Genomic DNA, 55,632 nt, shown 5'->3' on the forward strand with positions numbered 1-55,632 from the left:
GGCCGCGACGCGAACGGCGCACCGACGCTGTCGCTCGACGGGCCGGTCGCCGCCCCCATGCCCAGACGCGCAGGCACCTATCGCGCGCAATTGCTGCTGGCCGCCGACCACCGCGCGCGCCTGCACGGCGTACTCGAGGCGACGTTGCCGGCGATCCACGCGCTTGCCGAAGCGCGCCGGACCCGCTGGTCGCTGGATATCGACCCGGTGGATCTGTACTGAGCCTGCGCATTCGGGAGGCGCGGCGCGCCGATGCGCTCACTCAGTCCGTCGAAGTGCCTCGACGGCTGCGGCCTCTCGGCTTCGGCTTCGACTTCGGCGCCTCGCGGATCTCCACGGCCTGGCCGTCGCGTCGGACCTCGAACAGGCCGACGGCGTCGATCAACGCGCTGAGATTGCGGTAGCCATAGTTGCGCGCATCGAACGAGCCCTGGTTGCGCACATGACTGCCGACCGCGCCCAGGTGCGACCAGCCGGCATCGTCAGCGGCGGCAGCGACCGCGTTGCGCAGCAACTGCACGAGTTCGCGATCGGCCTGCAGTTCGGCCGACGTCCGCGGCTTGCCGGTGCCGGCATGGTCGGGCTCGTCGAGGGCACGCAGCTGTTCCAGGTACAGGAACGTCGAACAGGCCTTGACGAACGGCGCCGGTGTTTTCTCCTGGCCGAAGCCGTAGACCCCGTAGCCGTCGTTGCGCAGACGCATCACCAGCGGCGTGAAGTCGGCATCGCTCGACACGATCGCGAAGCCATCGAGATTGCGCGCGTACATCAGGTCCATCGCATCGATGACCATCGCCATGTCCGAGGCATTCTTGCCGGTGCTGTAGGCGAACTGCTGGATCGGACGGATCGCGTACTCGTGCAGCACCTTCTCCCATCCCGACAGATGCTGGCTTTTCCAGTTGCCGTAGGCGCGGCGGACGTTGGCCACACCGTGCCGGGCGATCTCGGCCAGGATCACATCGATCTTGGAGGCGGGGGCGTTGTCGGCATCGATCAACAGCGCGATGCGTTTCTCGTCGTCGATCCTGGGGCCGTGCATGGCCTGGCTCCTGTGGGTGCGGTGCGTGGGCGACCAGTCTGCCCGATCCGGCGCCAACGCCGCGCCATCAGGGCTCGAACAGTTCGCGTGCCATCACGATCGCGTCTTCGCGTCCGTGCTGCGCGGGGTAGTAGCGCGGGCGACGGCCGATCTCGTTGAAGCCCTCGTCGTGATAAAGCGCGATCGCATGCGGATTGGACGGGCGCACTTCCAGGAATACCCGCTGGGCGCCGTGGCGGCGCGCGGTGTCCACCAGCGCGCGGAACAGCCGCCGCCCCAGCCCGCGGCCCTGAACATGGAGATCGACGCAGACATTGAGCACGTGCGCCTCGCCGGCCGCGATGCTGAGCACGCCGTAGCCCAGGATCTCCCCGTCGGCGTGCAGCACCCAGGCCGGATAGCCCGCGCGCAGACAATCTTCGAAAATGCCGCGGGTCCACGGAAACGGGTAGGCGCGCAGTTCGACCGCCATCACCGCATCCAGGTCGTCCTCGCGCATCGGCCGCAGCGTCGCTGCGACGGCGCGCGGCCTGGGCATGTCGATCGGCGCGTCCATGTCAGCCCACGCGCGCGCGCAATCGCCGCAGGGTCGGCCACAGCGCGCGCTTGGCCTGCGCGTCGCGCAGCGCCCGCAGCTCGCCCAGGCTGCGATAGATCGCGAACGCGTCTTCGGCATCGCGACTGCGGCCAGCCGCGCGCAGCAAGGCGTCGAGCAGCGCATCGTCGGGCAGCGTCTGCCCAGGCAACTGTGCGCGGTAGCGCACATGCCCGAGTGCATCGAGCGCGGCGCACTGCAGCGCATCCCAGGTCATGGCGTCGCTCCCACGGCGCCCCGCCGCCGCAGGCACCACAGCACCGGGCCCGACAACGCGTACAACAGCGATGCGGCGAGCAACGTCTTGGGCGGATCCACCCACAGCGCGATCAGGATGCCGACCGCGACCACCAGCGCCACGAACGGCACCCGGTCCGAGCGCGGACCACGGCCGCTGCCCTTGAAGCTGGTGTAACGGATGCGGCTGACCATCAGCAGCGCCGCCACGACGGTCACCCCGAGCGCGACGAAGCGCAGGTCGTCGCCGCTGAACTCCAGCTCGTGGCAGGTCCAGACGAAACTGGCCATCAAACCGGCCGCGGCCGGGCTCGCGAGTCCGACGAAGTAGCGCTTGTCGACCGTCGCGACCTGGCTGTTGAAGCGCGCCAGTCGCAGCGCCGCGCAGGCGGCGTAGAGGAACGCGCCCAGCCAGCCGATCTTGCCCAGCGTCGGCCCGTCGAGCCGCAGCGACAACAGCGCCCAGTGGTACATCACCATTGCCGGCGCCATCCCGAAACTGATCAGATCGGCCAGCGAGTCGTACTGGACGCCGAACTCGCTCTGAGTATTGGTGAGTCGCGCGACGCGCCCATCAATGCCGTCGAGGATCGCGGCCACGAAGATCGCCAGGCACGCGGCCGTGAACCGGCCCTGGGACGCGGCGATGATCGCGAAGAAGCCGGCGAACAGTCCGCCGGTGGTGAATAGATTCGGCAGCAGGTAGATACCGCGGCCGCGGCGCGGTGTGGGGTCGATCTCGCTCATCGCACAAGTGTAGCGCCTGGACGGCCGCGGCCGTTGGCGCAACGGTTGCGTGCCAGGCTCCGGGGTGCTGGAATCGCGCCCGTCCCTGCCCGGCTCCTGGAGCCCCCGCCATGCGCCGTGCCCTCACCTTGCTCTGCCTCGTGCTGCCGATCTGCACTGCCTGGGCCGGGGATGTCTATACCTGGAAGGACGCGGCGGGCGTCACCCATTACTCCCAGACCCCGCCTCCGTCGGGCGTGCGCTACCAGCTGCGGACCGTCCGCCAGGACGCTGCCGAGACCGGGACGCGCAATCCGTCCGGCGAGACTCCCGTGGTCCCGGTGCCGACGACCACGCCAGCCCCCGATGCCGGCAGCCTCCAGGCGCAGTGCGCCCTGGCGAAAGACAGCGTCGCGGCGCTCGAAACCGACGCACCGGTCCGCCAGGCCGGCGACGACGGCCAGTTGCGCGAGCTCTCGCCTGCCGAGCGTATCGACCAGTTGGCGCTCGCCCGCGCCGCGTTGCGCGCCTACTGCCGCTGACCGCCACGAAGCCGCAGGGCCGCGTGGCACAATGCCCGGTCCGATCCCGACCCAGATGCCGCCGATGCGCCTGTCGCAGTTCCACCTCCGTACCGAAAAGGAAACCCCCGCCGACGCCGAGCTCATCAGCCACAAGCTGATGCTCAAGGCCGGCATGTTGCGCAAGCTGGGCGCGGGGATCTATCTCTGGTCGCCGCTGGGCCTGCGCGTGCTGCGCAAGGTGGAAGCGATCGTGCGCGAGGAGATGGACGCCGCCGGCGCGATCGAGTTGCTGATGCCGACCATCCAGCCGCGCGAGCTGTGGGAGGAAAGCGACCGCTGGCAGAAGTTCGGCCCGCAGTTGCTGAAGATGAAGGACCGCAAGGAGCAGGAGTACTGCTATGCGCCGACCGCCGAAGAAGTGATCACCGATTTCGCCCGCGGCGAGTTGGCCAGCTACAAGCAATTGCCGTTGAATTTCTACCAGATCCAGACGAAATTCCGCGACGAGATCCGCCCGCGTTTCGGCGTGATGCGCTCGCGCGAGTTCGTCATGAAGGATGCCTACTCGTTCGACATCGACGAGGCGGGCATGGCGGCCTCCTATCAGAAGATGCACGCCGCCTATACCCGGATATTCACACGGCTGGGCTTGGACTTTCGTGCGGTGCAGGCCGACTCGGGCGCGATCGGCGGCGACGCTTCGCAGGAATTCCATGTGCTGGCCGAATCGGGCGAGGACACGCTGGTGTTTTCCACCGCGTCCGATTATGCCGCCAACGTCGAAGCCGCCCGCGCTGCCGCGCCGGGCGCGCGGCCGGCGCCCAGCGAGACGTTGCGCCGGGTGGAGACGCCCACCCAGAAGACCTGCGAGGACGTGGCCGCACTGCTCGGTATCGCGTTGGCCCGCACCGCAAAATCGATTGCGCTGATGGCTGGCGAGCAGTTCGTGCTCGCGCTTGTACGCGGCGACCACGCCGTCAACGAGATCAAGCTCGCCAAGGTCCAGGGCCTGGCCGATTACCGGCTGGCGAGCGAGGCGGAGATCGCCGATTACCTGGGCAGCGAGCCGGGTTTCCTGGGTCCAGTCGCCCCGCGCCGACCAATCCGGGTCGTGGCCGACCTCGAAGTCGCCGCGATGGCCGACATCGTATTCGGCGCGAACGAGGCCGGCTGGCATCTTGCGGGCGTCAATTGGGGCCGCGACCTGCCCGAGCCGGACGTCGTCGCCGACATTCGCGACGTGGTTGCCGGCGACCGCGCCGAGGATGGCGGCGAGCTGCGCATGGCACGCGGCATCGAGGTAGGCCACGTTTTCCAGTTGGGCCGCAAATACGCCGAAGCGATGGATTTCAAAGTGCTCGATGCCGCCGGCAAGGCGGTGGTGCCATGCATGGGCTGTTACGGCATCGGCGTATCGCGCGTGGTGGCCGCGGCGATCGAACAGAATCACGACGACAACGGCATCATCTGGCCGGCGGCGATGGCACCGTGGCAGGTCGCGGTCTGCGTGATCAACCCCAAGAACGAAACCCACGTCGCCGAGGCGGCCGAGGCGCTGTACCGGGAACTGCTGGCGGCCGGCATCGAGACCGTGCTCGACGACCGGGGGCTGCGGCCCGGCGCGATGTTTGCCGATATCGAATTGATCGGCGTGCCGCATCGCGTGGTGGTGTCGGGCCGCGGGCTGGCCTCGGGCACCTACGAATATCGTGCGCGTACGTCAGCGGATGCAGAGAATCTCGACCGCGAATCGCTGTTCTCCAGGCTTCGCGGCTGAAGTTTCCTCGTGCCCTTCACAGGGCCGTTTAATCCCTCACCCACCCACAGTGCACTCGGCGACTACGCCGGGTGCGGCGGTGATTTGTTTCCTGGGATAATCCCGATTATGATGCCCGCCATGCCAAAGGACTGGTCACCCCCATTAACCAGCCGGAGCCGTACACATGGCGTTTGATCTCAATGCATTTTCCCCGCAGCAACTCGATGCGCTGATTGCCCAGGCCAAGGAGCGCAAGACCACGCTCAAGAAGCGCAAGCCGCTGGCCACCGTCCGCAAGAAGCTCACCGATCTGGCCGCCGCCGAGGGATACAGCGTCGCCGAGTTGTTCGGGACCGGCGGCGCCGCAGCGCCCGCCAGGGCCGGCCGCACCGGGCCTGCCAAGGGCCGCAAGCTGGGCAAGGTGCCGCCGAAGTATCGTAACCCCGCCAACAAGGCCGAGACCTGGACCGGTCGTGGCAAGCAGCCCCTGTGGCTGGCCGCCCAGATCAAGAAGGGCAAGAAGCTCGAAGAGTTCCTGATCAAGTAATCGGGGCTAATGTCGAAACGAGAAAAGGCGCCGTTGGCGCCTTTTTTCTTTTAGTTCACCCGGCCCACGCCTCGCAGCTGCGCCCATTCACATTACACGTCTCCCTCTACCAGGGCTCTCGAAACGCCGAAGCTCGACGACCGACCGCCCCGCCACGACAATCACGGGCGCACACACCGGCGCCTTCGCCACGTCCGCGCCCGACCTCACAAGTTCTTGCGCGCGGGCAGCAGCACGTTGCCGAAGATCAGGCCGGCGATCAGCGCCATCACGATATTCATCACCAACATCGCAGCCTCCTGGCCAGCGGCAACGTCCTGCTGCTGCATCAGGTTCATCAGACCACGCAGGCTGTTGCTGCCCGGCACCAGCATGATGATGCCGGGCACCCGGATCACCGCACCCGGGCGGTCAGCCCAGCGCGCATAGCCGTTGCCGGCCGCCGTGATCACCAGGGCTGCGACAAACAGACCGATCTCCGGCCCCAGCGCCGCCCCGACCCAGCGCGAGATCAGGTACCCCGAAGCCGCTGCGGCCATGACCACCAGCACGTCGCGCTTGCCTGCGCGGAACAGGATGGCGAATGCACATGCGGCAACCACCAGCGCGCCCCATTCCACCCAGTCGGGCTGCGGCCGCAGCGCGCGCACATTCGGCGAGACGCCGAGCAACTGCGCCAGCGCCAACGCGATCACCGTGCCGATGGTCAGCTTGAGCACCGTGGTGATGGCGCCGGCGAACCGCGCGGTGCCCGACACCAGATGCTGACTGGTGAGCTCATTGATCGCGTTGGTCAGTGCCATACCCGGCAGCATCACGATCAGCGAGGCGATGATGACCGTGTTGAGATTGAGCGGGGTCAGGAACGCCGACACGACGATGGCGACGAAGCCGGCGAGCATGCCGGCCAGCGCATCGCCGGCCTCCTTGAGCCGGGTCCCGTTGCGGGTCACCAGATCGAGCAGGCCGATCAGCAGGCCGATCGTGCCGGCGGTGGCAATGTCGGGCCAGGGTAGCCGCCACAGCCCGGCCACACCGGTGGCCACCAGTGCGAACCCGAGCACGTGCAGCGCTTTGCCTGCCCGGCTCGGCTGACGCTGGTCGAGCGCACGCAGCGCGGCATGCCCCTCGGCCAGGTCCATGCCACCGGCCATCACCTGCTCGGCGATCCGGTCGGTCTCGCACAGCTTGTACAGATTCACTTCGCCCGGTGGCATCCGGATCACGCGGGTGGTGTCGCTGTCGCCGGGCGGACGCAAGGGATCGCTGAACGTCAGGATCATGCCGGTAGGATTGACCCAGGGCTCGCATTCGATGCCCAGCCGCTGGGTCACCGCGATCACCGCGCCTTCCAGGCGCTGGGCGGTCGTGCCGTAGGCGTGCAGATGCTCGGCAAGCTCGACCACGAAGGCGATGCGGGCGGCGTAGCTGGCGGAGGTCAGCGAGGCGGTCGTCGTGGACATCGACACAGCATGGCATGGGCGCGCGGGCACCGCGATGCGTGATGCCCGGCGTCACATGGATTTTCGGTATTCTCATCGCTGTTTGCCCTGCCCCCGGCCACACATTCCTTAAATGACCGCCTCCTCAAACGCCACGCCCAGCGCAGACGCCGACGATGCCGGCCGGCTGCGGCTGCGCGGCGATTGGACGCTCGACCATGCGGGCGCGATCGAGCGGGTGCTGCGCGAGGCCGACGACGCCGCGGACATCGATGCGACCGGCGTGGACCGGCTCGACTCGGTCGGGGTGCTACAACTGCGGCATTACGCCAGCAAGCGACAGCTCGATTTCGCCGCATTCCAATTCCGGCAGGACCATCGCGCGCTGGTCGAAGCGATCGACGAAGTGGCCGACGACCGTCCGCCGCGCAAGCGTGAGTACGGCTTCGCCGCAGCGCTCGGCCGGCTCGGCTACACGATGCACGGCAATTGGCGCGGGATCGTGTCGCTGGTGAACTTCCTGGGCGAACTGCTGGTCAAGCTCGTCCGTCTGGCCGCCTCGCCGCGCAGGCTGCGGATCACCTCCACCGTGCATCACATGGAGCAGGTCGGGCTGGACGCGGTGCCGCTGGTGGCCTTGCTGTCGTTCATGGTCGGCGCGGTGATCGCGTTCCTGGGCGCATCGGTGCTGGCCGATTTCGGTATGACGATCTTCGTCGTCGAACTGGTGTCGATCGCGTTCTTGCGCGAGTTCGGCGTGCTGTTGACCGCGATCCTGCTCGCCGGGCGGACCGCGAGCGCGTTCACCGCGCAGATCGGTGCGATGGTCGGTCGCGAGGAGGTCGATGCGATCCGGACCCTGGGGCTGGACCCGGTCGACCTGCTGGTCATTCCGCGGGTGCTCGCTCTGATGGCGATGCTGCCGCTGCTGACCTTCATCGCGATGGTCGCGGGCCTGATCGGCGGCCTGTCGGTCGGCGCCTTCAGTCTCGATATCCCGCCGCAGGCCTACCTGTCGCGCATGCACGAACAGATGGAGCTGCGGCATTTCCTGGTCGGCATGTCCAAGGCCCCGCTGTTTGCCATCGTCATCGGCCTGATTGGCTGCTTGGAGGGCCTGCAGGTCGAAGGCACCGCGCAGTCGGTGGGCGAACGTACGACCTCCAGTGTGGTCCAGTCCATTTCGCTGGTCATCGTGCTTGATGCATTCGCCGCGATCTGGTTCATGCACATGGGGTGGTGACATCGTGATGGGTGATTCGGCAGAGCAGGCGCAGACGAGCCCGCCCGACACGCGGGACGGCAACGTTGTGCCCGATCGCCCGTCGCAGCCCGCCGATCACGACAGCGACGACGGCGACATCGCCATCCGCGTACGTGGGCTGGTCAACCGCTTCGGCGAGCAGGTCGTGCACGAGGACCTGGACCTGGACGTGCGTCGCGGCGAGATCCTGGGCGTGGTCGGCGGTTCGGGCACCGGCAAGTCGGTGCTGATGCGCGCGATCCTCGGCCTGCGCGCGCCGCAGGCGGGCAGCATCGAGGTCCTGGGCGCCGACGCGCTGTCGCGCGACCCCGAAAGCCGCAGCCATATCGAGCGCCACACCGGCGTGCTGTTTCAGGACGGCGCCCTGTTCTCGTCGCTGACCGTCGGCGAGAACGTGGAGGTGCCGTTGAAGGAACACCACGATGGCCTGCCCGACAAGCTGCGCTATGAGCTGGCGCTGCTGAAGGTCAAGCTCGCCGGCCTGCCGGCAGACGCGGTCGGCAAGCTGCCCTCCCAGCTCTCCGGCGGCATGCGCAAGCGGGCCGGCCTGGCGCGCGCACTGGCGCTCGACCCGCCGCTGCTGTTCCTCGACGAGCCCACGGCGGGCCTGGACCCGATCGGCGCGGCCGCATTCGACCGCCTGATCCGCACCCTGCAGGAAGCGCTGGGGTTGACCGTCTTTCTCATCACACACGACCTCGACACGCTCTACGCTATCTGTGACCGGATTGCCGTCCTGGCGGACAAGCGGGTCATCGCGGTCGCTCCGGTCGAGGAGATCGAACGGGTCGACCACCCATGGATTCAGGATTACTTCCACGGCCCTCGCGGCCGTGCCGCACGCGATGCCAGGGCCAACGCGCCGGGAGCCCAATAGACGACCATGGAAACCAGAGCCAACTATGTCCTGATCGGCGCGTTCACGCTCGTGGCGACGATCGCCTTGCTCGGCTTCGCGCTGTGGGCCGCCAAGTACTCGTCCGACCGAAGTTGGAACGAGTTCGACGTCGTCTTCCGCGAGCCGGTGACCGGCCTGACCGAAGGCAGCAGCGTGCAGTACAACGGCATCGCCGTCGGCACGGTCGACAACCTGCAGTTGGCGCCGGAGGACCCGCGGCAGGTCATCGCACGCCTGCGCATCCAGGCCAACGCGCCGGTGAAGACCGACACCCGGGCCCGGATGTCGATGACCAGCCTGACCGGCTCGCCGATCATTCAGCTCACCGGCGGCTCGCCGGACGCAGCGTTGCTCACAGTCTCCGATGGCGACGACGTGCCGGTGATCCAGACCGAGGCCTCGGCGTTGCAGAACATTTCCGACACCGCCAACCGGTTGGTGGAACGGCTCGACCAAGTGCTGAGCGAAGAGAACGTCGCACACATCTCGCAGACGCTGGCGAACATCGAGAGCATGACGGGCGCCGTCGCGGGCCAGCGCGAGGATCTGGGCGCGATGATCGTCAACGCCCGCCGCGCCAGCGAACAGCTCGAGCAGACCCTGACCACGACCAACCGCGCGATGACCAGCTTCGATCGCGAACTGGTGCAGAAGCTGCCCGACCTCGTCGCGCGGCTCGACAGCACCCTGACTCGGCTCGACTCCGCAGCCGGCGGCGCCGATACGATCCTCAACGAGAACCGCGCCGCGATCAGCAGCTTCGCCAACGACGGCCTGTCCCAGTTGGGTCCGACGCTGGGCGAACTGCGTTCGCTGGTCCGCGACCTGCGCCGCATCAGCGACCGTCTCGACGCCAATCCCGCGCGCTACCTGCTCGGCCGCGACGCCCCGAAGGAGTTCGACCCGGAATGAAACTCTCCTCGACCGCGACCCGCGATGTCGCACGCGCGTCGACCGGCCTGATGCTGGTCGCCTTGCTCGGCGCCTGTTCGTCGCTGCTCGGCGGCAATGCCGGCGACCGCGAGCGCTCGACGATCTACGCCCCGGATCCGCGCGTGCAGACTGTGGCGCAGTGGCCGCACGCCGACTGGCAGCTGACTCTGAGCCCGCCGACTGCCGCGCGCATGATCGACAGCTTCCGCATCGCGGTGCGGCCGACGCCCAGCGAGCTGCAGGTCTACCGCAGCGCGAGCTGGGCCAAGACCCCCACCGACATGCTGCAGGACGTGGTGCTGCGCACGCTCGAGGACTCGGGCCGGATCCCGGCCGTCGCACGCCAGGGCGCGGGCATCACCGCCGACTACAAGCTGGTCATCGACCTGCGGCGCTTCGAGGCCGATTACGCCGGCAACGTGATGCCGTCGGCGACAATCGAGGCCAATGCCAAGCTGATCCACAACATCGACCAGACCGTGGTCGACTCGCGCACATTCCTGGCCGCGATCCCCGCCAGCGGCACCGACGTCGCGCAGGTCGTCGACGCATTCGGCACCGCGTTGCAGGGCATCGGCGGCGAGATGGTCGGCTGGATCCTGACGTCGGGCAATGCCCACGAGGCCAGCCACCACAACGGCACCGTCGTCCCACCGCGCTGATCGTCGACGACCGCGCGGGTCGGCGGCCATCGGATCAGCGCAGCACGCGCCGGAACGTGAGATTGATGCGCGGCCCGACCGGCCGCGCAGTTCTGGGCAAGGCATGCCGATAGTGGGCCTGCGTGTCGCCACGCATCACCAGCAGGCTGCCGTGCGTCAGTTCCAGCGCGAACCGCGCCGGCAGTTGTCCGGATGGCACGTCGCGCGCCTTGAGCACAAAGCGGCGGGTCGCCCCCAAGCTCAGCGACGCAATCACCGGCCGCGGCCCGAGCTCGGGCTCGTCGTCGCTGTGCCAGCCCATCGCGTCGCGGCCGTCGCGGTAGAGATTGGCCAGCACACTGTCGAAGGGCGTCCCGGCGGCCTTCGCCACGCGCTCGCGCACCGCGCCGAGCGCGGCCGGCCACGGCAACGGCTCGAACCGCGCCCCCGAGTAGCGATAGGTCGCCCCCGGATCCCCGATCCAGCAGCTCAGCCGCGGCGCATCGACCTGCCGCCCGAAAATGCGCAGGCGATGCGTCGTCCACGGCAACCGGGCCTGCAGCGCCGTGAACAGCGCGTCGGCCTCGGTCGCGGGCAGCCAGTCCGGATCGAAGGCGAGGTCGGCGCCAGGAAGCGCGGAGAGTGGTCGCATTCCTGCATCATGCCGTACACGCCCGCGCATTTGCCGCTCATCGCCCGAAGCCGCGACAATCGTCGCCTCGCCCACCCTGTCCCCCATGCCCAAGTCCGACCGTCCCCATCTGCCAGCCTCGCTGAATCGGATCGATGCGCTTGCGCAGGCGATCGGCAGAGCGATCGAGGTTCGTGGCGGTGGCGTTCGCGGCGTTGTCGCCTTGGCATACCGGGCCTGGCGAATGGCCTGGGCGATCGGGCCGACCGCCCTGCTCACCCGACTACGCTTCGCAAGCACCATGCCGAGCGAAGCGGGGGTCGCGATCTGCGATCACGCGTTTCCCGCCCCGCTGCCGCTTGCGGACGTGTCCCTGCGGATCGGCGTGATGGTGCATGTTTTCTATCCGGACCTCGCGGAAGAACTTGCGATCGCGCTGCGACGGATGCCGACATCCTTCGTACTCATGGTCTCGATCACCGACGCCGACGCCGAAGACCACGTGCGCGCCGTGTTCTCGACCGTGCCGATGGCGCGCGACCTGGAGATCGTGCGGGTTCCCAATCGTGGCCGGGACATCGCCCCATTGGTAGCGGCCTTCCGTGAGCGGATCCTGGCCCTGGATCTGGTCGCTCATCTGCATACGAAAAAGTCCCTGCACTCTGGCGGCAGTCAAGCGAACTGGAGATCGTATCTGGTCGCCGCGCTCTTCGGCGACGCCGACAGGATCGCCTGGCAGCTGGGGATGTTTGCCGCGGATCCGAGACTCGGCATGATCTATCCCGAGAGCCACGCGTCGGTGCCGCTGTGGGGCCACACTTGGCTGGGAAATGTGGTACCAGCTCAAGCACTGGCGACGCGGCTTGGCATCACCGTGGCGCCCCACGCCTACATCGATATGCCGGCAGGCTCGATGTTCTGGGCGCGCGTCGACGCAATCCGCCCGCTGCTTGAACTCGGCCTGCGCGTCGAGGACTTCCCCGAGGAACGCGGGCAACTCGACGGCACCCTTCAGCACGCCATCGAACGGTTGTTCGTCGCGGTGGTCCGCGCCTCCGGCCATCACGTAGGCATCTTGCCTCGCAGCGGCGCGCTGGCACTGTCGCTCGAAGGCGAGCGAAACTGGACGACCTACCTGCAAGCATCGGTGCGCGAGCGCATCCAAGCGTCTGCATTTGATGCGTCGCTCGTTTCTGTCGACATATTCGACACATTGGTACAACGTCCATTCCTGACGCCCGCCGGGGCGCGACGCTACCTGGACCGTCTGGCGCAGCGGACGCTGGGCGTCATCGACTTCATGGCGCTGCGCGAGCGCGCCGAAGCCCGCGCACGCCACGCCGCTCGACGCGATCCCCGCTTGGACGAGATCTATGCCGCCTTGTCGGCGCTCGACCCGCTCGCTCCGGTGGCCGCCCTTCAGGCATTGGAGATCGAAACCGAGCGTCGGCTGCTGACCGCCCGCACTGCGACCGTCGACGCTGTCGACACGCTGCACCGCCAAGGCAAGCGGGTGATCGCGCTGTCGGACATGTACCTGGATACAGCCACTCTGCAGCAGGTGCTGCCTGAGGAGGTCGCTCGGTTGCCCGATACCTGGCGGGTCTCGTGCGAAACCGGGGCACGCAAGGATGACGGCAGCGCGTGGACGACGCTCGCTGCCGAAGGCGCCAGTGTCGCGAACTGGTTGCATATTGGCGACAACGAGCATTCGGATGTCCAGCAACCGCATTGGCAGGGCCTGCTGACCCCGGTCCACGTCCTGCGCCCCGGCGCCCTGCTGGACGTGATCCCCGGCTTGCGCCCGCTGCGCGCGCCGGCGTCGGCGTCATGGGGAGAGCAACTCCGACTCGGGTTGATCGCCAACCATGTCTCGGCGCACGTAGATATCGATCCAAAGGCCTACCTGGGCGGGGTCGCCCTTGCCCCCCGGGCACTCGGGTTCGTTGCCATCGGACCGCTGATACTCGACTACCTGACATGGTTGCTGCGGTCCGCACGCGAGCGGGGGACGTCGCATCTGCTGTTCCTGAGCCGCGAGGGGTACCTGTTGGCGCAGGCCTACACGCACCTGGCCGCTGCGTGGCCCGGCACCGCGCCACAAGGCCACTACTTTCTCGCCTCCCGGCAGGCGACCGGCATCGCGGCGCTGCGATCGATAGACGATCTCCAAGCGGTACTGGGCGGCACTTTCAACGGCACGCTTTCGGCCCTGGTCGAGGCGCGCCTTGGCACGGCGGCCGCCGAACGGCTTCGCACCCACGTCCCTGCGTCGCTCTGGAATGGCGAGCTGTTTCTTCCGGAGATGAGCAGCGACGCAGTGGACATGCTCGCGCCAGCGCTCGATGGGCTGCTCTCGCTGGCAGCGGAGCAGCGCGCGAGCTACCGGCGTTACACACGCGGCCTGCTCGGCAATGGCGACGACGGCAGCCTCATGGTGGCGGACCTGGGCTACGCCGGCACGATCCAGCGCCATCTGGGGCGCGTACTGGAAAGGCCAATCGATGGCGCCTACTTCGCGCTCGATGCACGCGCGTCCTCGGTCCTGGCAGGCGTCGGCGACGCTATCGCGCGCTACCACGATGCACGCGAAGGCGAAGCGGACTCGCTGATCCTGAAACATGACCTGCTGCTGGAAAGCCTGCTCACCGCGCCGTACGCGCAATTCACCGGCTTTTCCCCCGGCACCGACGTCATGCCCCAGCCGCTCTACGCGACGGCCGCACCGCCCGCTTCGCAGTGGTCGATCGTGGCCGAGGTCCATGCCGGTGCGCTGGCTTTCGTCGAGACCGCGCTGGCTGCGGCCGGCCCTCTCGTCGACGAACTGGCGTTCGATCCGGAGGCCGTACAGATCCCGCTCGACTGCGTTGGGCGAGGACGCTGGCAGGCCCCCTGGCTCGCCAGCCTGACCGTCGATGACGCCTTCACCGGCCGGGGCGCCGTACCCGCCGGATGAACTGGCGCCTCAATCGACGGTGGCGAACGCGACGCCGGTCTTGGCTTCGAGCGACTGCGCGTCCACGCCGTCGGCCATCTCGACCAAGACCAACCCATCGGGCGTGACGTCGAACACCGCCAGGTCGGTGATGATGCGATCGACCACGCCAACACCGGTCAGCGGCAGCGTGCATTCGGGCAGGATCTTGTGGCCCCCGTCCTTGGCGACGTGCTCCATCAGCACGACCACGCGCTTGACGCCGGCGACCAGATCCATCGCGCCGCCCATGCCCTTGACCATCTTGCCGGGCACCATCCAGTTGGCGAGGTCGCCGCGATCGGTGACCTGCATCGCGCCGAGGATCGCAAGGTCGATGTGACCGCCGCGGATCATCGCGAACGAGTCGTGGCTGCCGAAGTAACTGGCGCCCGGGCGTGCAGTCACGGTCTGCTTGCCGGCGTTGATCAGGTCGGCGTCCAGTTCGTCTTCGGTCGGAAATGGGCCGATGCCCAGCAGCCCGTTCTCGGACTGCAACCAGACGTCGACACCGTCGGGAATGTGGTTGGCCACCAGCGTCGGCAGGCCGATACCGAGATTGACGTAGGCGCCGTCGGTGAGCTCACGGGCGGCGCGCGCCGCCATCTGGTCGCGGGTCCAGGCCATCTCAGTTCCCCTCCTGCCGTACGGTGCGTTGCTCGATGCGCTTCTCCGAGGTCGCGTTGACGACGATACGGTCGACGTAGATCCCCGGCAGGTGCACTTGGTCGGGATCGATATCGCCGGTCTCGACCAGTTCCTCAACCTCGGCCACGCAGACCTTGCCGGCCATCGCACAGGCCGGATTGAAATTGCGCGCGGTCTTGCGAAACACGAGATTGCCGGCCTTGTCGGCCTTCCACGCCTTGACCAGCGCCACGTCGGCAACCAGTGCGGTCTCGAGCACATAGTGGCGGCCGTCGAACTCGCGCGTTTCCTTGCCCTCGGCGACGATGGTGCCGTAGCCGGTGGCGGTGAAGAACGCCGGGATACCGGCGCCGCCGGCACGAAGGCGCTCGGCCAGCGTGCCCTGCGGGTTGAACTCCAGCTCCAGTTCGCCGCCCAGATACTGGCGCTCGAACTCCTTATTCTCCCCGACGTAGGACGAAATCATCTTGCGGATCTGCCGGGTCTGCAGCAGCTGTCCCAAGCCGAAGCCGTCGACGCCGGCGTTGTTGGAGATCGCCGTCAGCCCGGTCACGCCCGAGTCACGCAGGGCGGCGATCAGCGCCTCGGGGATGCCGCACAGGCCGAAGCCGCCGACCGCGAGGGTCTGCCCGTCGGCGACGACGCCGGCCAGCGCCGACGCCGCATCGGGGTACAGCTTGCCGCGGCGGGGCGCGGCGGAACTCTGCTCGCTCATCTCGATCCTCGTGGCGCAACTCGTCCCATTCTAGCCGGCAGCGCGCCTTGCCGCCGGTCAGTCGACGCGCGCGATAGAATCGGCGTTCCCCCCTTTCCCCATGGATGCGCCATGCCCCTGCCCGCTTTCAAGGCCTACGACTTGCGCGGTCGCGTGCCCGACGAACTCAACCCGGCGCTGGCCCGCGACATCGGCGTTGCGCTGGCCGCCCAGCTCGATCCGGGGGCCGTGGTGCTGGGCCGCGACGTGCGCCTGACCAGCCCGGCGTTGCAGACCGCGCTGTCGGAAGGGCTGCGCAGCCAGGGCCGCGAGGTGGTGGATATCGGCGTGGGCGGGACCGAGGAGGTCTACTTTCAGGTCGACCGACTCGGTGCGGCCGGTGGGGTCATGGTGACCGCCAGCCATAACCCGATGGACTACAACGGGATGAAATTGGTCCGGCAGCAGGCGCGGCCGATCAGTTCCGATACTGGCTTGTTCGCGATCAGCGACGCGGTGGAGGCGGGCAACCTGCCGCCGCCGGTGGCCGATCCGGGCAGCGAACGCACCTACACGGACAAGTCCGAATACATCGCGCATCTGCTCGGTTACGTCGATGCGGCCGCGCTGCGCCCCCTCAAGCTGGTGGTCAATGCGGGCAATGGCGGCGCCGGTGCGATCGTGGACCTGCTCGCCCCGCACCTGCCGTTCGAGTTCGTGCGCGTCTTCCACGAAGCCGATGGCCGCTTCCCCAACGGCATCCCGAACCCGCTGCTGCCCGAGAACCGCCAAGCGACCGCCGATGCGGTACGCGCGCACAGCGCGGACTTTGGCATCGCCTGGGACGGCGACTTCGACCGCTGCTTCTTTTTCGACGAGAGCGGCACGTTCATCGAAGGCTATTACCTGGTCGGGTTGCTGGCACAGGCGATCCTGGCCAAACAGCCAGGCGGCAAGGTCGTGCACGACCCGCGCCTGGTCTGGAACACCGTCGAACAGGTCGAGGCCGCCGGCGGCGTCCCGGTGCTGTGCAAGAGCGGGCATGCCTTCATCAAGGAGAAGATGCGCGCCGAAGATGCGGTCTACGGCGGCGAGATGAGTGCCCACCATTACTTCCGCGAGTTCGCCTACGCCGACTCGGGCATGATCCCGTGGCTGCTGATCGCCGAACTGGTCTCCAAGAGCGGCCGCACGCTCGGTGATCTCGTCGCCGCGCGTGTGGCGAAGTTTCCCTGCAGCGGCGAGATCAACTTCCGCGTCGCCGATGCCAAGGCCGCCGTCGAGCGCGTGATGGCGCACTACGCCGCGCAGTCGCCGGCGCTCGACCACACTGACGGCATCAGCGCCGACTTCGGCAACTGGCGCTTCAATCTGCGCAGTTCCAATACCGAACCCCTGCTGCGGCTCAATGTCGAGACCCGCGGCGACCGCGCATTGCTCGAGGCGCGGACGCGGGAACTCTCGCAACTGCTGTCTCCAAACGTCTGAGGATCGAGATGACCGCGATCATTCCGGTACTCCTATCCGGCGGGTCCGGCACACGGCTGTGGCCGCTGTCGCGCGAGATGTATCCCAAGCAGTTCTTGCCGCTGGTGGGCGAACACACGATGTTGCAGGCGACATGGCAACGGGTCGCCCCGCTTGCAGGGGAACAGAGGCCGCTGATCGTCGCCAATGAAGAGCATCGCTTCATCGTCGCCGAGCAGCTCCAGCAGGTCGATGCCCGCCCGGACACGATCCTGCTCGAACCTGTGGGCCGTAACACGGCGCCCGCCATCGCCGTGGCAGCGCTCGAGGCGGCGCACGCCACGCCCGATGCCGTGTTGCTGGTGCTGCCATCGGATCACGTGATCCAACGTCCGGACGCATTCCTCGCAGCGGTCCGCACCGCGCTGCCGGCCGCAGCGTCCGGTAAGCTCGTCACCTTCGGCGTGGTGCCCCATACCCCCGAGACCGGCTACGGCTACATCAAGGCCGGGACAAGTGAGGATGCGGTCCTTCCAGTCGAATGCTTCATCGAGAAGCCGGACCTGACAACGGCCCAACACTATGTGGCCTCGGGACAGTATTACTGGAACAGCGGCATGTTCCTGTTCCGCGCGGACCGCTATCTGGAGGAACTCGGACGGCACGCACCCGACATTCTGTCGGCGGTACGCACTGCGTGGGAACGCGCGCGCAAGGATGCGGACTTCACCCGTCTCGATCCCGACGCGTTCGCCGCCAGCCCATCCGATTCGATTGATTACGCGGTCATGGAAAAGACCGACGCCGCAGTGGTCATGCCGCTCGACGCCGGATGGAGCGATGTCGGCTCATGGGCGTCCCTGCGCGAGGTCAGTCCCCAGGACGCAGACGGCAATGCGCACCACGGCGATGTCGTGGCGATCGACTGCCGCAATACCTACGCACACGGCAGCCGCCTGATCGCGATGATTGGCCTGGAGGACACGATCGTCGTCGAGACCGATGACGCGATCCTCGTCGGGCGCAGCGACCGCATCCAGCAGGTCAAGGACGTCGTCGCCGAACTCAAGGCGCGCAAACTGCCGCAGGCGAGCTGGCACCGCAAGGTCTACCGGCCGTGGGGCGCCTACGACTCCATCGACAACGGCGCGCGCTTCCAGGTCAAACGCATCACCGTCAAGCCCGGCGCGACGCTGAGTCTGCAGATGCACCACCACCGCGCCGAGCACTGGATCGTCGTCAGCGGCACCGCTGAGGTCACGCGCGGCGACGATGTGCTGCTGCTGAGCGAGAACCAGAGCACCTACATTCCGCTCGGCGTGACCCACCGTCTGCGCAACCCAGGCAAGCTGCCGCTGGAGCTGATCGAGGTGCAGTCGGGCAGCTATCTGGGCGAAGACGACATCGTGCGCTTCGAGGACACCTACGGCCGCGCTTGAGTCGGCCCCGTCGCTCGGCCTGCAGGACGGCGCCTTCGGGCGCCGTCCTGTATTCGGGGCCCGTCAGCGATGCGCGGCCAGCGTATCGAGGACGCTGCCCAGTGCGGCTTGCCACTCGGGCAGCACGACACCGAAGTCGCGCTCCAGCGTGACGATGTCCAGGCGCGAGTAGGCCGGGCGCTTGGCCGGGGTCGGATACTCGGCGGTCGTGATCGGCTCGACCTTCGGTGCACGGTGGATCAGGCCACGCGCCAGCGCGCCTGCGAAGATCGCCTCGGCGAAGCCGTGCCAGCTCGTCTCGCCGCGCGCGGTCAGGTGCCAGGTGCCGCGCCGTTCACCGCCATCCTGCAGCAACTGCGCGGTGACGTCGGCGATCAGCGCCGCCGGTGTCGGCGTGCCGACCTGGTCGGCGACCACGCGCAGCACATCGCGCTCGGCGCCCACGCGCAGCATCGTGCGCAGGAAGTTGTGCCCGTGCGCGGCATAGACCCAGGCCGTGCGCAGGATCAGATGCCGCCCGCCGGCGGCCCGGATCGCGTCCTCGCCGGCCAGCTTACTGGCGCCGTAGACGCCCAGCGGGGCGGTGGCGTCGTCCGGCCGGTACGGGCGCGTGCCCTGGCCGTCGAACACATAGTCGGTCGAATAGTGCACCAGCGGCACGTCGTGCGCGGCGCACCAGCGAGCGATTGCGCCCGGCGTCGTCGCGTTGGCGGCGAACGCGGCCGCAGGCTCGCTCTCGGCCTTGTCGACGGCGGTGTACGCCGCGGCATTGACCACGCAATCCGGCCTGACGGCATCGAGCAGCGCCACGACGGCTTCCGCATCGGCAAAGTCCGCCTGCAGGCAAGCGCCGCCATCGGCGAGCGTGCCGGTGCGCGTCGTGGCCTGTACCGCGCCCAGAGGCGCGAGCGCGCGCAGCAGCTCACGGCCGACCTGGCCGTTGGCCCCGAAGACCAGCGGGGTCATGCCTGCAGGTCCGGCAGCCGGTCCTGAGGAATGTCGGCCAGCAGCGGCGCGTGTGCGTCCTTGTCCGACAGCTGCGGCGCCTCGATCGGCCATTCGACGCCAATCTGCGGATCGTCCCAGCGGACGCCGGCATCGGCTTCCTTGACGTAGACGTCGGTGCAAAGGTAGCTGAACAACGCCATCTCCGACAGCACTGCGAACCCATGCGCAAAGCCTTCGGGAATCCAGAACTGACGCTTGTTCTCCGCGCTCAGCAGCACCCCTTCCCACTGACCGAACGTCGGTGAGCCGCGCCGGATGTCGACGGCCACGTCGAATACTTCACCCTGGAGCACGCTGACCAGCTTGCCCTGCGGCCGCGGCCACTGGTAATGCAGGCCGCGCAGCACACCCTTGGCAGACGAGGACACGTTGCTCTGCACGAACTTGGTCGGCAAGCCGTGCTGGCCGAAGCGCGCCGCGTTCCAGGTCTCGAAGAAGAAACCACGGGCATCGCCAAACACGGCCGGCTCGATGATGACCGCGCCAGGCAGCTTGGTTTCGATGATCTTCAACGCACCACTCCTCGAGTGACCAGGGTCTGCAAGTATTGGCCGTAGCCGTTCTTCGACAGCGGCTTGGCCAGTGCCAGCAACTGCTCGGCATCGATCCAGCCCTGGCCGAAGGCGATCTCCTCCGGACAACTCACCTGTAGACCCTGGCGGTCCTGGATGGTCTGGATGAAGTTCGAGGCCTCGTGCAAGGACTGGTGCGTGCCGGTGTCGAGCCAGGCGTAGCCACGGCCGAGCTGTTCGAGATACAGCGCGCCGTCGTCGAGGTAGCGACGGTTAAGGTCGGTGATCTCCAGTTCGCCGCGCGGCGAGGGCTCGAGTTCGGCGGCATAGTCGCTGGCCCGCCCGTCGTAGAAGTACAGGCCGGTCACTGCATAGTTCGAACGCGGCTGCTCGGGCTTCTCGGCGATATCGACCACCTTGCCATCGGCATCGAACTCGGCCACGCCGTAGCGCTCGGGATCGTTGACCCAGTAACCGAAGACCGTCGCGCCGTCGCCGCGCGCGTCCGCCCGCCGGAGCGTGTCGGTCAGGCCGTGGCCGTGGAAGATGTTGTCGCCCAGCACCAGGCAGCTCGGCTTGCCGCCGACGAACTCGCGCCCGATCAGGTAGGCCTGCGCCAGCCCGTCGGGACTCGGTTGCACCGCATAGCGGATGTCCATGCCCCACTGCGATCCATCACCGAGCAGCGCCTGGAACAGCGCCTGCTCATGCGGGGTGTTGATGATCAGCACCTCGCGGATGCCCGCCAGCATCAGCACGCTGAGCGGGTAGTAGATCATCGGCTTGTCGTAGACCGGCAGCAGCTGCTTGCTGACGCCCTTGGTGATCGGATAGAGCCGGGTCCCCGAGCCGCCGGCCAGGATGATGCCCTTGCGCTGGGTCATGCCTCTGCTCCCATCCGCTCCAGCCGGTAGCTGCCATCGAGGATGCCGCGCACCCAGTCCTGGTTGTCCAGGTACCAGTCGACGGTCTCAGCGATGCCCGTCTCGAAGGTGTGGCGCGGCTTCCAGCCCAGTTCGCTCTGCAGCTTGGAGGCATCGATCGCATAGCGCCGGTCGTGGCCGGGCCGGTCGGCGACGAACGTGATCTGACTGCTGCGTGGCTGCCCATCCTCACGAGGCCGACGCGCATCGAGCAGCCGGCAGATGGTCTCGACGACCTCGAGGTTCCGGCGCTCCGAATCGCCGCCGACGTTATAGGTCTCGCCCACCCGGCCCTTCTCGAGCACCGTGCGGATCGCCTCGCAGTGATCGGTCACGAACAGCCAGTCGCGCACCTGCTGGCCGTCGCCGTAAACCGGCAGCGGCTCGCCGGCCAGCGCCTTGGCGATCACCAGCGGGATGAGCTTCTCGGGGAAATGGTAGGGCCCGTAGTTGTTGGAGCAGTTGGTGGTCAGCGTCGGCAGGCCGTAGGTATGGTGGAACGCGCGCACCAGATGGTCGGACGCCGCCTTGGAGGCCGAGTACGGAGAGTTGGGTGCATACGGCGTGGTCTCGGTGAACTTGCCGGTCTCGCCGAGCGTGCCGTAGACCTCGTCAGTGGACACATGCAGGAAACGGAAGGCCGCCTTGGCGTCGCCCTCGAGGCGCTTCCAGTGATCGCGCACGGCCTCGAGCAGGCCCAGCGTGCCGACGACATTGGTGTCGATGAACGCGGCCGGGCCGTCGATCGAGCGGTCAACGTGGCTCTCGGCCGCGAAGTTGAGGACGGCATCGGGCCGATGCTCGGCCAGCAGCCGGGAGACCAGGGCCCGATCGCCGATGTCGCCATGCACGAAGACGTGGTCGGGGTTGCCTTCCAGCGAGGCCAGAGTCTTCAGGTTGCCCGCGTAGGTCAACGCATCGAGGTTGATCACGCGCACGCCCAGGCGGACCGCCTCAAGCACGAAATTACCGCCGATGAAACCGGCGCCGCCGGTGACGAGCCAAGTGGGCACGGAAACACGCTCCTGTGTGAATATGCTGGACCGCCTCGCAGGGGCGGACGCTACAGGATACCGGGTCGGCCCCGGGATTTCGGTAGAAAGTCGCCAAGCTGCAATTCCGGGCTCGCGGCCCATCGCACAGCCCGCTAGAATCGAGCGATTCGCCCCCGTGCCGGCCACCGCGGCCGGGTGACCCGTCAGACATCAAGGAATGCCCGCCCGATGAAGATCCTCGTCGCCTACAAGCGCGTGGTGGACTACAACGTCCGCATTCAGGTCAAGCCCGACGGCTCCGGCGTCGTCGCCGACGGCGTCAAGCTGTCGGCCAACCCCTTCGACGAGATTGCGCTCGAAGAAGCGCTGCGACTGCGCGACAAGGGCATCGCGACCGAGGTCGTGGTCGCCACGATCGCGCCGGCTGACGCCCAGGCGCACCTGCGCAACGGCCTGGCGATGGGCGCCAACCGGGCGCTGCACGTGGTCTGCGACCAGCCGATCCAGCCGCTGACCGCGGCCCGTACGCTGCTCAAACTGGTCGAAAAGGAACAGCCGGACCTCGTCATCCTCGGCAAGCAGGCGATCGACGACGACGCCAACCAGACCGGCCAGATGCTGGCAACGCTGTGGGGTCGCCCGCAGGCGACCTTCGCCAGCAAGCTCGAGCTCGCCGACGGCAAAGCCACTGTGACCCGCGAGGTCGACGCCGGCCTGGAAACCCTCGAGGTGGACCTGCCTGCGGTGGTGACCACCGACCTGCGCCTGAACGAGCCGCGCTTCATCAAGCTGCCCGACATCATGAAGGCCAAGGCCAAGCCGCTCGAGTCGATCCCGTTCGCCGACCTCGGCGTCGATGCGGCCGACACCCTCACCACCTCGCGTTACGAGGCGCCTGCCAAGCGCAGCAAGGGCGTCATGGTCAAGGATGCGGCCGAGCTCGTCGCCGCGTTGAAGGCCAAGGGCCTGCTCTGAACCGTCGCTCCCGCATCGCGGGAGCCCAGTGACTGCCGGCCGAAGCCGGAGTGCATCGACGCGGGCCTGCCCGGACGCGACGATTCCCAGGAGAACTTCCATGTCCAACGTCCTCGTCATCGCTGAACACCTCGACGGCAAGCTCAACGCCAGCGCGACCGCCAAGACCGTCGCTGCGGCACAGGCACTCTCGCCGGACACCATCGACGTCGTCGTGCTCGCCGCCGACCCTGCCGGCGCGGCGGCCGATGCGGCGACCATCGCGGGCGTCGCCAAGGTGCGCACGGTCGCCAACCCGGCCAACGCGCAGCCGCTGGCCCAGGTGCTCGGCCCGCAGATCGCCAAGCTCGCCGCGGGCTACAGCCATGTCTTCGCACCATCGACCACGTTCGGCAAGGACCTGATGCCGGTCGTCGCCGCCCTGCTCGGCGTCAACCAGATCTCCGACCTGATGACGGTCGAGGGCAGCCACACCTTCAAGCGCCCGATCTACGCGGGCAATGCCATCGTCACCGTTGAGGCACCTGCGGGCCAGCCCGTGGTCGCCACCGTGCGCACCGCGTCGTGGCAGGAAGCCGCACGCGGCGGGAACGCGACGATCGAGCCGACTGCCGTCGATGCCGACCTGCCCACGCATACGCGCTTCGTGGCCCTGGCGGCGGGCAGCACCGATCGTCCCGACCTGCAGAGCGCCAAGCGCGTCGTGTCCGGCGGCCGCGGTGTCGGCTCGGAAGAGAACTTCAAGATCATCTTCGACTTCGCCGACAAGCTCGGCGCCGCTGTCGGCGCCTCGCGTGCGGCGGTCGACGCCGGCTACGTCCCCAATGAGTTGCAGGTCGGCCAGACCGGCAAGATCATCGCACCCGAGCTCTATGTCGCGATCGGCATCAGCGGCGCGATCCAGCATCTGACCGGCATCAAGGACGCAGGCACCATCGTCGCAATCAACAAGGACGCCGACTCGCCGATCTTCGAGATCGCGGACATCGGCCTGGTGGGGGACCTGTTCAAGGTGCTGCCGGAGTTGGAGGCGGCGCTGTCTTAGCGGCGCAGAGACGTTCAAGCCCATCCAACAGGCGAAGCTCAAGCATCAGCCAGCCTGGGAATGCGTAGCGGACACGTTTCGACGACCGCAAGCGTCATTCCCAGGCTGCAATGAGAATGCCAAGCCCGATGACGACGCTTCCTACCCATACGCGTGCCGGAATGGACTCCCCGAGAAAGAGCCATGCGAAAAGGGGAACCAAGAGAAAAGACAGGCCGTAAAAGGGGAAAGCAAGGGAGAGCGGCACACGCGCCAAGACCGCCAACCACAACAACGTCGCGAGACCGTAAACGGCGAGCGCAATGAAAAGGGTCCACGAGATCAACGTAGCCGGGCGATCGAACGATATGCTCATTGACGCCTGCTTGAACAACACCTGCCCGCACGCGAGCATGACGAGCGTGACAACGATCATGAGCACAGTAGTAACGGTCATCGCACCTTCAACGCGCTCCATAGCCACTCCAAATTCGACTGCCGCTTCAGTAACACGGAGCGTCAAGTGCCAGTGCTGACCGGCACAAAACCCCGCTCCGACAAGGAATGGCCAGGATGCTAACCCAAAACACCCCCACCGAGCAGAGGCAACCCCAGTGACGATATCGGCAATCGCCTCGGTCGAAGCTCCGAGCGTGGCTGTGATCATTCCCTGCTATCGGGTCAAACGCCATGTCCTGCAGGTGATCGGCGCAATTGGAAGCGAGGTCTCCCGCATCTACTGCGTCGATGACGGCTGCCCCGAGGGGAGCGGCGACTACATTCTCGAGCACAACGTGGATCCACGCGTCCAGGTGTTGCGCAACGCGCAGAACCAGGGCGTCGGTGGCGCGGTGATGACGGGCTACAGAGCCGCGATTGACGATGGCTACCAAGTCCTCGTGAAAATCGATGGCGACGGACAAATGGATCCCGCTCTGCTCCCGGAGTTTGTAAACCCCATCGCCCTAGCGCAGGCCGACTATACGAAAGGCAATCGCTTCTGGGAGCTTACTCAAATCAAACGGATGCCCATGATCCGACGCCTGGGCAACCTCGGGCTTTCCTTCATGGCCAAGGCGTCATCTGGATATTGGGACATCTTCGACCCCACGAATGGATACACGGCCATTCATGCGAATGTGGCTGCCCGTTTACCGTTCGATTCGATCAGCAAACGTTACTTCTTCGAAACCGATATTCTTTTTCGCCTCAACACGCTTCGCGCCGTCGTCAAGGACATTCCGATGGATGCGCATTATGCGGACGAGACAAGCAACCTGAAGATCTCGAACATCGTCGGCGAGTTCGCGTTCAAGCATGCCAGGAATCTTTTCAAGAGAATCGGTTACAGCTATTTTCTGCGCGATCTCCCCGTAGCCTCGATCGAACTGCTGGCGGCCATCGTACTCCTCTCGTTCGGTGTAGTGTTCGGCAGCTATCACTGGCTCCAATCCGGCGCTGCTGGCGTCGCCACGCCCGTCGGTACGATCATGCTGTCGATCGTTGCCATCACCACTGGGCTGCAGTTCATGCTGGCATTCGTGGGATACGACATCGGCAATACACCCAGAACGCCATTGCATCCCCTGATCAGGCCCCGACCAACGCGTCGACCGAAACAGGAACAAACAGCTTCTGATTGATCCGCGCGGAGCCTAGCAATCAGGCGTGCAGCGTTCCGAGCGCGTCGATCCATTCGAACACGATCGACGAGGGGCCGCAGGCTCTCGTCGGCAAACCTGAGCGCCTACTCGCGCCAGGCACTGATGTCGAAGACGGCAGCATCGCCGGATACCGCAACCTGCAGGGCCTTCTGTCTCAGCGCGTCCATATCGGCCAAGCACCCTTCCGATGCGGATTCGGGTACGAAGACGTATCGAACGGAGTGGGAAAGAAGCCATTGCCTGTCGAAACGATGACAGACTCTGTCCAGGTAGGTTCCCGTGGTGAAGTTGGGATCGCCTTGATAATAGAAGTAGGCCACGGGACCGACGTCGTAGAACGGGGCAACCCGGCCTCCGCCGACCGGGAAAAGCCATGTTTCAGGGCCGATCTTCACGACGGAATTGAGCACGAGCACGCGCTCGTAGGAGCGGGAAGCATCGCCCTCCCCTGCATTGCGAACATGGCTGAACTGGACCAGGGCCGCAATATCGTCCTCACTCGGGCAGACGAGCCCCCCGCACTCGCCCTGTTTGGGGCGGTACTCGCGGGCGGAAGGCGAATCAAGCATTGCGAAGCCCAGCATCAGCACCACTGCCGCCCCCAGCGCCCTGAACATGAGGGAACGCGTGCTTCTGACGATCCCAGCCGCAGCCAGGCAGGCTAGCAACAGAATCAAGCACATTTTCAGCTGAGCGAACGCGATCGACGCGTAAGGATAAAGCAGGTAGAGCTTTCCATCGGTCCGGAACTCCCCTGCCACCGACAGCGCCAATGACATCACCATGATCGCAGCGCATGCACTTAGAACCGCTGCAACGACTTGTCGAATCGGCAGCCTGTGCAGGAGAACGACAACCAGGAATGTCGAGAATAGAAACAACAGGGTTCCGGCCATCCCTACCCCCGGCATGTACTCCAGACCGGACACGAGCCGGCCTATCGGATCGATGACCAGGTTGTTCGCCCCCGCGACCAATCCCTCTGGCCGCGACACCTCGCCCAGAGCTGCATCCAAGCCGATCTTCGGGGGGTATGCCGCGCCAGTCAGGGCCCTGAAGTAGTACGGATCGGTAAAGAAGAACGGCAACGAAAGCGGCAGTACAGAGATCACAAGCCAGCGCCGGGATCTCATCAGCATCCAGAACAGCGAGGCACCGCCCAGCAACACGCCCGTTGCGAAAATCGAAACGGGGTTGAGCAGATGGACGGACACCGCAAAGAGCAGCAGGACTGCTGCACGGGATGCGAATGCGCCGGGCATAAACATGACGGCGGTCAGACCCGCCATGAACGCGAAGGAGACGACGCGCCCCAGTCCCTCCTGATGGGCGTACTGCGGATAGCCGGGCAACAGAAACAGACCGAAAAGCAGTACAAGAGCAACCCAGGCGGTCGGCGCCTCCCCACCTTCCTTGGCCGCTATCCGCGCAAGCGCGCAGTCAACAATGGCAATCGCTCCGAGCGTATATGCGATAAACGGAACAGCAGCGGTGGCGTTCCTGACATCCAGAAAGCCGAGCCAGGACCAAAGAGCGAAGTACACGCCGGTACCCGCGGGATAGTTGAGGTCCTCACCGCCCCAGAAAATCTGGCGCCACGGGACCCCCCCCAAATGTGCGACCTGATAAGCGAAGAACGCATGCTGATCTGGATCGCTGGAGAGCATCGCCACCCTGGGAAGTTCGCGGCTGGCCACCGCGATGCAGACAAGCGCGATCAGCACGAGCTGGCCGCAGAGCGACTTCTTGTCCAGCAGCAGTGCGGCGCGAGCCGCACGCCCGCGGCCGCTCAGCGCCAGATAGGCGATGGCGGCCAGGGCCAAGAGCACGATCTCGATCTGGGTCACCGGAATGGGGATGCCGGCAGCAGACGGAAGTGACCGCAGATAAACGTAGACGATCAGAAGGGCTTGGCCCGCCAAGCTCCATAATCCGACCTGCGCGCGCGCAGGCGCGATGCCGAGCCCGGCGAACAGGGCGCATCCGACCGCGGCAAATGCGATGCTACCGAGGAACAACGGCAAGCCGAATGCAAGTGCCGGCACCATCCGCGCCGTTTCCGGCGCCAATCCGGCGATTGCCAGCACGACCCATCCCATCACGCAGGCCACCACCGTCGCGACAAGGAGGTTGACCCGCGACGCGCAGCCGCCGTTGGCCGCGGACGAGGCGCTGCCGCGCACACGCTCGGACCGCGCTCCGACGACGCGCGCCAGTACTGCGGCCGATGAAAGTTCGAAGAGAAGCCAGATGCCGCCTGCTGCCATCGCCCATGAAAAGCGTGTCGAGAGCGATAACCCCGAATTGAGATCGATCGGCAAAAGGCACAGATACGGATCGTCCCCTGTGACGCGATAACGTAGCGTCGACGGCATTGACGATTCGATCGACAGATCGTTCGAACACGCGAGCGAAGCCACCGGAACCTGCACCGTCTGCCAGGCGTGCCGCAGCCTGAGATCACTGAGTAGAATTCGGTCCGAAGGCCTTCCGGCATCGAGCCTGACCTGGAGCTCTCGCCAGTGTCTGCCGACTCCGAGCTTTGCGCGAACGCGGCCTGAGGCTGCCGTCCCTAGCGTAACGCTCGCGTCCTCGGAGAACCCCCCTTCCGGCCCAGCATAGAACACCTGTACGCGGTCAGTGCCAGCGACATCAAACGAGAGCTCTGTACGCCCCCCTGCTCGCTCCAGAGCGAGCAATGACAGGAAGACGATCACGGCAATCATCAACGCCCTGACCACCCCGCCTTCCCCAGAGTCTCTCGTCCTCACTTTGCATCTACCCTGCTGATGAACAAAAGAAGTGTCCGTTTTGATGGGGTCGCCCCGTCAGGGCGAAGCAGGCTTCGCCCATTCCGCTCAGGAACCCAGGTTGCGTGGCGGATAGGCAAGCGTGAATGGCGCGTTCGACAAGCTGAAATTGGGGTTGTAATACGGATCCTGACTCAACAGCACCCCCCAGCGATTCTTGACGAACGCTTCCTCGCGTTTAAATCTGGCGATCTTATCAGGGGTATTTTCGTATCCTCGAGATGCCGATTCGTGATGATACAACTCGGCAAAGGGCGTCCACAGGTTGCGATAGCCCGCCTCTCGGACTCGGATGCAGAAGTCGACATCATTGAAGGCGACCACAAGACCTTCGTCCAAGCCTCCCACGGCTTCGAACACCTCTCTTCGAACAACCGCACAGGCAGCGGTTACCGCACTGAGGTTCTGCGTGAGGCCGGCCCTGTGCTTGTCGCCTGGATAACCACGAGGCATTCCCACATACGCATGCCCAGCCACTCCGCCGATGCCGAGGATGACGCCCGCGTGCTGGATCGTATCGTTCGGGTAGTACAACATGGCACCCACGACCCCGATCTCGGGGCGAAGCGCATGGGACACCATCTCAGAAAGCCAACCTGGGTTGATGACCTCGATGTCGTTGTTGAGCAGCCCGATGACCTCTCCCTGCGTTTCGCGTGCACCGTAGTTATTGATCGCCGAATAGTTAAAAGGCGCGTTGTACGGCAGTACTCGAATCGACGGATGCGAGGTTATCCTCTCGAAGTAACCGAGGGTAGCCGACTCAGTTGAACCATTATCCAGGACCACGATCTCGTAGTTGGGATACGTCGTGCGCTCCAGAATGGAGTCGATACATTGGCGCAGCAGGTCGACGCGATCCCGTGTAGGTATGAGCAAGGTCACCTTGGGAGCGGGGACGGGAGTCTGATAGGCGATGTGATAATAGCCACTGTACCCCGGCATCTCCTCGACCTTCGCCGGCGTACCGGTCCTAACAAAGTGCGCCTCGATTGCGCGCATGGCCGCAAAGTGCGCATAAGTCTTCTCACCGGGCGCGAGCGCAGTCGACCCCTCAATCATTCGCCAGTGATAAAGCACTTTTGGCACGTGCCCTATCTGGTCGGGTTCGAGTCGTTCAGTCGCACGTAATGCCAGGTCCCAATCCTGTGCGCCGTCAAATCCCTCACGGAATCCGCCGATCTCCCTGATGAGATCCGCTTCGTACACCCCCAAGTGACAGACGCAGTTCTGGGACAAGAACAGGTCGGGATTCCAGTCCGATTTGAAGTAGGGGTCACTACGCTTACCCGCCTCATCGATCTTATCCTCATCGGTGAAGAGCATGCGCCAACGCGGGTTCCGCTCTAACGCCAATGCGCAGTGCTGCAACGCGAGCGGATGCAGGGCATCGTCGTGATCGAGCAATGCGATGTACTGCCCAGTTGCCAACTCGATCGCGCTATTGGACGCCGCAGCAATATGCCCATTGCGGTCCCGCCTCACCGCCCGGATTCTGGAATCCCGCCGGACATAGGACTGGATTGTTTCCCAGACTGTCGCATCCGGTGAGGCGTCATCTGCGATGCAAAGTTCCCAGTTCTCGTAAGTTTGGGAAACGACGCTATCGATGCAGGCGCGCAGCCACTTTACCGGGGTGTTATAGGTCGGCATGACGATCGAGAACTTCGGTCTGGATCGGAGTTCCGGTAACGCCTGCATCGCGACCGCCACGCCATCGGGCGAGCAATCGTCGTAGAAATCCGTCCACACATCGTAGTCGGACACATCGGTTGCGACGGCATAGGCGGCGTACTCACCATGGAGGCGATCCGCCATCCGGCGCGGACCACCACTAGCCAGATCCAGCGCTGTCCTGGCGATCAAGCGGACCCGTCCCGCTCCGGAACGCGCTGCCAGCAGCTCGCTCAGCATGTAACGCGCGGCCTCTATTTTCCCGAGGCGACGCAACGAGAGCTCCGCCGTGAACTCGCATGGCAGAACACTTGGATCAAAACGCAGCGAAGTGACGTCCGCCACGAACCGGACGAGCCGGCGCACCGTGTGGAGTCCAGAACGGGCATCCGAGAGCGGGATCGGAAGCGATTCCGCCTCGGCGGCGTGGCCGTGGCTGTAGGCCGGATACAGAACAGGCCCGTGAATGCGACCCCGTAGCACATGAACAGCAAGATCGAGCACATACCAACCGCCGGCCGTAGATCCTGAGGGAAGTTGGACTTCGAACGAGGGATCGTTGCCGGTGGCGCGCCAGTACGTCAGATCGGCATTACTACACTTCTCAAGCTGCTGAGTCGGACGCAACGTCAGGCTCATAGATCACCTATCCTTGTGGTGAGAGCGCGTGATGGGAGAAGCGCGCCGCGCCGGATCGAGCGAAAATGCCCTTCCGACGAGCGCAAGATTCGGGTTATACGCAGGATCGTCTTCCAATCGATCAGCCCAACGCTGCTGCATCATCACGACCTCGCGATCGAATCTCGCTTGCTTCTCGGGATTGTCTTCATAGCCGCGACTGGCTGACTCGTGGTGGTAAAGGACAACCCACGGCAGCCAGAGATTACGATAACCCGCATCCTCTACACGTAAACAAAAATCCACATCGTTGAAGGCCACAGCGAGGTGTTCGTCCAGCCCACCGACTGCCTCAAACACCTCTCGTCGTATAGCGAGGCAGGCGGCAGTCACCGCCGAAAAGCGCTGTGCAGCCAGTGCGCGGCCGAACTGACCTGGATGCATGCGCGGTTTACGGGTGTAAGCATGCGCCGCCACCCCCTCCACACCGAGAATGACGCCGGCGTGCTGCAACGAATGATCTGGGTAAAGCAGCTTGGCGCCGACCGCCCCAACCTCGTCCCGCATGGCGTGACTCGCAATCTCGCGAAGCCAGTTCGAATCGATGATCTCGACATCGTTGTTCAAGAGCACTAGAACCTGCGCACCCGAGCGCTCGGCTGCCCTATTGTTGAGTGCCGAGTAGTTGAAGGGCGCGTCATCGCGCACGATGCGCACACGTCCGTCTTCGCGCAAATGATCGAAGTAGGCAAAGGTCTCCGGCCTGACCGACCCATTGTCGACAACAGTGACCGTCAGGTCGATGCCTTCGCTGCGGGCGAGCACGCTGTCGACGCACACCGAAAGCAGATCGACGCGATCGCGTGTTGGAACGATGACATCGCAGCGAAGCCCTGGTGGCCGCGCATAGCGCACCCGGGGCATGCCAGTCTCTGCAGAAACGATGACCGAGCTGACGCCTGGCGCCCGGTGCTTTTCCAGCGCATGCGCGACCGTCTCCGGTGCCGCCGGCTTGCTTCGCAGCGGTGAGTGAGCCGGGCCAGGCGCAGAAAGATGGTGCCGCCCCACGATAGGAAGATGGCGAATCCAGCGTCCGCCGACCGTGCGATCTACATGCAGCGGGAGAAGATGACACCACGCCGAAAGATCCGCAGCGACGTCCCGCCGAAGCCCGAGCAACCATGAAACGGAGTAGAACGCAGACGGGCCGACGAAATCGTGTTGCTGCTGCAGATCCCGGTCCCAAGCAGGCTTGAAGTACGGCCGCAACGGACGGCCATCGTCCGAAAGGAAGTCTTCGTCCGTGTACAGGAGCGTGAGATCGTCTTCTGCATCCAACACCTTGAGCACGCTGACGATCGATTCAGCGGACACACGTTCATCGGCAGAGATCCAACTGATGAAGCGCCCGTCCGCCTGATCGATGCCCGGAACAGGCTCTCGATCGAGCGATGAGAGAGGCTCGACTCGAGTCGCATCGTCTCCGAGCGCAGGCGCTGGGGCCAGGATCTGTACCGAGGCCGGAAGCGTCGCAGCAAGATGGGCAACTGCTTTCCGCAACTCGCTTAGCGGGGCGTCGGCCAAGAGCACCATTGTGAGTACGGTTTCGCTCTCACCAACCCCGTCGGAAACGCCCGCCTGGACCGACCCTAGCGTGGTTCCCGCCGTCACCCAGCGCCGATAGGCATCCACCTCGGCGTGGGCATCCTGCTGACGGTAGACGGGCCACAGCTGCTCGGGTCGCTCCGTCAAAGCGATGGTCGAGCGCCTGTCCGCGATCTTGGCGACGCGGTCGCGTAGTAACTGCGCTCCTGACTCTCGAAGCGTACGCGCCATCCGCCAGGCCGCCTCGGCCGGCTGGAGAGGATCGAAACGAAGCGCCCCCAGGACCAACTTACCCGGGCGCGTCGTCGGGTCGAACCTGAGATGGCGGAGCGGACCGTCGACCCGAACGACCGCGTCGATGCCATCGACATCGAAATCAAGGTCTTGACGCTCTGCTTCGCTGAAGCCGTGCCCGCAATCGAGATAAACGCAAGGCTCATGAAGCTCGCCTGCAACTGTTATGCGTAACCGGTACCATCCGGCGCGAAGCGCAGGCGATATCGCATACAACAGCTGCGGATCCGAACCGTCCGCACGGATACCGTCGCCATCTCGGACGAGCTGCACGACTGATAGCTGGACCCAGCCCGGGGGGGGAATCGAGAAATTGACCTCTGTCATCGATCAGCGCTTTTTCCACCAGGATTGCGACAGCCTGGCTTCCACGCCGCGGACCGATGTCGCCACGCCATGAACGGTGGCCTCGAGAGAGGCAATCCGTTGGGCCTCAGACTGAATCGACTCGAGACGTGAGAGAAGCTCCGTCGCAGCCTGCATCTCTTCGGCACGTCGATCGAGAGCGAACTGCGCTGCTCCGTTCGCGGCATGCTGCAGCGCAGCGACAGCTGCCTGTAGCGTAGATGCCGCATCAGCTGCATGCGCAGCATCTGCCCCGACGATCAGCATCCGCTCGTAGAACGCATCCAGCGCAAGCTGGAGCTCATGGCTGGCATCGGCCAGCCTAGTCGTCGCTTTCGTCGACTTCCGCGCGGCGCCGCCGATCTCGCGCACTTCCCCGATCAAAGCATCCAGACGGTGACCGAAATGGGCGAGCGTCCGCGATTGGGCAAGGACCTCAGAGACGGCCGCACGCAGCTCAGCCACGACGTCGGCCGCCGCGCCGGGAGGAACAATCACCTCGTAGTCGAGCGTCAGTTCGAGAAAGAAAACGGATGGCGCGCACTCGCCGGAAAGCTCAGGCAAGTCGAGCTCCACATAAGGATCATCGTCGAGGCCGACCCACCGTAGCCAGTTCGGCGCGCGCGGTCGCAGCAGATCCCCTCCCAACGTTACGATCCGGGACTCGAGATTCTCGATCTCCCGAACAACGGTGCCGTCCTCCGCCAGCAACGCACAACGCGAGATGCCGAATACGCCGGGCGACTCTGCAGGATCGACACGAACCCTCCCACCTTCCGCCCCAGCGACCAGGCGGAAGCGCAAAGCCGCTGGCCCAGTTTCCAGGGACCGACTCACACAGGTCTGATTGCTTTCGGCGAAATCCTCGTTGGGCGAACGGAAATAGACCCGAACATCCTCGTAGGCCGGCTCCCAGTCACGCGTCGCGCTTGCTTCCATCGAGGGCGCCATCGCTGCAAGGAAGTTCCCTATCGACGCGTCGCGAGCGAACGCCCGTTCAAACGCATGCATGGGCGCCGGCACTTCGGACCCCACCAGTACGACACCGAGTCCATTGCTGTGCGTGAAACGGAACGTCGGATAGCGGGACGCCAGTTCGTCCATGAACTTGCCCACCCCGAAGCCTCGCTCCGTGACGGCTGTATCGTGCAGAAGCACCACACCTTGCGCGCTGAGCTTGGGCATCCAGGTTTCAAAATCGTGACGCACCGCCTCGTAGGTGTGCAGGCCATCGATGTGCAAAAGATCGATGCTGTTGTCCGCGAAATCCGAGACAGCGTCGTCGAAGTACTTCCGGCTCAACTTGGAGAAGCGACCGTAGCGCGGCTCGTGATAGGCGCGAAGCGCCTCGTACACCCCCTCTCCGTAGACCTGCGCATGGGCATCGCCCTGCCACGAATCGACAGCGGTACAGCGCGTTTCAATGCCGAGGTGAGCGATCGCCTGGCAGAACGCCAGATAGGAATTTCCAGTATGCGTTCCCAACTCCACGAACCGGGAGGGACGCAACAGATCGATGGCCAGGTAGGCAAACGGGATATGCCCCACCCACGAATGTGGTTGCGACACGTGAGGCCGCAACAGTGTGACTGGGTGATGTTCCAACTTGAAATCTGTAGTCACTCAACTCTCTCCAGCGCAATCTTTTCCATCGGCAGTCCCAGTATTCCGATCGACCAGGATTGACAGGTCGATTTGAGGACGATTGCTTCATGCAGCCAGTGCTGGATCGCATGATCGTCCATTCCGCCGTCCGCCACTGCGATAGCGATGAAGTAGTCACCCGCCTTCATGCGCGGCATCTCGAACGCGAATCTCGCACGCGCCCGTTGCCCCGCCGCGAGCGGTAAGGATTGCCCCAACGACGTCAGGTAGGTGTTGTCGCCGAATAGGAGTTGGCCCAGTCGATCTTTGAGATAGAAGCCCACGATCGGCTGATCGACGGCCAAGTCGGCCACGATGTCGACGTCCAGCACGACAGACTCGCCTCCAACGCACCACGAAAGGTCCCTGCCGGCATCATCGCGAAGCGCCACGTCGATCACACGGGCCCGCATTTCGCCGAACCCCGAAACAGCTGGATCGAAAGCGAAGACCTCGATGTCGTTGCGCAAATTGCTGGAATTGATCAAGTCTCGCCGCATATCGTGCCGATGTCGCACCTGCTGCGCGCCCTCACCGGCGCCCACCCGCACATCCACCCCGCCCTGGCGTTCGGCGATGAACGACTCGAGGTAACGTTGCACCACGTCCCGCGAGTCCCCGTAGGCGACAGGTGCGCCGGCGTCGATCCACAACGCCCGGTCGCAGAGTCCGCTGACCGCCGAGTCGTCGTGACTCACGAACAACAGCGTCCCACGCTCTTTGAACTCGCGCAGGAAGCGCATGCATTTCTGCGTGAAGAACGCATCGCCCACCGCGAGCGCTTCGTCGATGATCAGAATGTCTGCATCGACATGAGCCATTACCGAGAACGCTAAGCGCATGACCATTCCGCTCGAGTAATTACGGATGGGTTGGTCGATAAACTCGCCGATGTCGGCGAAAGCCAGAATCTGCGCCAGGCGGGCATCGATCTGCGCCGTCGACAATCCGAGAATCGCCGCATTCATGTACACATTTTCTCGCCCGGTGAACTCGGGATTGAACCCACTCCCCAACTCGAGAAGCGCCGCGATTCGACCGCGAACCTCGATGCTGCCGGCCGTCGGCGCGAGCGTGCCGGCGATCATCTGAAGGAGCGTGGATTTTCCCGAGCCGTTTCGGCCGATGATCCCCAGGGTTTCGCCACGCCTGACCTGCAGGTCCACACCCTTGAGTGCCCAGAACTCTCGATAGAAGCGCCTGGATCCCCCGAAGATGCCTTGGAGCAGACGATGCGAGGGGCGATCGTAGATCTGATAGCACTTTGCTACCCCCCTCGCCTCGATGATGACGTCGGCTTGCGAGGCCTCGCTCTCAGAGGACATCGGCAAACCCTCGTCGCGTCTTCTGGAAGACCGCGAACCCCATATAGGCAAAGAACAACGCCCCCATCAGATACGTCGCGAGACCCGCCCAGTCTGGGGCCCGACCCCAGAATGCAACATCGCGCGCTTGATCGATGATGAACGTCAACGGATTCAGTCGGAAGATGGTTTGGTAGTTTTCCGGCAGTGTCTCGACCGGAATGATCGCCGACGACAGGAACAGGAACGCGGTCGCCAGAACACCGGTTACCTGGCCGATATCACGAAGATAGACGCTCAGCGACGACACCAGCCAGACAACACCCAAGGCAACGAACGCCAGCGGCAACAGAACCAGTGGCCACAACAGAACCGTTGGATGCAGCTCGTGTCGAAGCAGTAAATTCAGCGCGATGAAGACCAAGGTATTGGTCATCGCATGAAAAAGTGCCGACAGGACGACCGTCCATGGCAGCACTTCGAGTGGAAATACGATCTTCTTGACCAGGTTCGCATTGCCGGTCACCAGGGTCGGCGCCCGGCTCAGGCATTCGGCAAAGAAGCCGTGAGTGATCAACCCCATGAACAACAGCATCGCGAAGTCGGCTGTATTGCCGGTGGTCCCAGGCCAACGCGCCTTGAGGATGTAGCCGAAAGCCAGCGTATACACGACCAGCATCATGAACGGGCTGATCAGCGACCACAGCAGCCCGAAGCTGGCACCACGATAGCGGCCCAGGATGTCGCGCTTGGTCAGCTCCATGGTCAGCGATCTGTGCCGCAACCAGGCGTTGAAAGGACCGGTCAGGGTAACGACCGGCTGACGCGACGCGCTCGAGTACATATCAGCCTTCCAGTGCCGAAAGAAGATCAGCGCACAGATCCCCGAGATCCTCCACCCCCACACTCAACCGCACCAGGTCATCGTGGATCCCCAACTGCGCGCGCCGCGCCGGCGGCACCGAGGCGTGCGTCATCACCGCCGGGTGATTGACCAGGCTTTCCACGCCGCCGAGGGACTCGGCCAGCGTGAACAGTTCGGTGCGCTCGCAGAAGCGCTGCGCGGCCGCGTAGCCGCCCTTGATGCGGACCGAGACGATGCCGCCGAAGCCGTCCATCTGGCGCTTGGCGAGCGCATGCTGCGGGTGTGAAGGCAATCCTGGGTAGATCACCTGGGCCACGGCGTCGTGCCCTTCGAGAAACTCGGCCAACGCTTGGGCGTTCTCGCAATGGGCGCGCATGCGTAGGTGCAGCGTCTTGAGGCCACGCAGGGCCAGGAAGCTGTCGAAAGGGCCCTGGACGGCGCCGGCGGAGTTCTGCAGGAACGCGACCTGCTCGGCCAGGGCGGCGTCGTCACCGACGACGAGGATGCCGCCGACCATATCAGAGTGGCCGTTGAGGTATTTGGTGGCCGAATGCAAGACGATGTCGGCGCCCTGTTCGAGGGGGCGCTGGAGAATTGGCGAGGCGAAGGTGTTGTCGACGACGACGCGCAGGCCGCGGCGGTGCGCCCGCTCGGCGATCGCCTGGATGTCGACGATCTTGAGCAGCGGGTTGGTCGGCGTTTCGATCCAGACGAGCTTGGTCCTGTCGGTCACCGCGGCGTCGAACGCGTCGGGGTCGGTCAGGTCGACATAGCTGAACGTCAGACCGGCGCTGCGCGTGCGCACGCGCTCGAACAGGCGATAGGTGCCGCCGTACAGGTCGTCCATTGCGATGACGTGGTCGCCGCTATCGAGCAGTTCGAGCAGGGTCGCGGTGGCGGCCATGCCCGAGGCGAAGGCGAAGCCGCGGCTGCCGCCTTCCAGGCCAGCCACGCAACGCTCGTAGGCGAAGCGGGTGGGGTTGTGCGTGCGCGAATACTCGAAGCCCTGGTGCTGGCCCGGGCTCGACTGGGCGTAGGTCGACGTCGCGTAGATCGGCGGCATGACCGCGCCGGTACTCGGGTCGGGCAACTGGCCGGCGTGGATCGCCTTGGTGCCGAGTGCCCACTGCGCCGGATCGGCCGCGTTGCGGTCATCGGTCATGGAAGAAGGTCCTGTTCGACTGGCCGGCGATTCTAGCATCGGGCCTGGCGCGCCCCATGGCACGCGGACGCTTGCCGAAGGCCGTGCGCACACCGTTCAGCTAGGGTGGCGCTGGACCCGCTGCAAGTGAGGGCGCGTCGATCGAACCCCGCCCGACAGGACCCGCGCGCCGCTTACTGCACCCGCCGCCGCAGGTAGTTCAGCAGGTCGATCCGGGTGATCAGACCAAGGAAGCGCTCGCCCTCGGTGACGATCGCCACCTGGCCGCGGTCGAACACCGGCAACAGCGCCTCGACCGGCGATTTGACGTCCAGGAAGTCGAGCTTGCTGACCATCGCGGTCGAGACGGGATCGCGGAAGCGGCCTTCATCGCCGTAGACGTGCAGCAGCACGTCGCTCTCGTCGAGGATGCCGACGATCCGGTCGCCCTCCATGACCGGCAGCTGCGAAATCTCGTAGAGCTTCATGCGCTGGTAGGCGGTGACCAGCAGATCACCCGGCGACAGCACCACGGTATCGCGGCGCGAGTACGGACGCAGGATCAGGTCGCGTAGGTCGCCGTGCTGCTCGCGCTCGATGAAGCCGTTGTCGAGCATCCAATAGTCGTTGTAGAGCTTGCTCAGGTACTTGTTGCCGGTGTCGCAGACGAACACGAGCACCTTCTTGGGGCTCGTTTGGGCGCGGCAGTACTTGAGCGCGGCGGCCAGCAGCGTGCCGGTGGACGAGCCGCCGAGGATGCCTTCGGCCTGCAGCAGTTCGCGCGCCGCCAGGAAGCTCTCGCGGTCGCTGATCGCATAGGCCTGCCGCACGCGCGAGAAGTCGGAGATGCTCGGCAGAAAGTCCTCGCCGATGCCTTCGACCATCCAGCTGCCGGACTTGTCGCTGAGCGTGCCGTCGTTGATGTATTCGGCCAGGATTGAGCCGACCGGGTCGGCGAGCACCAGCTCGACGTCTGGGGCGTGTTCGGCAAAGCAGCGCGACAGGCCGGTCATCGTGCCCGAGCTGCCGCAGCCGAAGACGATCGCGTCCAGGCCGCCGACCTCGGCCATCTGGCGCAGGATCTCCGGGCCGGTGCCGTGCTCGTGCGCGGCCGGATTGTCGGGGTTGCCGAACTGGTTGATGAAGTAGGCGCCAGGCGTCTGGGCGGCAATGCGTGCGGCGAGGTCCTGGTAGTACTCCGGATGGCCCTTGGCCACGTCCGAGCGCGTCAGCACGACCTCGGCACCCATCGCCTTGAGGTTGAAGATCTTCTCGCGGCTCATCTTGTCGGGGACGACCAGGATCAGCTTGTAGCCCTTTTGCTGAGCCACCAGCGCCAGGCCGATGCCGGTGTTGCCGGCCGTACCTTCGACCAGCGTGGCGCCGGGCGCGATGTCGCCGCGCTGCTCGGCCGCCTCGATCATGCTCAGGCCGATCCGGTCCTTGATCGAGCCGCCGGGATTCTGGTTCTCGAGCTTGAAGTAGAGCTCGCAGACGCCAGCGTCGAGGCGGCGCGCTTTGACGATCGGGGTCTCGGCGATCAGGTCGAGGACGGAAGAGGCGATCGGCATGGGGTCCGGTCCACAGCAGGCGGGCCCCCGATTATCGCCCATCGCCAGGGCGCCGGACGCGGCACCCGGCATTCGCGGGCGATGGCGGCCGACGAGGATGACCGCCACCGCCCGCGACTGACGTGAACCTAGTGTTTCTGCATCGCGTCGTACATCGACGCCAGGCGGTCCTTCGCGGCAAGTTTCTCGCGCTTCATCTGCGACAGCGTGGCTTCATCCACCGGCAACACGCCCAACTCGGCGTTGAGCACTTTCTTGTCCAATTCCTTGTGCCGGTAGTAGAGCTGTCGGAACTCGACGTTGCCCTTCATGATTTCTTCGAGTTCCACCTGCGAGTGCGCTTCGAACATGAAATCCTCCTGACACGAATGCGAACGCCCCGGCCGGCGACGGCAGGGGCGCTGCGGGGACGGCCTCCAGGAATGGGCCTCGAACGATCCGCTCGGGCATGCGACGCCGCGCTTGGGGCGGGCATCGGGGCACCTCGTGAGGGATCGTCTCGGTCATCGGCCTGGTTCGTTGACCGGATGGCGAAAGAGGAGACCACCCGGCGCAATCGACCCTACTCCGGGGTCGCAACGGCGGCAAGGCCCGGACGGCATGCTGCGACGCGGCTGCGCAGTCAGATGCGTTAAGAGCGCCGCTCGGGGACCAACGCGCATCGCGCCATGGCGCGGCCGGCAAGTTAAGATGACGCCAAGTGATTGATTCCACTTGGATTCATGGATGTGAGGCGACGCCCCCGGACCGGCGCATCAAAGCGCGGCCAAGGGCAGCGGCAAGAGCAGACAGGTCGCGCCGGACCGCCCACGACGGTCCGGCGAGCGGCTCAAGGCTCGAGGCTCTTGAGCAGTTCGGCCTCGCGCCGCTTGAGTTCGGCTTCACGCTGGCGTGCGGCGCGCAGCTTGGCCGCCTCGCCGCTCGCGACGCCCTGCAGCACGGTCTCGGCCTGCTGGCGCGCGGCCAGTTCCTCCTCGGCCGCCAGACGCAGACGCGCGGCCTCCTCGGCCTGGATCTGCGCCTGGATGCGCAGGCGCTCAGCCTCCTGTCGTGCCCGCACGGCGTCCTGCTGGCTGGCCTCGACCAGCAACTGCGCGCGCTCGCGCTCGAGCTCGCCCAGCCCCCGACGCGCGACCTCGGTCTGCGCGGCGACTTCGGCCGTTTCCACTCGCCACTGTGCAATCTGCAGCGCGGAGGCGCGCTGGCTGCTCCGCGCGGTAGCGAGTGCGGCCAGGGCCTGGCGCGCCTGCAGACGCTCGTAGGCAGCCGCGCCGGCGGTGCCGGCATCGGCATCGATGGCCTGCAGCCGTTGCTGGAGCGCCGCGGCATCGATGTCGTTGCCCGATTGGGCCCAGGCCGTGGACACGACCATGGTCAGGGCGAGTGTCAGAATCGACAGACGCATGCTCAGTTCTCCCCCTGCAGCCGCTGGCGCAGATTGGTGATCTCGGCGCGTCGCTGCGCCAATTCGGCCTCGGTGACCGCCTGGCGCGCGCGGGCGTGGGCCAGATCGGCGAGCGCGGAGGCCGACAGCGCGAGCGTCCGCGCTTCGGCATCGCGGCCGTTACCGGCCGCTGCCTGCGCCTGCTCGAGCGCGCGGCGCGCCTGGTCGATCTGCGTCGGGGCGTACTGGTCGGCGTCGGCGTCGCCTGCCCGGGCGACCGACAGTCGTGCGGCCGCGAGATCCTCGGTCGGTGGCGGTGCGCTGGCGCAGCCTGCGAGCGACAGGGCACAGGCGAGCACGGCTGCGCCCAGCAGTGGCCGGATGTATGCGAAGCTTGTCTTCATCGAAGCATCGTGCCCGAAAAGCGTCATTGCGGGCATTGTCGTCAGCAAGCCGGGGGCGCGCAATGCGCCCCGGCCGCCCGTGGGGAATTCATACATGGACATCGGCCCGTTTCTGAAGCTGATGACGGAAAAAAGCGCGTCGGACATGTTCCTGAGCACCGGCGCGCCGATTCACATCAAGATCGAGGGCCGGCTGCAGCCGCTCGAAGGCACGCATCTGGCACCCGGGGTCGTCCGCCAGATCGCCTACTCGATGATGGACGAGCAGCAAATCCGGCGTTTCGAGCGCGATCTTGAGATGAACATGGCCTACTCGCTGCCCGACGTCGGCCGCTTCCGCGTCAACGTCTTTCGCCAGCGCGGCGAGGCTGGCATGGTCGTGCGCGCGATCAGCAGCAAGATTCCCGACATCGCGCAGTTGCAGTTGCCGCAGGTGCTCAAGGACGTGATCACCGCCCCACGCGGGCTGGTGCTGATCGTAGGCTCCACCGGCTCGGGCAAGTCGACGACGCTGGCCTCGATGATCGACCACCGCAACACCTGCTCGGCCGGCCACATTCTCACGATCGAGGACCCGATCGAGTACCTGCACCGTCACAAGCGCTCGCTGGTCAACCAGCGCGAGGTCGGGATCGACACCCAGACCTTCCACAATGCGCTGAAGAATGCGATGCGCGAAGCGCCCGACGTGATCCTGATCGGCGAGATCCTCGACGCGACCACGATGGAGGCGGCGATCGCGTTCGCCGAGACCGGGCACCTGTGTCTGGCCACCCTGCACTCCAACAACGCCGACCAGACGATCGAGCGCATCCTCAATTTCTTCCCCGAGGCTGCGCACAAGAACGTGCTGATGAACCTGTCGCTGAACCTGCGCGCGGTGATCTCCCAACGCCTGGTCGAGGGCGTGGACGGCCGCCGGCTGCCGGCGACCGAAGTGCTGCTCAACACGCCGACGATCCGCGACCTGCTGCGCCGAGGCCATGTCCACGAGGTCAAGCAGGCGATGGAGGAATCGCTCGAGGAAGGCATGGAGACCTTCGACCAGTGCCTCTATCGCCTCTACAAAAGCGGACGCATCGAGCGGGAGACCGCCCTGCGCGCGGCCGACTCGCGCGACGGCCTGGACCTCAAGTTCCGCCTCTCCGAAGGCGCGGCCGACGCCCATGACCCGTACGCGGACGTGTTCGCCCCGCAATCGCTGTAGCCCGCAGCCTTCAGGCAGCGTCGGGCTGGGCCTCGGGCCGCGCGGCAGCGAAGGCCGGCATCGCCAGGCAAGCCGCCTCGATCGCAAGGATGCGCGGGTACGGCGCGAGCTCGACACCGAAACGGCGGGCGTTATAGAGCTGCGGGACCAGCGCGCAATCAGCGAGCCCGGGCGCGTCGCCGACGCAGAACCTGCCCGCGTCGGGCGCCTCGCCCAGCAGGGTCTCGAACGCCGCGAGGCCGTCGGCGACCCAGCGCTCGATCCAGCGCGCGCGCCCCGCCGGATCGATCTCCCACTCGCGCTCCAGGAACTGCAGCACGCGCAGGTTGCCCAGCGGATGGATGTCGCAGGCCACCAGTTGCGCGAGCGCCCTTGCACGATGGCGCGCGATCGGATCGGACGGCAGCAGCGGCGACGACGGGAAGACCTCGTCGAGGTATTCGATGATCGCCAGCGACTGGGTCAGCATGCGCTCGCCATGCCGCAGCACCGGCACCAACTGCTGGGGATTGCGCGCCGCGTGCGGGGGCGCATGTTGCTCGCCGCCGTCGCGCAGCAGATGCACCGGCACCGACGCAAACGCCAGCGCTTTGAGGTGCAGCGCGATGCGCACGCGGTACGCAGCGCTCGAACGCCAGTAGCCGTACAGCGTCAACCCAGTGTCGGTCACGCGTCCGTATCCGCGTCGGGCACATAGCGCTCGACGACCTGCTCGATCGCACCGAAGATGCTCGCCCCCGACGCATCGAGCATCTCGATGCGCACGGTGTCGCCGAACGACAAAAACGGCGTCGTCGGCGCGCCATGCTCGAGCGTTTCCACGACGCGGCGCTCGGCGAAGCACGAGGCGCCCTTGCTGGTGTCGGCATTGGCGATGGTGCCCGAACCGACGATCGTGCCGGCGGTCAGCGGCCGCGTCCTGGCCGCGTGGGCCACCAGCTGCGCGAAGTCGAACTGCATGTCCACGCCGGCTTCCGGCGCGCCGAACCAGTCGCCGTTGACGTGGGTCACCAGCGGCAGGTGCAGTTTGTGGTCGCGCCAGGCCTCGCCCAGTTCGTCCGGCGTCACGAATACCGGGCTCAGTGCCGACCTCGGTTTGGACTGCAGGAAGCCGAAGCCCTTGGCGAGCTCGCCGGGGATCAGGTTGCGCAGGCTGACATCGTTGACCAGGCCGACGAGCTGGATGTGGCCGGCCGCCTGGGCCGGCGTCACGGCCATCGGCACATCGTCGGTGACCACGACGATCTCCGCTTCCAAGTCGATCCCGGAGTCCTCGCTGGTCACCTTGATCGTGTCGCGCGGGCCGTAGAACCCGGCGCTGGTCGCCTGGTACATCAGCGGGTCGGTGTAGAAGCTCTCGGGCACCTCGGCGCCACGCGCGCGCCGCACCCGCTCGACGTGTGGCAGGTAGGCGCTGCCGTCGACGAACTCGTAGGCGCGCGGCAGCGGCGCGGCGAGCCGGGCGACATCGAGATCGAAGACGCCATCGGCATCGCCGGCGTTGAGCGATTCGTAGAGCGCATTGAGCCGAGGCGCGGCGTTCGACCAGTCGTCGAGTGCCTGTTGCAGCGTCGCCGCCACGCCGGTGGCGCGCACGGCCGTGGCCAGATCGCGCGAGACGACGATCAGGGTGCCGTCGCGGCCGCCCTCCTTCAGTGAACCCAGCTTCATGGCAACTCCGGTTGGCGTCGGCTATTCGTTTCGATTGTAACCAAATGCCGGGCCGCGATCAGTCCTCGCCCTGGAACGCGCCACTGCGATAGGTCAGCACCAGGGTATCGCGATGGCCGGCACCGTCGACCGGCTGGATCGGCGTCGATTCGTGGATGACGCGGTGATCGTCGAGCAGCAAGGCCGACCAGGGCCGGGTGAGCGTGAAGCGTTGGCCGCTGGGGCCGTCGGCGTCGAAGACGCGGGTTTCGCCGCCCTTGATGCCCTCGCGCGCGACGAGCAGCACGGCGACGAAATCCACGCCGTCGCGATGCGCGCCTTCAGGCGTGGGCCGCCCAATGCCATCGGTCGTGTCGATACGGAACTGGTGCGCTTCCACATACCAGGGCCGACGCGCGCGGACCTGGCCGAACACCGCGCCGAGCCCGGCGATCAGCGTCGTCCACACCGGCGCCGCCGCCGTGGCCGCGGCGACCGGGTCGAACCAGCGGTGCATGCCGCCGTGCAGCGCGTTGTAGTCCTCCGATTGCCAGTGCGCGCGTCGCGCCGCCGCGACGAGTTGGTCGCCGTGCTGCACGTAGCAGGCATGGCGGCGCCGGCGATAGCGCCCGCCGTCGCGCAGATAGCCGTCGGGCGGCAGTGCGTCCCAGTCTGTTCGCAGCGATTGGAGATCGGCGATCGCGACATCGCACAGCGCCGACAGCGCATCGGGCGCCAGCACCGCGAAACCATGGGCCTTGAGATCGGCAACCGCACGCGCGGCGTCGGACAATGGAGGAAGCGGGCTGTGCATCGGCGGATTCTAGGGCGTGGCGCCGGCCTGCGGGCGAGGTTCGCTCGATGCCGGCGCGCACTTTCCACGCAAAAAAAGCCCGCCTTTCGGCGGGCTCTTTCGTAGATGGCAGCCCCGGATGGATTCGAACCACCGAATGCCTGAGTCAGAGTCAGGTGCCTTACCGCTTGGCGACGGGGCTATGTCGCTATTGTACCGCTGAAACCGCAAACAATCGCAAGTCCCGGCGATGCCGGATCCACGCATCGCGCGTGAATCCGAACCCGCGCGATCAGCGCTTGGAGAACTGCGTGGCGCGGCGTGCCTTGTGCAGACCGACCTTCTTGCGCTCGACTTCGCGCGCGTCGCGGGTCATGAACCCGGCCTTGCGCAGTTCGGTCTTCAGCGTTTCGTCGTACTCGACCAGCGCGCGCGCAATGCCCAGGCGGATCGCACCGGCCTGGCCGGTGGTACCGCCGCCGGTGGCGGTGACGACGACGTCGAAGGTCTCGGTGTTTTGGGTCAGCTCGAGCGGCTGGCGCACGATCATGCGCGCGGTCTCGCGGCCGAAGAACTCGTCGAGCGGACGGTCGTTGACGGTGATCTTGCCGCTGCCCTTGCGCAGGAACACGCGGGCGACGGAGGACTTGCGACGGCCGGTGCCGTAATTCTGGGTGATAGCCATGACTTAGAGTTCCAGGGGCTGCGGCTGCTGGGCGGCGTGCGGATGCTCGGCACCCTTGTACACCTTGAGCTTGCGGTACATGGCACGGCCGAGCGTGTTCTTCGGCAGCATGCCCTTGACGGCGATCTCGATCACGCGTTCGGGATGGCGCTCGAGCGCCTGGCCCAGCGATTCGGTCTTGAGGTTGCCGATGTAGCCCGTGAAACGGTGATAGAGCTTGTCGGTCATCTTCTTGCCGGTCACCGCAATCTTCTCGGCGTTGATCACGACGATGTAGTCGCCGGTATCGACATGCGGGGTGTAGACAGGCTTGTGCTTGCCGCGCAGGCGGTGAGCGATTTCCGCGCTCAGGCGGCCCAGCGTCTTGCCGGTGGCGTCGACGAGATACCAGTCGCGCTGGACGGTCTCGGACTTGGCGGTGAAAGTCTTCATGACGGGTTGGTACTCGGTCGGTGACTGGTCGGGCTGATTGCGCCGGTGGCCGGCGGAACTTCGCCTCGCGTTGTGTACGGTGCAGCAAAGAAGCGGGATCATAGCGCGGCCGGCAAGGGGCGCGCAACTGGCAGGCAGTCCTGGCAGATCAGCCCTGGCCGGCCAGGTCGTGCCCGGCATGCCCCCCTGAGGCGGGTTTTGCGATGAGTCGCCTCGAAAGTCCTGCAATGACGCCACGCGCGACACGATGTGACAACGGCTGTTTCGTGACCCGAAACACACCGACGGTATCGCCCCACACCGCACTGTCGGCGTCGGCATCAGGCGCCCAATCGGTCGTGATCTCGACCACATCGGTGCCCCCCCAGCGCGCCAATGCCTCGAACCCATCCGGGTAGAAGCGCCAGCAGTCCACGGGGTAGCGATGTTCTGGCCCTCTCGATGGCGCCAGCAGGAAGATCATTCCGCCAGGCGCGACGACTCGCACCATCTCCAGCCAACTCAGCCAGAAGAAATCCATGTGTTCGATCGCCTGGCCTGACACCAGAATGTCGAACGACCCGCTCGCGAACGGCAGTCGATAAGGGGACTCGAGCACGACGTCGACGTTGGGGCCCTGCTCGAGATCGGCGCCGACATAGGACCAGACCGGATCGTCGAACACTTCCTTGTAGCTGCCGTTGACATCGTAGCTCCCGATGTCCAGCACTCGCCGCGGCTGTGAACGCGGCACATAGCGGGACACCAGGTCGCGCATGTGTCTCATCGAACTTAAATGCAAACTTGTCTCTCCCAGACCCGAAAGCGCGGGCAATGCCCGCGCTTTCGGAGGTATTTCAGCGGCCGGGAACCCGGCAGCACGTTGCATCGACGCGGTAGCCGAACAGACCGCCGATGAGGGAGGTCGTGAGCCCGCACCTCCAACCGGTCGGGTGCCCAGCGTCATTAACGGCCGGTCCGGACGAGGCGACGGTCAGCCCAATGGGCCCGCCGCAGCCGCCTCCGGTCGCAGTGTAGCCCGCAGGACATGTCGAGGTCACGTTGACCAGATTGAGGTTGAGCAGGTTGCCGGTCTGCGTTTGGACGACGCAATCGATCGGAGTCGCCACGGGCTCCATGTAGTACCCGTAGACGTCCACGACCAGGTGCGTATTGGACGTGCTGAACGCGGTGAACTGATTCGCGCAACCAGGCCGGCAAAGCTTCAGGGAGATCTGATTGGCAATATCGGAGCCAACAAAATTGATGGTCGCCGCATTGGGCTGGTTGGTATTGGATGGGTAGAGCGTCATGTAGCCGACGGACTGCGCGGTGTCGACCGCGACAACGTTGGCCAACAGCACGGAGGCGTTTTCGGGAATGCCGCAGTTGGTCGCCGAGCCGCCCTGCGAGATGAAGTCGTTCGAGGTCCACCCCCGGAAGCTTCGCGTCGTGTTCCCGGTCAGCATGCCACCCGCCTGGCGAGTGTCGAGAATTCGACAAGGCGGTAACGGGGTGAAGACCAGATCGTTCTCCGTGTCGCCGATCTGGAGCGGGCGGTTGCCGGGAAGGTTTGCGGCGGAGCTTCCCCCGAACAGGGCACCGGTCATCGCGTCGAACGTGCTCGCGGACGCGGCGCGCTGCAGGTTGCCTACGTCTGCGGATGCGAATGTGCCCATCATCTGTTCCGTCCATTCTCCCGACGTCATTCCATAGCGTCGTTCGATCTGGGGGCCCCAGCGTTTTGAGATCTCTGTTGCATATCTGGCACGCTGAGAGTCCTGCGTTGGCGCTCGTTTCTCGTTCGCGTACGCGAACGTGATGACAGCTGCGAGACACACTGCAACTCCGGCAGCCAGGATCGTGTTCTGCTTATGGTTCACTTTCATGTTGAATGCCCTCTCCTTTGGGTGGCCTTGCAGAGCTATCGTTCAGATAGCAACGGAGCATTCGCTGCTACGCCGTGAAGACGGCGTGATAATTCGTTAATTTCGGATTCAGGATTCAAAATCTGCGACCGAAGTACGTACAAGTCCGACATCGAGGTCGAATCTGGACCGCGTTCGCGGATCGAATCCCACACGCGGGGCGTTCAGAAGATGGCCCACGCTGGAAGGCACTGGCTGCCATCGAGCGGTAGTTGACGAGCGTGTGACATCGCGATTGGCGAAGCAGCGTCCAATCGCGACAATGGCCGTGCGCCCCGCCATAGGAACATCGCGATGCCCCACGTCCGGCCACGATTCGGCCCGCTCGACCAGGTCCTGGTCGAAACCCAGCGCGCGCTGGAGACGGTCTTCGGCAATCCGCGCGCCGCCCGGCCCAATCCGGCGGCCGACACCCCCGACGTCGTGCTCGACCCGAACGAGCGCCGCCATGCGGCCGGTCTGATGCGCATCAACCATGTCGGCGAAGTCTGCGCCCAGGGGCTGTATTTCGGGCAGGCCGCGGTCGCCCGAGAGCCCGACACCCGCCACCACCTGCTCGAGGCCGCGCAGGAGGAAACCGACCACCTGGCCTGGTGCGCGCAGCGCCTGCGCGAACTCGACAGCCGGCCCAGCGTGTTCAATCCGCTGTGGTACGGCGGCAGCTACGCGCTCGGCGTGCTGGCCGGGCTGCGTGGCGACGGCTGGAACCTCGGCTTCGTGGTCGAGACCGAACGCCAGGTCGAGGCACATCTGGACGAGCACCTGGAGACGTTGCCGCCGGCCGATGCGCGCAGCCGTGACATCCTGCGCCAGATGAAGGAGGACGAGGCCCGGCATGCCGACCACGCCGAACTGGCCGGCGCCCGCGCGCTGCCCTGGCCAATCCCCTCGCTGATGTCGGCCGCCTCGTCGGTGATGAAGACGGTGGCGTACCGGCTGTAGTCCCTCGCCGTGACGGGCGATCGGTAGCGGGCAATGCGACGCGGCAGGCGTCCGGCAACGGCCAAACGCCCATCGGATCGCCGAGCGCTCCAAACGGAAAACGGCCCCGCATCACGCGAAGCCGTTTTTCGAATCATGCGCCGCCAATCACGGCGCCTGCGTCAATCGACGAGGTTGCGCCCGTGATAGAGCTCTTCGATCTCGCGCTTGAGGCGCGCCTCGATCTTCATCCGGTCCTTGAATGAGAGGTTGCGCGCCTTCTCCTCGAACAGGTACTGGTCGAGGTCGAAGTCCTTGAGGTGCATCTTCGTGTGGAAGATGTTCTCCTGGTAGACATTCACATCGAGCGCGTCGTAGCGCGACTTGATGTTCTTGGCCAGGTAGTCCTGGATCGAATTGATCTTGTGGTCGATGTAGTGCTTCTTGCCCTTCACGTCGCGGGTGAAGCCGCGCACGCGGTAGTCCATGACCACGATGTCCGACTCGAGGCTCTCGATCAGGTAGTTGAGCGCCTTGAGCGGCGAGATCACGCCGCACGTCGCCACATCGATATCGGCCCGGAAGGTCGCGATGCCGTTGTCGGGGTGGGTCTCGGGATAGGTGTGGACGGTGATGTGCGACTTGTCCAGGTGCGCGACCACCGCATCGGAGATCACGCCCTTGGCGTCCTTGCGATCGATCACCGGTTCCTCGGAGATCAGGATCGTCACCGACGCGCCCTGGGGCTCGTAGTCCTGGCGGGCGACGTGCAGGATGTTCGCGCCGATGATCTCCGCGACGTCGGTCAGGATCTGCGTCAGCCGGTCGGCGTTGTAGACTTCGTCGATGTAGGCGATATAGCGCTGGCGCTCGTCCTCGGACGAGGCGTAGCACACGTCGTAGATGTTGAACGACAGGGCCTTGGTCAGGTTGTTGAAACCCTGGAGCTTCAGGCGCGGGAGCGGTTTGACCACAGCGGTCGACCCTCGGGGGTTGGGCGAAACGGCAATTATGCGGCAAACCGGGGCCCACTCGCGACCTCGGCACGCGGTGGTTTGCCCCCAACGGGCCGACCGCCTACTCTTCGGCATTCCCCGCTGCGACGCCTCATGCCCTCCGACCCCGTGGCCCTGATCAATTCCCATGTCCGTACGCCGCACCCGATGTCACCGTCGGCGGCGGCCATCGAACGCTTCCTCGCCCACTGCCACCGCCGCCGCTATCCGCCGCGCAGCGAAGTGTTCCGCCCCGGCGATCCGGCGGGCACGCTGTACTACGTGGTCAGCGGCTCGGTCAGCATCATCACCGAGGAGGACGACGGCCGCGAACTGGTGCTGGGGTACTTCGGGCCGGGCGAGATGGTCGGCGAGATGGGCCTGTTCATCGAGTCGGACGTGCGCGAGGTCATCCTGCGCACCCGGACCCAGTGCGAACTGGCCGAGATCAGCTACGAGCGGCTCTATCAGCTGTTCGAGACCTCGCTGGCCGGGGACGCGACCTCGATCATGTATGCGATCGGCGCACAGCTCTCGCGCCGGCTGCTCGACACCAGCCGCAAGGCCGGCCGGCTGGCGTTCCTGGACGTCACCGACCGCATCGTGCGCACGCTGCACGACCTGACCCGGGAGCCGGACGCGATGAGCCACCCGCAGGGCACCCAGTTGCGGATCTCGCGGCAGGAGCTGGCCCGGCTGGTCGGGTGCTCGCGCGAGATGGCGGGCCGGGTGCTCAAGAAGCTGCAGGCCGATGGCAAGCTGACCGCCCGGGGCAAGACCATCGTGCTGTTCGGGACCCGGTAGAGGCCATGAGCACCGGACATTTCGCACCTCGGGGCGATCTGCCCGACGCCGATCTGCGCAGCGCGTCGGCCATCGACGCCGACGACGTCGCCGCCCTGCTCTCGGAGCTGGGCTATCCCTGCGGCGTGGACGAGGCGCGCGAGCGCATCCTGGCCATCACCGCCAATGATCGCCAGGCGCTGGTGGTCGCGCGCAGCGGCGGCCGCGTCTGCGGGCTGGTCGCACTGGACTTCATGTACTACCTGCCGCTGGGCACCACCACCTGCAGGATCACCGCGCTGGTGGTCACCGACACCGCGAAGGGCCAGGGCCTGGGCCGCCAGTTGCTGAAGGAAGCCGAGCGCCGCGCGCGCTTCGGCGGTGCAGCGCGGCTAGAACTGACCAGCGGCTCGCAGCGCACCGATGCGCATGCGTTCTACCGGGCCTGCGGCTTCTCCGACGGCACCTTGCGCTTCATCAAGCGGCTCGGCGACGCCTGATCGCCGACGGCGCGTCCTTCGCGCGCCGTATGCTGTGGCCGACCCTCGCAACGGACCGCACATGACGCTCGGCGACCAATTCCTGCTCTTTGTGCTGGTCGGCCTGGCCGCGCAGCTGATTGACGGCGCGCTGGGCATGGCCTTTGGCCTGGTGTCGTCCTCGGTGCTGCTAAGCATGGGCGTGCCGCCAGCGGCGGTGAGCGCCAGCGTGCACACCGCCGAGGTATTCACCACCGGCGCCTCGGGCGTGTCGCACCTGGCGATGCGCAACGTCGACCGGCGGCTGTTCTTCCGCCTGGCGATCCCGGGCATGGTCGGCGGTGTACTCGGCGCCTATGTGCTGACCCGGTTGCCGGGCGACGTGGTGCGGCCGTTCATCTATGCCTACCTGCTGGTGCTCTCGGTGCTGATCCTGCTGCGCGCGGTGGGCCGGATGTTGCCCCGGCGCGAGGTGCAGCGGGTGCCGTTGCTCGGCTTCGTGGCCGGCCTGCTCGACGCCACCGGCGGCGGCGGCTGGGGTCCGGTCGCGACCTCGACACTGCTCGCGCGCGGCGGCACGGCGCGCACAACCATCGGCACCGTCAATGCCGCCGAGTTCCTGGTCACGTTGTCGATCTCGGTCACGTTCTTCCTGACCATCGGCCTGCAGCACCTGGACGTGGTGCTGGGCCTGCTGGTCGGCGGCATGGTCGCCGCGCCGCTGGCGGCGCTGTTCGTGCGCCACGTCCGCGAGCGCTGGGTGCTGCTGGCGGTGGGCGTGCTGGTGATGGCGATCAGCCTCTACCAGATCGGCCGGTCGCTACTGCCCGGCTGAGTCCGCCGGGGTGCCGGCGCGGTCGCGGCATCCCCAGTTGAGGATGGGCGTGCCGGCCGGCAACACGCGCCGGAACATCGCCACCGCGCCCGCCTTCGGGTTGACCACCACCGGGCGCGCCGCCGCCTTGAGCAGGGGCAGGTCCGCGCTCGAATCGGAATAGGCGATGTCGATGTCGCCATAGCCGCGCTCGCGCAGCATGCGCATCTTCTCCTCGGCGTGACAGTGGCGCGTGGCCACGACCGCGCCGAGTTTGGGGCCGACCGCGGTGCCGATCACCGGTACGGTCTCGTGGGCGACGAAGGCCAGGATCGCGCGCGCCAGTTGGGGCGGCGCACCGGTCGCCACGACCACGCGGTCGCCGGCCTCGCGGTGGCCGTGCAGCACGTCGAGTGCCGCCGGCAGCAGCCGCGGGCGGATCTGGTCGGCGTGACGGGCGACATAGAGATCGATCAGGCGATCCAGCGACCCGCGACTGTTCAAGCCCACGGTGCCGATCCAGGCATAACCGGAGATGCCGTAACGGCGGGTCGGCAGACAGGCGATCATCGGTCCGAGCAACGGCGTGGCCAGCAGCGCCAACGCCGTGCGCCAGGGGCTGCGGCGGATCAGCCAGCCGAACAGGTGGGTGCCCGAATCGCCGTCGTAGAGCGTGTGGTCGAAGTCGAAGACCACGGTGCGCGCCGCAGCGGCTGTCTCTGCATTGGTGGCAGGCTCGCCAGCCGTGGCGGCCGCTGGCGTCAGCAGCCCAGCCAGCGTCGGTGCGGCATTGTTGGCAGGCGCGTCCGCGGGCGAGGCCCGGGCCGGATCGCTGGCCTCGACGATCACCGCGGTCAGCGGCGCGCGTGGCGCGTCCGCTTCATCCGGCGCCTGCTGCGGCGGCGCGATGACCTCGGGCGCCGGCAAGGCAGATGAGAACAAGGCACTGAGCGCGGCGCCCGGGTCGGGCGCGCGCATGAAGGCTTCGCCGACCAGGAAGGCGTCGATGCCCGCCGCGCGCATCCGCGCGACATCGTCGGGCGTATGAATGCCGCTCTCGGTGACCAGGCGCCGATCGCGCGGCACCGCGCCCTGCAGCGACAGCGTGGTATCGAGCGAGACCTCGAAGCTGCGCAGACTGCGGTTGTTGATGCCCAGCAGCGGCGACGGCACCTGCAGCGCGCGTTCGAGCTCGTCGATGTCGTGCACCTCGACCAGCACGTCGAGGTCCAGCGACATCGCCAGCCCGGCCAGCTCGACCAGCGCACGGTCGTCGAGCGCGGCGACGATCAGCAGGATGCAGTCGGCGCCAAGCGCGCGCGACTCGTGGACCTGCCAGGGGTCGACGATGAAATCCTTGCGCAGCACCGGCAGCGCGCAGGCGGCGCGCGCCTGCGCCAGGTAGTCGTCGGCGCCCTGGAAGAAGTCGATATCGGTCAGCACCGACAGGCAGGCCGCGCCGCCGGCCGCGTAGCTGCGGGCGATGTCGGCGGGGCGGAAGTCCGGGCGGATCACCCCCTTCGAGGGGCTGGCCTTCTTGACCTCGGCGATCACCGCCGCATCGCCTGCCGCGATCCTGGTCTCGATCGCCGCGGCGAACCCGCGGACCGGGCCGGCATCGGCCGCGCGCGCGGCGATCTCGGCCAGCGGGCAGGCCGCGCGGCGCGCGGCGACTTCTTCGTGTTTGCGCGCGACGATGCGCTGCAGGACGTCGTTCAAGATCGTAGAACCGCGGCGGACGGACAGGGCCGCCCAAGATACCGCAGGTGACGCCGCCCCCGCCGGGCGCCGGGCTCGATCAATGGACCCGGCCGTTGGTCGCTGCCACGAAGGCGTCGAGCCGCGCGCGCGCGCGGCCGTCGGCGATCGCCTTGCGCGCGCGCGCGACGCCATCGGCGATCGAGTCGGCCACGTCGGCGACATACAGCGCCGCGCCGGCATTGAGGCAGACGATGTCGCGCGCCAGTCCCGGCGTGTCGTCCAGTGCGGCCAGCAGCAGCGCCTTCGATTCGGCCGCGTCGGCGACACGCAGGTTGCGGCTGGCCGCCATCGCGATACCGAAGTCCTCGGGATGGATCTCGTACTCGTGCACCTGCCCGTCGCGCAGCTCGCCCACCAGGGTGCCGGCGCCCAGCGAGATCTCATCCATGCCGTCGCGGCCCCAGACCACCAGCGCGCGTTCGGCGCCCAGTTCCCGCAGCACGCGGACCTGGATGCCGACCAGGTCGGGATGGAACACCCCCATCAGGATGTTCGGCGCGCTGGCCGGATTGGTCAGCGGACCGAGGATGTTGAAAATCGTGCGCACGCCCATCTCGCGTCGCACCGGGGCGACGACCTGCATCGCCGGGTGGTGCACCGGCGCGAACATGAAACCGATGCCGGTGCGCGCGATGCAGTTGGCGACCGCGTCGGGCTGCAGGTCGATGCGCGCGCCCAGCGCCTCGAGCACGTCGGCGCTGCCGGATTTCGACGACACGCTGCGGTTGCCGTGCTTGGCGACCTTGGCACCGGCCGCGGCGACCACGAACATGCTCGCCGTGGAGATGTTGAACGTATGCGCACCGTCGCCGCCGGTGCCGACGATGTCGACCAGTTGCACGCGGTCGTCCTCGGCAACCGGTACTGGCAGTGCGAACTCGCGCATGACCTGCGCCGCGCCCGCGATCTCGTCGACGGTCTCCTTCTTGACCCGCAGCCCCGAGAGGATCGCCGCCGTCATCAGCGGCGAGACCTCGCCGCGCATGATCTGGCGCATCAGCTCGACCATCTCGTCGCGGAAGATCTCGCGGTGCTCGATCGTGCGTTGCAGGGCTTCGTGGGGGGTGATGGGCATCGCGACGTGGACTCCTGGCGCAGGCTGACGCTGCAGATTGTCGCCGATCCCTGCGCCGGGCCCCGAGATCGGATGGCGCGTCGGAATCAGCACTCCTCCGGCGCCCCGCTCAGCGCGCCAGGAAGTTCTTCAGCAGGGCATGGCCGTGTTCGGTGAGGATCGACTCGGGGTGGAACTGCACGCCCTCGACCGGATGCGTGCGATGGCGCAGGCCCATGATCTCCTCCACCGTGCCGTCGTCGTGCTCGGTCCAGGCGGTGACCTCCAGGCACTCGGGCAGCGATGCGCGCTCGACGACCAGGGAGTGGTAGCGCGTGGCATCGAAGCCATCGGGCAGCCCGGCGAACACACCGCGGCCTTCGTGTCGGATCGGCGAGGTCTTGCCGTGCATGATCCGGCCAGCGCGGACCACCCGGCCGCCGTAGGCCTGGCCGAGCGCCTGATGACCCAGGCACACGCCCAGGATCGGCACCGTCGCGCCGAGGCGCTCGATCACCGCCAGCGACACGCCCGCCTCGTTCGGCGTGCACGGACCGGGCGAGATCACGATCCGCTCGGGCGCGAGTCGCTCGATCTGCTCGACCGTCAATGCATCGTTGCGCTCCACCCGGACTTCGGCGCCGAGCGCCTGCAGGTACTGCACGAGGTTCCAGGTGAAGCTGTCGTAGTTGTCGAGCATCAACAGCATGGGTCAGTCCGCGAGCAGGAAGATGGCGTACAGGTGTTCGGCGATCGTGACGGTGCCGACCGCGAGGCTTTCGGGGGTGATACGGCTGCCGGTGACCTGGACGCGCTCAAATACGGCAGCGGGACTCGCCGCAGGCGGCGGAGGTGTGCCGCCGCGCGTCGACGGCCATTGGCCGGCCTGGATGCCGTAAGCGAAGCTCGGGGCCACGTCGGACACGCTGT

General features: G+C 66.1%; 55 protein-coding genes, 1 tRNA gene and 1 pseudogene (2 of these 57 running past the window's edge). 19 read left to right on the forward strand and 38 right to left on the reverse strand.

The annotated features are described in order from the left end of the window. A protein-coding gene (locus tag MNO14_RS13085; protein WP_241944156.1) for a primosomal protein N' crosses the window boundary here: on the forward strand, window positions 1–222 show its 3' end. 2,013 nt of this gene lie to the left of the window's left edge; only the last 222 of its 2,235 coding nucleotides appear in the window; the start codon falls outside the window, past its left edge; its stop codon occupies window positions 220–222. Between the two features lie 40 nt (window positions 223–262). On the opposite strand, the gene MNO14_RS13090 is transcribed toward MNO14_RS13085, so the two are convergent. From MNO14_RS13090 to pssA, 4 genes are all read right to left on the reverse strand, one after another. Next, window positions 263–1,042, reverse strand: a complete 780-nt coding sequence (locus MNO14_RS13090; protein WP_343226396.1) for an NYN domain-containing protein — start codon at window positions 1,040–1,042, stop codon at window positions 263–265. Window positions 1,043–1,109: 67 nt separating this feature from the next. Continuing rightward, window positions 1,110–1,598: a ribosomal protein S18-alanine N-acetyltransferase gene (gene rimI / locus MNO14_RS13095; protein ID WP_241944157.1), complete on the reverse strand. Its 489-nt coding sequence runs from the start codon at window positions 1,596–1,598 to the stop codon at window positions 1,110–1,112. 1 nt (window position 1,599) lies between these two features. Continuing rightward, window positions 1,600–1,854, reverse strand: coding sequence for a hypothetical protein (locus MNO14_RS13100; RefSeq protein ID WP_241944158.1), 255 nt, complete (start codon window positions 1,852–1,854; stop codon window positions 1,600–1,602). Next, on the reverse strand, window positions 1,851–2,621 hold the full coding sequence (gene pssA, locus MNO14_RS13105) for a CDP-diacylglycerol--serine O-phosphatidyltransferase (protein ID WP_241944159.1): 771 nt from the start codon (window positions 2,619–2,621) through the stop codon (window positions 1,851–1,853). Before pssA ends, MNO14_RS13100 begins: the two co-directional genes overlap by 4 nt. Window positions 2,622–2,731: 110 nt before the next feature. Here pssA and MNO14_RS13110 point away from each other — a divergent pair, with 110 nt between their 5' ends. The 3 genes from MNO14_RS13110 (at window position 2,732) to MNO14_RS13120 (ending at window position 5,430) form a co-directional block, all read left to right on the forward strand. Then, window positions 2,732–3,142 (forward strand): DUF4124 domain-containing protein, encoded by a 411-nt coding sequence (locus tag MNO14_RS13110; RefSeq protein ID WP_241944160.1) that lies wholly within the window; start codon window positions 2,732–2,734, stop codon window positions 3,140–3,142. Window positions 3,143–3,206: 64 nt separating this feature from the next. Next, window positions 3,207–4,901, forward strand: a complete 1,695-nt coding sequence (locus MNO14_RS13115; RefSeq protein ID WP_241946343.1) for a proline--tRNA ligase — start codon at window positions 3,207–3,209, stop codon at window positions 4,899–4,901. Window positions 4,902–5,067: 166 nt separating this feature from the next. Then, complete coding sequence (locus MNO14_RS13120) at window positions 5,068–5,430, forward strand: H-NS histone family protein (protein ID WP_241944161.1); 363 nt, start codon at window positions 5,068–5,070, stop codon at window positions 5,428–5,430. Between the two features lie 206 nt (window positions 5,431–5,636). On the opposite strand, the gene MNO14_RS13125 is transcribed toward MNO14_RS13120, so the two are convergent. Further along, window positions 5,637–6,893: a threonine/serine exporter family protein gene (locus MNO14_RS13125; protein WP_241944162.1), complete on the reverse strand. Its 1,257-nt coding sequence runs from the start codon at window positions 6,891–6,893 to the stop codon at window positions 5,637–5,639. Between the two features lie 112 nt (window positions 6,894–7,005). Here MNO14_RS13125 and MNO14_RS13130 point away from each other — a divergent pair, with 112 nt between their 5' ends. From MNO14_RS13130 to MNO14_RS13145, 4 genes are read left to right on the forward strand one after another with little or no spacing between them, the layout of a single operon-like run. Continuing rightward, window positions 7,006–8,115, forward strand: a complete 1,110-nt coding sequence (locus tag MNO14_RS13130) for an ABC transporter permease (protein WP_241944163.1) — start codon at window positions 7,006–7,008, stop codon at window positions 8,113–8,115. Window positions 8,116–8,122: 7 nt separating this feature from the next. Continuing rightward, complete coding sequence (locus MNO14_RS13135) at window positions 8,123–9,013, forward strand: ABC transporter ATP-binding protein (RefSeq protein ID WP_241944164.1); 891 nt, start codon at window positions 8,123–8,125, stop codon at window positions 9,011–9,013. Between the two features lie 6 nt (window positions 9,014–9,019). After that, entirely contained in the window at window positions 9,020–9,946 is a 927-nt protein-coding gene (locus MNO14_RS13140) for an MlaD family protein (RefSeq protein WP_241944165.1), read from the forward strand. Then, window positions 9,943–10,629, forward strand: coding sequence for an ABC-type transport auxiliary lipoprotein family protein (locus MNO14_RS13145; RefSeq protein ID WP_241944166.1), 687 nt, complete (start codon window positions 9,943–9,945; stop codon window positions 10,627–10,629). The genes MNO14_RS13140 and MNO14_RS13145 overlap by 4 nt, the downstream gene beginning before the upstream one ends. A 34-nt stretch (window positions 10,630–10,663) precedes the next feature. On the opposite strand, the gene MNO14_RS13150 is transcribed toward MNO14_RS13145, so the two are convergent. Beyond that, window positions 10,664–11,260 (reverse strand): alpha-ketoglutarate-dependent dioxygenase AlkB, encoded by a 597-nt coding sequence (locus tag MNO14_RS13150; protein ID WP_241944167.1) that lies wholly within the window; start codon window positions 11,258–11,260, stop codon window positions 10,664–10,666. A gap of 85 nt (window positions 11,261–11,345) precedes the next feature. Between MNO14_RS13150 and MNO14_RS13155 the strand changes: the two genes are divergently transcribed. Beyond that, a complete protein-coding gene (locus MNO14_RS13155; RefSeq protein WP_241944168.1) occupies window positions 11,346–14,195 on the forward strand; it encodes a rhamnan synthesis F family protein in 2,850 nt (949 codons plus the stop codon). A gap of 9 nt (window positions 14,196–14,204) precedes the next feature. Here the strand turns inward: MNO14_RS13155 and MNO14_RS13160 are convergent, their stop codons facing one another. Then, window positions 14,205–14,840: a CoA transferase subunit B gene (locus MNO14_RS13160; RefSeq protein WP_241944169.1), complete on the reverse strand. Its 636-nt coding sequence runs from the start codon at window positions 14,838–14,840 to the stop codon at window positions 14,205–14,207. A gap of 1 nt (window position 14,841) precedes the next feature. Next, a complete protein-coding gene (locus MNO14_RS13165) occupies window positions 14,842–15,576 on the reverse strand; it encodes a CoA transferase subunit A (RefSeq protein WP_241944170.1) in 735 nt (244 codons plus the stop codon). Between the two features lie 111 nt (window positions 15,577–15,687). On the opposite strand from MNO14_RS13165, the gene MNO14_RS13170 reads away from it, so the two are divergent. Together MNO14_RS13170 and MNO14_RS13175 are read left to right on the forward strand one after the other, a co-directional pair. Next, window positions 15,688–17,043, forward strand: coding sequence for a phosphomannomutase (locus MNO14_RS13170; protein ID WP_241944171.1), 1,356 nt, complete (start codon window positions 15,688–15,690; stop codon window positions 17,041–17,043). Between the two features lie 8 nt (window positions 17,044–17,051). Further along, a complete protein-coding gene (locus MNO14_RS13175; protein ID WP_241944172.1) occupies window positions 17,052–18,461 on the forward strand; it encodes a mannose-1-phosphate guanylyltransferase/mannose-6-phosphate isomerase in 1,410 nt (469 codons plus the stop codon). A 63-nt stretch (window positions 18,462–18,524) separates the two neighbouring features. Here MNO14_RS13175 and rfbD read toward each other — a convergent pair whose 3' ends face one another. From rfbD to rfbB, 4 genes are read right to left on the reverse strand one after another with little or no spacing between them, the layout of a single operon-like run. Then, on the reverse strand, window positions 18,525–19,427 hold the full coding sequence (gene rfbD / locus MNO14_RS13180; RefSeq protein WP_241944173.1) for a dTDP-4-dehydrorhamnose reductase: 903 nt from the start codon (window positions 19,425–19,427) through the stop codon (window positions 18,525–18,527). Next, a complete protein-coding gene (gene rfbC / locus MNO14_RS13185) occupies window positions 19,424–19,981 on the reverse strand; it encodes a dTDP-4-dehydrorhamnose 3,5-epimerase (RefSeq protein WP_241944174.1) in 558 nt (185 codons plus the stop codon). The genes rfbD and rfbC overlap by 4 nt, the downstream gene beginning before the upstream one ends. Continuing rightward, on the reverse strand, window positions 19,978–20,865 hold the full coding sequence (rfbA, locus tag MNO14_RS13190) for a glucose-1-phosphate thymidylyltransferase RfbA (RefSeq protein WP_241944175.1): 888 nt from the start codon (window positions 20,863–20,865) through the stop codon (window positions 19,978–19,980). The genes rfbC and rfbA overlap by 4 nt, the downstream gene beginning before the upstream one ends. Further along, the gene (gene rfbB / locus MNO14_RS13195; protein WP_241944176.1) at window positions 20,862–21,917 is read right to left on the reverse strand and encodes a dTDP-glucose 4,6-dehydratase; all 1,056 of its coding nucleotides are present in this window, start codon (window positions 21,915–21,917) and stop codon (window positions 20,862–20,864) included. Before rfbB ends, rfbA begins: the two co-directional genes overlap by 4 nt. Window positions 21,918–22,127: 210 nt before the next feature. Between rfbB and MNO14_RS13200 the strand changes: the two genes are divergently transcribed. Both MNO14_RS13200 and MNO14_RS13205 read left to right on the forward strand, forming a co-directional pair. After that, on the forward strand, window positions 22,128–22,874 hold the full coding sequence (locus MNO14_RS13200; protein ID WP_241944177.1) for an electron transfer flavoprotein subunit beta/FixA family protein: 747 nt from the start codon (window positions 22,128–22,130) through the stop codon (window positions 22,872–22,874). 100 nt (window positions 22,875–22,974) lie between these two features. Further along, window positions 22,975–23,919: an electron transfer flavoprotein subunit alpha/FixB family protein gene (locus tag MNO14_RS13205; RefSeq protein ID WP_241944178.1), complete on the forward strand. Its 945-nt coding sequence runs from the start codon at window positions 22,975–22,977 to the stop codon at window positions 23,917–23,919. 94 nt (window positions 23,920–24,013) lie between these two features. Here MNO14_RS13205 and MNO14_RS13210 read toward each other — a convergent pair whose 3' ends face one another. Then, window positions 24,014–24,565 carry an EamA family transporter gene (locus MNO14_RS13210; RefSeq protein ID WP_241944179.1) on the reverse strand — a complete coding sequence of 184 codons (552 nt, stop codon included), beginning with the start codon at window positions 24,563–24,565 and terminating at the stop codon, window positions 24,014–24,016. Between MNO14_RS13210 and MNO14_RS13215 the strand changes: the two genes are divergently transcribed. Then, entirely contained in the window at window positions 24,552–25,541 is a 990-nt protein-coding gene (locus MNO14_RS13215; RefSeq protein WP_241944180.1) for a glycosyltransferase, read from the forward strand. The genes MNO14_RS13210 and MNO14_RS13215 overlap by 14 nt on opposite strands. Before the next feature lie 104 nt (window positions 25,542–25,645). On the opposite strand, the gene MNO14_RS13220 is transcribed toward MNO14_RS13215, so the two are convergent. The 11 genes from MNO14_RS13220 to MNO14_RS13270 all read right to left on the reverse strand — a co-directional run bounded on the left by MNO14_RS13220 (window position 25,646) and on the right by MNO14_RS13270 (window position 41,221). Continuing rightward, the gene (locus tag MNO14_RS13220; protein WP_241944181.1) at window positions 25,646–28,288 is read right to left on the reverse strand and encodes a hypothetical protein; all 2,643 of its coding nucleotides are present in this window, start codon (window positions 28,286–28,288) and stop codon (window positions 25,646–25,648) included. 132 nt (window positions 28,289–28,420) lie between these two features. Further along, the gene (locus MNO14_RS13225; protein ID WP_241944182.1) at window positions 28,421–30,685 is read right to left on the reverse strand and encodes a glycosyltransferase family 2 protein; all 2,265 of its coding nucleotides are present in this window, start codon (window positions 30,683–30,685) and stop codon (window positions 28,421–28,423) included. 3 nt (window positions 30,686–30,688) lie between these two features. Continuing rightward, window positions 30,689–32,890 carry a glycosyltransferase family 2 protein gene (locus tag MNO14_RS13230; protein WP_241944183.1) on the reverse strand — a complete coding sequence of 734 codons (2,202 nt, stop codon included), beginning with the start codon at window positions 32,888–32,890 and terminating at the stop codon, window positions 30,689–30,691. 3 nt (window positions 32,891–32,893) lie between these two features. Continuing rightward, window positions 32,894–34,531 carry a class I SAM-dependent methyltransferase gene (locus tag MNO14_RS13235; protein WP_241944184.1) on the reverse strand — a complete coding sequence of 546 codons (1,638 nt, stop codon included), beginning with the start codon at window positions 34,529–34,531 and terminating at the stop codon, window positions 32,894–32,896. Beyond that, a complete protein-coding gene (locus MNO14_RS13240; RefSeq protein WP_241944185.1) occupies window positions 34,528–35,877 on the reverse strand; it encodes an ABC transporter ATP-binding protein in 1,350 nt (449 codons plus the stop codon). The genes MNO14_RS13235 and MNO14_RS13240 overlap by 4 nt, the downstream gene beginning before the upstream one ends. Continuing rightward, window positions 35,867–36,619: an ABC transporter permease gene (locus MNO14_RS13245; protein WP_241944186.1), complete on the reverse strand. Its 753-nt coding sequence runs from the start codon at window positions 36,617–36,619 to the stop codon at window positions 35,867–35,869. Before MNO14_RS13245 ends, MNO14_RS13240 begins: the two co-directional genes overlap by 11 nt. 82 nt (window positions 36,620–36,701) lie before the next feature. Further along, window positions 36,702–37,883 carry a cystathionine gamma-synthase gene (locus MNO14_RS13250; RefSeq protein ID WP_241944187.1) on the reverse strand — a complete coding sequence of 394 codons (1,182 nt, stop codon included), beginning with the start codon at window positions 37,881–37,883 and terminating at the stop codon, window positions 36,702–36,704. Window positions 37,884–38,056: 173 nt separating this feature from the next. After that, a complete protein-coding gene (locus tag MNO14_RS13255) occupies window positions 38,057–39,433 on the reverse strand; it encodes a pyridoxal-phosphate dependent enzyme (protein WP_241944188.1) in 1,377 nt (458 codons plus the stop codon). Window positions 39,434–39,561: 128 nt separating this feature from the next. After that, window positions 39,562–39,783 carry a YdcH family protein gene (locus tag MNO14_RS13260; RefSeq protein WP_047137910.1) on the reverse strand — a complete coding sequence of 74 codons (222 nt, stop codon included), beginning with the start codon at window positions 39,781–39,783 and terminating at the stop codon, window positions 39,562–39,564. A 479-nt stretch (window positions 39,784–40,262) separates the two neighbouring features. Continuing rightward, complete coding sequence (locus MNO14_RS13265; RefSeq protein ID WP_241944189.1) at window positions 40,263–40,838, reverse strand: hypothetical protein; 576 nt, start codon at window positions 40,836–40,838, stop codon at window positions 40,263–40,265. A gap of 2 nt (window positions 40,839–40,840) precedes the next feature. Next, window positions 40,841–41,221, reverse strand: coding sequence for a DUF4398 domain-containing protein (locus tag MNO14_RS13270; RefSeq protein WP_241944190.1), 381 nt, complete (start codon window positions 41,219–41,221; stop codon window positions 40,841–40,843). Window positions 41,222–41,315: 94 nt separating this feature from the next. Between MNO14_RS13270 and MNO14_RS13275 the strand changes: the two genes are divergently transcribed. Continuing rightward, window positions 41,316–42,428, forward strand: a complete 1,113-nt coding sequence (locus MNO14_RS13275; protein ID WP_241944191.1) for a PilT/PilU family type 4a pilus ATPase — start codon at window positions 41,316–41,318, stop codon at window positions 42,426–42,428. A gap of 10 nt (window positions 42,429–42,438) precedes the next feature. Here MNO14_RS13275 and maiA read toward each other — a convergent pair whose 3' ends face one another. From maiA to MNO14_RS13315, 8 genes are all read right to left on the reverse strand, one after another. Continuing rightward, window positions 42,439–43,098: a maleylacetoacetate isomerase gene (maiA, locus tag MNO14_RS13280; protein ID WP_241944192.1), complete on the reverse strand. Its 660-nt coding sequence runs from the start codon at window positions 43,096–43,098 to the stop codon at window positions 42,439–42,441. Next, complete coding sequence (locus tag MNO14_RS13285; RefSeq protein WP_241944193.1) at window positions 43,095–44,099, reverse strand: fumarylacetoacetate hydrolase family protein; 1,005 nt, start codon at window positions 44,097–44,099, stop codon at window positions 43,095–43,097. The genes maiA and MNO14_RS13285 overlap by 4 nt, the downstream gene beginning before the upstream one ends. A 58-nt stretch (window positions 44,100–44,157) precedes the next feature. Further along, entirely contained in the window at window positions 44,158–44,892 is a 735-nt protein-coding gene (locus MNO14_RS13290; protein ID WP_241944194.1) for a 2OG-Fe dioxygenase family protein, read from the reverse strand. Between the two features lie 106 nt (window positions 44,893–44,998). Further along, a tRNA-Gln gene (locus MNO14_RS13295) sits at window positions 44,999–45,073 on the reverse strand. A 90-nt stretch (window positions 45,074–45,163) separates the two neighbouring features. Next, the gene (rpsI, locus tag MNO14_RS13300; protein ID WP_183427676.1) at window positions 45,164–45,556 is read right to left on the reverse strand and encodes a 30S ribosomal protein S9; all 393 of its coding nucleotides are present in this window, start codon (window positions 45,554–45,556) and stop codon (window positions 45,164–45,166) included. Window positions 45,557–45,559: 3 nt separating this feature from the next. Further along, window positions 45,560–45,988, reverse strand: coding sequence for a 50S ribosomal protein L13 (gene rplM / locus MNO14_RS13305; RefSeq protein WP_183427677.1), 429 nt, complete (start codon window positions 45,986–45,988; stop codon window positions 45,560–45,562). Window positions 45,989–46,136: 148 nt separating this feature from the next. Next, window positions 46,137–46,745: a methyltransferase domain-containing protein gene (locus MNO14_RS13310; protein WP_241944195.1), complete on the reverse strand. Its 609-nt coding sequence runs from the start codon at window positions 46,743–46,745 to the stop codon at window positions 46,137–46,139. Between the two features lie 79 nt (window positions 46,746–46,824). Continuing rightward, window positions 46,825–47,856: a hypothetical protein gene (locus MNO14_RS13315; RefSeq protein ID WP_241944196.1), complete on the reverse strand. Its 1,032-nt coding sequence runs from the start codon at window positions 47,854–47,856 to the stop codon at window positions 46,825–46,827. A 333-nt stretch (window positions 47,857–48,189) separates the two neighbouring features. On the opposite strand from MNO14_RS13315, the gene coq7 reads away from it, so the two are divergent. Then, the gene (gene coq7, locus MNO14_RS13320; protein ID WP_241944197.1) at window positions 48,190–48,837 is read left to right on the forward strand and encodes a 2-polyprenyl-3-methyl-6-methoxy-1,4-benzoquinone monooxygenase; all 648 of its coding nucleotides are present in this window, start codon (window positions 48,190–48,192) and stop codon (window positions 48,835–48,837) included. Window positions 48,838–48,998: 161 nt separating this feature from the next. On the opposite strand, the gene speD is transcribed toward coq7, so the two are convergent. After that, complete coding sequence (gene speD / locus MNO14_RS13325) at window positions 48,999–49,790, reverse strand: adenosylmethionine decarboxylase (RefSeq protein ID WP_183427679.1); 792 nt, start codon at window positions 49,788–49,790, stop codon at window positions 48,999–49,001. 189 nt (window positions 49,791–49,979) lie between these two features. Here speD and crp point away from each other — a divergent pair, with 189 nt between their 5' ends. From crp to MNO14_RS13340, 3 genes are all read left to right on the forward strand, one after another. Then, window positions 49,980–50,615 (forward strand): cAMP-activated global transcriptional regulator CRP, encoded by a 636-nt coding sequence (gene crp, locus MNO14_RS13330; RefSeq protein WP_241946344.1) that lies wholly within the window; start codon window positions 49,980–49,982, stop codon window positions 50,613–50,615. A gap of 5 nt (window positions 50,616–50,620) precedes the next feature. Then, window positions 50,621–51,094 carry a GNAT family N-acetyltransferase gene (locus MNO14_RS13335; protein ID WP_241944198.1) on the forward strand — a complete coding sequence of 158 codons (474 nt, stop codon included), beginning with the start codon at window positions 50,621–50,623 and terminating at the stop codon, window positions 51,092–51,094. Window positions 51,095–51,155: 61 nt separating this feature from the next. After that, window positions 51,156–51,908, forward strand: coding sequence for a sulfite exporter TauE/SafE family protein (locus tag MNO14_RS13340; RefSeq protein ID WP_241944199.1), 753 nt, complete (start codon window positions 51,156–51,158; stop codon window positions 51,906–51,908). Here the strand turns inward: MNO14_RS13340 and MNO14_RS13345 are convergent. From MNO14_RS13345 to MNO14_RS13365, 5 genes and pseudogenes are all read right to left on the reverse strand, one after another. Then, window positions 51,894–52,583 carry a haloacid dehalogenase-like hydrolase gene (locus MNO14_RS13345; RefSeq protein WP_241946345.1) on the reverse strand — a complete coding sequence of 230 codons (690 nt, stop codon included), beginning with the start codon at window positions 52,581–52,583 and terminating at the stop codon, window positions 51,894–51,896. The genes MNO14_RS13340 and MNO14_RS13345 overlap by 15 nt on opposite strands. Before the next feature lie 240 nt (window positions 52,584–52,823). Next, window positions 52,824–53,606: pseudogene (trpC, locus tag MNO14_RS13350) on the reverse strand (indole-3-glycerol phosphate synthase TrpC); the annotation flags it as partial. Between the two features lie 79 nt (window positions 53,607–53,685). Beyond that, window positions 53,686–54,723: an anthranilate phosphoribosyltransferase gene (gene trpD / locus MNO14_RS13355; RefSeq protein WP_241944200.1), complete on the reverse strand. Its 1,038-nt coding sequence runs from the start codon at window positions 54,721–54,723 to the stop codon at window positions 53,686–53,688. 109 nt (window positions 54,724–54,832) lie between these two features. Further along, window positions 54,833–55,411 (reverse strand): aminodeoxychorismate/anthranilate synthase component II, encoded by a 579-nt coding sequence (locus tag MNO14_RS13360; protein ID WP_241944201.1) that lies wholly within the window; start codon window positions 55,409–55,411, stop codon window positions 54,833–54,835. A 3-nt stretch (window positions 55,412–55,414) separates the two neighbouring features. After that, window positions 55,415–55,632 carry the final stretch of an SIMPL domain-containing protein gene (locus tag MNO14_RS13365; RefSeq protein ID WP_241944202.1) on the reverse strand. Its footprint extends 562 nt past the window's final position, so 218 of the gene's 780 nt are visible here — the last part of the coding sequence; its start codon lies beyond the right edge, outside the window — the gene reads right to left on this strand; the stop codon is at window positions 55,415–55,417.

This window comes from Luteimonas sp. S4-F44, assembly GCF_022637415.1.
Classification (GTDB): Bacteria; Pseudomonadota; Gammaproteobacteria; order Xanthomonadales; family Xanthomonadaceae; genus Luteimonas.

Excerpts from the sequence above, each read along its gene's own strand:
- MNO14_RS13090 (WP_343226396.1), bottom strand. The coding sequence starts at position 1,042 with ATGCACGGCCCCAGGATCGACGACGAGAAACGCATCGCGCTGTTGATC.
- rimI (WP_241944157.1), bottom strand. The coding sequence starts at position 1,598 with ATGGACGCGCCGATCGACATGCCCAGGCCGCGCGCCGTCGCAGCGACG.
- MNO14_RS13100 (WP_241944158.1), bottom strand. The coding sequence starts at position 1,854 with ATGACCTGGGATGCGCTGCAGTGCGCCGCGCTCGATGCACTCGGGCAT.
- pssA (WP_241944159.1), bottom strand. The coding sequence starts at position 2,621 with ATGAGCGAGATCGACCCCACACCGCGCCGCGGCCGCGGTATCTACCTG.
- MNO14_RS13110 (WP_241944160.1), top strand. The coding sequence starts at position 2,732 with ATGCGCCGTGCCCTCACCTTGCTCTGCCTCGTGCTGCCGATCTGCACT.
- MNO14_RS13115 (WP_241946343.1), top strand. The coding sequence starts at position 3,207 with ATGCGCCTGTCGCAGTTCCACCTCCGTACCGAAAAGGAAACCCCCGCC.
- MNO14_RS13120 (WP_241944161.1), top strand. The coding sequence starts at position 5,068 with ATGGCGTTTGATCTCAATGCATTTTCCCCGCAGCAACTCGATGCGCTG.
- MNO14_RS13125 (WP_241944162.1), bottom strand. The coding sequence starts at position 6,893 with ATGTCCACGACGACCGCCTCGCTGACCTCCGCCAGCTACGCCGCCCGC.
- MNO14_RS13130 (WP_241944163.1), top strand. The coding sequence starts at position 7,006 with ATGACCGCCTCCTCAAACGCCACGCCCAGCGCAGACGCCGACGATGCC.
- MNO14_RS13135 (WP_241944164.1), top strand. The coding sequence starts at position 8,123 with ATGGGTGATTCGGCAGAGCAGGCGCAGACGAGCCCGCCCGACACGCGG.
- MNO14_RS13140 (WP_241944165.1), top strand. The coding sequence starts at position 9,020 with ATGGAAACCAGAGCCAACTATGTCCTGATCGGCGCGTTCACGCTCGTG.
- MNO14_RS13145 (WP_241944166.1), top strand. The coding sequence starts at position 9,943 with ATGAAACTCTCCTCGACCGCGACCCGCGATGTCGCACGCGCGTCGACC.
- MNO14_RS13150 (WP_241944167.1), bottom strand. The coding sequence starts at position 11,260 with ATGCGACCACTCTCCGCGCTTCCTGGCGCCGACCTCGCCTTCGATCCG.
- MNO14_RS13155 (WP_241944168.1), top strand. The coding sequence starts at position 11,346 with ATGCCCAAGTCCGACCGTCCCCATCTGCCAGCCTCGCTGAATCGGATC.
- MNO14_RS13160 (WP_241944169.1), bottom strand. The coding sequence starts at position 14,840 with ATGGCCTGGACCCGCGACCAGATGGCGGCGCGCGCCGCCCGTGAGCTC.
- MNO14_RS13165 (WP_241944170.1), bottom strand. The coding sequence starts at position 15,576 with ATGAGCGAGCAGAGTTCCGCCGCGCCCCGCCGCGGCAAGCTGTACCCC.
- MNO14_RS13170 (WP_241944171.1), top strand. The coding sequence starts at position 15,688 with ATGCCCCTGCCCGCTTTCAAGGCCTACGACTTGCGCGGTCGCGTGCCC.
- MNO14_RS13175 (WP_241944172.1), top strand. The coding sequence starts at position 17,052 with ATGACCGCGATCATTCCGGTACTCCTATCCGGCGGGTCCGGCACACGG.
- rfbD (WP_241944173.1), bottom strand. The coding sequence starts at position 19,427 with ATGACCCCGCTGGTCTTCGGGGCCAACGGCCAGGTCGGCCGTGAGCTG.
- rfbA (WP_241944175.1), bottom strand. The coding sequence starts at position 20,865 with ATGACCCAGCGCAAGGGCATCATCCTGGCCGGCGGCTCGGGGACCCGG.
- MNO14_RS13200 (WP_241944177.1), top strand. The coding sequence starts at position 22,128 with ATGAAGATCCTCGTCGCCTACAAGCGCGTGGTGGACTACAACGTCCGC.
- MNO14_RS13205 (WP_241944178.1), top strand. The coding sequence starts at position 22,975 with ATGTCCAACGTCCTCGTCATCGCTGAACACCTCGACGGCAAGCTCAAC.
- MNO14_RS13210 (WP_241944179.1), bottom strand. The coding sequence starts at position 24,565 with ATGATCACAGCCACGCTCGGAGCTTCGACCGAGGCGATTGCCGATATC.
- MNO14_RS13220 (WP_241944181.1), bottom strand. The coding sequence starts at position 28,288 with ATGATTGCCGTGATCGTCTTCCTGTCATTGCTCGCTCTGGAGCGAGCA.
- MNO14_RS13225 (WP_241944182.1), bottom strand. The coding sequence starts at position 30,685 with ATGAGCCTGACGTTGCGTCCGACTCAGCAGCTTGAGAAGTGTAGTAAT.
- MNO14_RS13230 (WP_241944183.1), bottom strand. The coding sequence starts at position 32,890 with ATGACAGAGGTCAATTTCTCGATTCCCCCCCCGGGCTGGGTCCAGCTA.
- MNO14_RS13240 (WP_241944185.1), bottom strand. The coding sequence starts at position 35,877 with ATGTCCTCTGAGAGCGAGGCCTCGCAAGCCGACGTCATCATCGAGGCG.
- MNO14_RS13245 (WP_241944186.1), bottom strand. The coding sequence starts at position 36,619 with ATGGAGCTGACCAAGCGCGACATCCTGGGCCGCTATCGTGGTGCCAGC.
- MNO14_RS13250 (WP_241944187.1), bottom strand. The coding sequence starts at position 37,883 with ATGACCGATGACCGCAACGCGGCCGATCCGGCGCAGTGGGCACTCGGC.
- MNO14_RS13255 (WP_241944188.1), bottom strand. The coding sequence starts at position 39,433 with ATGCCGATCGCCTCTTCCGTCCTCGACCTGATCGCCGAGACCCCGATC.
- MNO14_RS13260 (WP_047137910.1), bottom strand. The coding sequence starts at position 39,783 with ATGTTCGAAGCGCACTCGCAGGTGGAACTCGAAGAAATCATGAAGGGC.
- MNO14_RS13265 (WP_241944189.1), bottom strand. The coding sequence starts at position 40,838 with ATGCGTCTGTCGATTCTGACACTCGCCCTGACCATGGTCGTGTCCACG.
- MNO14_RS13270 (WP_241944190.1), bottom strand. The coding sequence starts at position 41,221 with ATGAAGACAAGCTTCGCATACATCCGGCCACTGCTGGGCGCAGCCGTG.
- MNO14_RS13275 (WP_241944191.1), top strand. The coding sequence starts at position 41,316 with ATGGACATCGGCCCGTTTCTGAAGCTGATGACGGAAAAAAGCGCGTCG.
- MNO14_RS13285 (WP_241944193.1), bottom strand. The coding sequence starts at position 44,099 with ATGAAGCTGGGTTCACTGAAGGAGGGCGGCCGCGACGGCACCCTGATC.
- MNO14_RS13290 (WP_241944194.1), bottom strand. The coding sequence starts at position 44,892 with ATGCACAGCCCGCTTCCTCCATTGTCCGACGCCGCGCGTGCGGTTGCC.
- rpsI (WP_183427676.1), bottom strand. The coding sequence starts at position 45,556 with ATGGCTATCACCCAGAATTACGGCACCGGCCGTCGCAAGTCCTCCGTC.
- rplM (WP_183427677.1), bottom strand. The coding sequence starts at position 45,988 with ATGAAGACTTTCACCGCCAAGTCCGAGACCGTCCAGCGCGACTGGTAT.
- MNO14_RS13310 (WP_241944195.1), bottom strand. The coding sequence starts at position 46,745 with ATGCGCGACCTGGTGTCCCGCTATGTGCCGCGTTCACAGCCGCGGCGA.
- MNO14_RS13315 (WP_241944196.1), bottom strand. The coding sequence starts at position 47,856 with ATGAAAGTGAACCATAAGCAGAACACGATCCTGGCTGCCGGAGTTGCA.
- coq7 (WP_241944197.1), top strand. The coding sequence starts at position 48,190 with ATGCCCCACGTCCGGCCACGATTCGGCCCGCTCGACCAGGTCCTGGTC.
- crp (WP_241946344.1), top strand. The coding sequence starts at position 49,980 with ATGTCACCGTCGGCGGCGGCCATCGAACGCTTCCTCGCCCACTGCCAC.
- MNO14_RS13335 (WP_241944198.1), top strand. The coding sequence starts at position 50,621 with ATGAGCACCGGACATTTCGCACCTCGGGGCGATCTGCCCGACGCCGAT.
- MNO14_RS13340 (WP_241944199.1), top strand. The coding sequence starts at position 51,156 with ATGACGCTCGGCGACCAATTCCTGCTCTTTGTGCTGGTCGGCCTGGCC.
- trpD (WP_241944200.1), bottom strand. The coding sequence starts at position 54,723 with ATGCCCATCACCCCCCACGAAGCCCTGCAACGCACGATCGAGCACCGC.
- MNO14_RS13360 (WP_241944201.1), bottom strand. The coding sequence starts at position 55,411 with ATGCTGTTGATGCTCGACAACTACGACAGCTTCACCTGGAACCTCGTG.